Raw genomic sequence first — 57,671 nt, 5'->3', positions numbered from 1 at the left:
TTGGAGTTTGATGAGCAGGTCAATGATAGTCGTGATGGTGGCGATAATAATGGGTTTGATTACAACTATATCAATACCACGACCCAGCACATTGCATCTAATTACCCCGCGCAGGTGTCCAGTTACAGCAGAAATGGGACGGCGATGAGTGGCGCTAAATACTTTTATTTTCTGAATCATCAGGGCAAGCTTAATACGACTTTATCGGATGGCACGTGGCACCACTTAACGTTGGCTTGGACGGCGCCAACCGACAACAGCAATACGGGAAGTATGACGTATACCTTCAATGACAAGAATCCAACAACGGGAGCGAGTCAGTCCGGGCAGAGTGCCACGATTAGTTTAGACCTGAGTAAATTGGGCATTAATGTGACGGATGCTACTAAGACAGTTACTTGGGGCTTTACAGGGGTGTCCGGGACCTTTGGCACTAATAACGTGGTGGCCTTTGAACACATCCCAGGATTGGTCAATGCGCAGGCGAAAACCACGATCACAGATGAATCGCTGGCACGACCGGTCACTGCTGACGGATACGTTAACGGTGGGGACACAGTGAGTTATCGGCATCAGCTAACCTATGTCGGTGGGAGTCAGTCGTGGCAAAATATTGTGGCGCAGTTACCGACGATTCCCAATGTGACCTGGCAAAGCGGCACGGTGACCTATGCGGATGGCAGTCAAGAAACGCTACCAAGTACAGCGCTGAGTAGCAATCCTGTGACACATGTGTTAACCAAGAGTCTGTCGTCCACGAACACCACGGCCACGCTTCAGTTGACCGGACGGGTGGCCGCTGTGACTACTGAGACGCCGGTTGCTGATAGCCAAGCCACCTTTGCGGGCACCAATCAGGTGATGACCAGTACGGCACCTAACTATACGATTTATCCCGCTCGTCAATGGTCGGTGGACTGGACGGCAGGGGCTGGCGCTACCGTAGCACCGGGGAGTAACGCGACAATAACGGGGCTGGCGTCAGTGGCTGGCGAGCCAGCCGTGAATAATCATGAGGTGACCGTTCACGCCAGCTTGAATGGTCAACCCTTGCCGACCTTTACGTTAAATGGAACAACAGCGAGTCCAAATGAGGTGGGGGCTTTCACGCTTACCTTACCGGCTGATAAATTAATCAGTGGCACTAACTCCGTGACGGTCTACGTGACGGATTCGCGCGGCAATCGGTCTGCAACTATCGCGACAACCGTGATGGTGGCAGGGAAATTAGCATTTAGTCAATTGGCGAAGACCAGTTCGTTTGTGACTACGATCTTGTCGGGCCAACAGATGCTGATTAATCGGAATCCGGATTGGCAGGTTCAGGTACAGAATTCACTGGGAACGGGGACTACCTGGCAACTGACAGTTCAAGCGAGTGAGTTAACGGAAACGACCACGCAGCGTAGACTGGCAGGGGAAATGGTGTGGTGCCGCGCCGACGGGACGCAATTACCCTTGGCCACCGCCGTGCAGGTTGCCCAGAGCACCAATACGCAGCCCAGCCAAGTTACGGATATTACTGGGACCTGGCAGAACACCACTGGCATTCGATTACATGTGTCGAGTGCCGCCAGTCGCGGAAACTATCACGGTCAGTTGACGTGGACCTTAACCAATAGTCCGGGGTAAAGGATGGCGGAATTAATCATGGAGTGATTGACGCTAGCGCGGCTAGCGTCTTTTTAGTGTGGTTAAGGATGATTGTTAATGTTAATAGGATGGGTACTAAATAGATTGTTTTGAGAAATTGAAGAAGGGTGACAGATTGACGTAAAGCTATGAGACCAATCAATGGCATGAGAATAGGTAAAATTAATTCTTATCCATTTTATGTAAGCGGAAACATTTCAAGACTTGAATAGCGTTTGTTCACATAATAAAGGTTTATAATTAACATTGTTGTAACGCGTGTTATTAATCGTGCTGTAATACATGACAAATTACATATGAGGTGGGATAGTGATGAGAAAACAACGGATATTCAAATGGTTTTTGATGGTAGCCATGTTGATAACTGGCATGCTACTTGGGGGGCCAGCGATTCGTGCGGCGGCCGACGATACAACCGCCACCGATGAAGAGACACTAGATGTTTATACACCGGCATGGCACGGGAAGGTACCCGATACGCGACCGAGTATTAGTTCGCAGAGTCCTTTCTCCGCGCCGGAAGGTTGTATAGCATCTATTAATTTAGACAATAATATAACGGTCTCGGATTCGACGACTTTCGGGGATATACTCTCTGACTTAAATTCAGATTCTGCATTGGTAAAAAGGAGTATGATGGAATACTCATCAATAGCAAATGGCCTGTTTTTAATCTCTGACATTAATTCAGACGCTGCGGCGACTATCAGTAACGTGTTTGATCATACGTCAATGAATACAGCTGATCTCGAAAATATGCCAACAGAAAAGCCGGTAGAATACACTAAGAGTCCAGGACACTATTATATAGTCTTGCCTGGACAACCCAATAAATATACCGCTAAAATTATCATTAATCAGCTCAATGCTAGTGGTGAAACATCGGATATAGCAACGACGACTGCAACTTCGGCCTATACAACGGGACTATTTACGATATCGGCCAAGTATCTGGTTGACGATGCTTTCGTAATCAATGCAGGAACAGGCCAAGAGATGACACTCACAAGAATCATGGATATGGATGGCAGTGATTATGAAACATTCCCCGTTGACGTGAATCAAGGCCCACAGACATTCACCAGTGTGCCCCAAGACCAACTCTTACATGCCACCGTTAACTACAAGTTCGCAGATGGTACAGAAGCGGCGCCTTCAGCTAAACTCAGTGGTTATGCAGGGTTGACTACTGTATCGGCGAAATCACCAACAATTTCCGGTTACACCCCGGATCAAAAAGAAGTAGCGGTGGCCTTTGCGCCAACCGAAAAGACGTATACCGTGACCTACAAAGCTAACCCAACCACCCCGACGGCTACTGAGTCGTCAGCCAGTTCCAGCACCGCTGACGAGGCGACTACTTTTACGCCATTCAAGATTTATGGCAAGCGGGCGCTATACACTTACAAGAATGCCACATTTAAGAAGAATCAACGCGTGAGTCATTATGCTCAAAAATCTAAAGCCTATGCGCCAATCTTTGAAGTTGTCGGAACGGCCAAATCTACCAGTGGGCACTTACGATACAAGCTAGCAGATGGGACTTACGTGACCGCCAACGCTGATTATGTTGGTGCCCTTTATTGGCAAGGCATGTATCAAAAATTATACGTGACAAATCCTAAGGGAACGAATGCTTACGATGGGACGCGCTTTGCACAAGCAACCAAACAGAAGCATTACCGACAGGGAACAGCCTTAACAGTTGTTAAACAGACTCAGGTTGGTCAAACAACGCGTTATGAACTGACCAACGGAACATACGTGACTGGCAATAAGCAATGGGTTTCTCCAACCAAACCTCGGCTGGTTAAACAAGTTAAGGTTAAGCGGACGATCAGACTCTATCGAGATGTTAATGGGTCGACGTTCATTAAGCGAATTAAGCCGGGAAAGACACTGACCGTTACCGGTTGGGACTATTCGCATGGGCGTAACCCAAGGTTATCCGGGACTTTGCGTTACCGAGTAGCTGGCGGATATATTACAGCTAACCGACAGTTTGTTGTGGCCAATTAATTGGCATCGGTATTGGCATTAATTGGCCACAATCAACTTAAATCATACCGTAAAAAGCACGCAATTCAGTGAACTGCGTGCTTTTTACGGTATCTAAGGGTAACGATTAATCCACCTGCGTGACATTAGCAACTGCTGCTTCAATTGCTGGAATGAGGGGGCTGTCGGCGTCAATATGGGCTTCGTCAAAGCGCCGTTGCCACCAGTTCCGGCGGATGGTTTGAACCTGACTGACGATGGCGTCACCGGTGGATGTGAGCTGTAAGTTTAAGGATTTTCCAGTTCCGGCGGTCTTAACCAGATAGTCTAAAGCTTGTAATTTGTTGACCTCACGAGTGGTTAGCCCCTTATCAATCACGAGCGCCTTAGCCACTTGATTTTGATTGATGTGAGGATGCTCGTGAACGGTTAGCAACACACAAGCGGCAGTCGGATTTAGCCCAAGTTCCTGAAAGGCGGCTCGAGTATCCTTATAGTATTTACGGTGCAAAATAGAAATGTTTTGGGCGAGATAACCAAGATCTGTCATGCGTATTCTTCCTTTATGAGTGTCTGTGTTGACAAAACAACTTAAACTTATTATGATAGCCGTATGTTGATTTGTCAACACACATGAACGCAAACTAAAAAAGCGAGGTTGAATAGATGCCAACCACTAAAAACGGCGCGCAAGCGCTAATTCAAAGTATGATTAATCAGGGAATTAAGTATGTTTTTGGGATTCCCGGCGCGAAGGTCGACCAGTTATTTGAGAGCCTTCAATACAGTCAAGACCCGCGGACACCTAAGTTGGTTGTGACCCGCCACGAACAGAACGCGGCCTTGATTGCGGCCGGAATTGGCCGGTTAACCGGGAAACCGGGCGTCGTTGCCACAACGTCGGGTCCGGGTGTCTCCAATCTGGCAACCAGCTTAATCACGGCCACAGCAGAAGGCGACCCCGTAATTGCTTTGGGTGGGCAAGTGCCCCAAGATGATCTCGGGCGATTGACGCATCAGAGCATTCCCAGTCAAGAATTATTGGCAACCGCCACTAAGAGTAGCGTTGAAGTTCAACACGCGGATAACCTGTCAGAAGCATTTGCTAACGCCTATCGACTGGCGCAGGCCCCTAAGGCGGGAGCAACGTTTCTATCGCTCCCGCAAAATGTGTTAAGTGCACCCGTCGAACGGCCGGAAATTGGTACCGTCTCGCCCGTGCAACAGGGAGTGGCGGATGAAGCCACTTTAACGGCCATGGTGGACCAGATTAAAGCCGCTAAATTGCCGGTAATTTTGGCTGGCATGCGGGCTTCTGCCAGCGACGTGACAGCTGCTATTCGCCGGCTACTGGATCAAGTAGACCTGCCAGTGGTAGAGACATTTCAAGGTGCCGGTGTCGTCTCACATGCGGGTGAGGATAACTACTTTGGTCGGGTGGGACTATTCCGCAACCAAATTGGCGATAATCTGTTGAAACGCAGTGACTTGGTGATTGCGATTGGGTATGATCCTGTTGAATATGAAGCACGGTTGTGGAATGTTGATCGCCACGGGGCCGTCATCAATCTCGACAGTGTGGTGCCAGAGATTAGCACGGATTATCAGCCGGAAATGGTGATTCACGCGGATATTGCTAAAACCGTTGACGCCTTAACGGCTAAATTACCGACTGAGTGGGCCTTGCCAGCATCCGTACACGATGACTTAGCTGAGTTGCGCCACGCCTTTAGTCAACAGGCGGTTGCCCCAACTGCCGATGATTCCCACGGTATTCATCCTTTAGCTATTATTCAAGCGCTCCAAGCGCAAGTGACGGATGAGACGACGGTGGCAGTGGATGTTGGTAGTTTTTACATTTGGTTGGCCCGATACTTCCGGAGTTATCAACCTCGGCACCTGTTATTCAGTAATGGAATGCAGACATTGGGCGTGGCCTTACCTTGGGCGATGGCGGCGGCTTTAGAGCGACCAGGGCAACCCGTTGTATCCGTATCGGGCGATGGCGGCTTTCTCTTCTCCGGGCAAGAGTTAGAAACAGCTGTCCGGTTAAAGTTGCCGATCGTCCAATTAATCTGGGACGATGGCCATTATGATATGGTTCGCTTTCAAGAGATCGCTAAGTACGGACATGATGCGGGGGTTGACTTCGGTCCAGTGGATTACGTGAAGTACGCTGAAAGCTTTGGTGCCAAGGGGCTGCGGGTTACCCAAACGGATCAATTGGCGTCAACATTAGCGGAAGCCTTCCAAACAAACGGGCCTGTGATTGTCCAGATACCAGTTGATTATCGGGATAATCAGCAGTTAAAATCACAATTACTTACGGACGTGCTCAATTAAAAGGAAGTGATGACATGACAAACACAACAGTTTTATACCAACACGGAACGTTAGCCCTCTTAGTGCCGGGATTGTTAGCTGGTACCTTGACGATGGGCGAACTACTGCAGCATGGTGATACCGGTATTGGGACGGGTGAAGGTCTTGATGGTGAACTGATTATTCTGGACGGCACACCTTATCAGGTAGATAGTGCGGGACGGGTTAATGTGGTAGCGGATGCGTTTACGTTGCCTTTTGCGAACAGTCACTTTGCGGCTTACAAGCCTTTAATGACGGTGATAGCGGCAACCCGTTCGGCAGTTGAGAAACAGATCCTGGCGACGGCTGAACAGCCCAATATTTTCTTCTCTGTTAAACTGACGGGGACGTTTACGGATGTCACCACACGGGCTGTGGCTAAATCGCAACCGCCATATGACTCATTAGCCGAAACGGCTCGACATCAAAGTATTTTTAAGAGAAAACAGGTTGAGGGGACCTTGCTGAGCTACTACGCACCGCAGTTATTTGATGGAGTGGCCGTGGGTGGCTTTCATCACCACTTTCTGTCAGCCGATCATGACTTTGGTGGTCACTTGCTAGAATTCGGCCAAGCAAGTGGAACGGTGATGATCCAGACTTTTGCAACGCTAGAACAGCATTTCCCAGTGGCAGACGCCGCTTATCAGCACCATGATTTTTCACAAGATAATATTATGGCTGATCTGCACCAAGCAGAAGGTTAGCTGAATGCCAGCGAATAAGCCGACTGGTTGAAAATAGTTAGTTAGCAACAAGTAGAAACCGTCTTTGAATTGAAATTATTCAAAGACGGTTTTTTTGTGGTCTAATACCAGAATTGCTTGGCATGGACATGGTTTGTATGGATTAGAATTGAGTATTTGTTGTTGATGCTTAGGGTCGTTTATTTGTTGTGGAACCAAGTCAATTGGCTATTTAGGAAATGAAAGACTAGAAACTTCTGCAATATGGTGATAGTTCGGTGCACCTTTAACGGAAACTATAAGGAGAATAGCATGTTGAATGACATGTTAAAGTACAGTTAGAATGATATAATACCTATTGAATAGTTCAATAATTGATGAGTGTTTATAGAAAACATTTTTATGTAATGTTTGTTTTTTGGGGGAACAGGTAGATTAATTATATTTTTAACACGTTTGTTCTTAACTAGTTTTATCCATTTGAATAGGTACTAATAATTAAAGGATTTAATTAAGCGCCTGTCTTATGGGGGTAAATAACTGGTTTAACGTTAACTGTATGTATAAACTTTTTGGGCCTAATCTATCTAGCTTGTTGTTTACATAAACGTCTGGGTTTTGGAGGTAGAATCGTGCGGAATCGTTTAAATAAGATGGAACCAGAAGGGAAGACTCACTATAAGCTTTATAAGTCAGGGAGACGCTGGGTAACTGCTGGTATAACGGTCTTCTCAGTTGGAATCGGGTTGACCAGGCTAAGGCGGCAACGAACAGTGACACTGATGAGACTGAGAACAGTGCTACTGTCAGTTCCAGTTCACCAACAGAAACTAAAAATGCGGTGGTATTGAAATCCAGTAGTGCGGCCGCAACATCTACTGCGGCTGCTGCGGTATCCGCCTCAACTGCTAGTGATAGTCAATCGACAGCAACTCCGGCAGCTTCAACCAGTCGTGCAGTGTCAGGGGCTGCGACGGGGGCTGCTGCCTCTGACTCGGCGGCAACACAACCAACGGTCTCAAGTGCGGATAGTCAAAGTACAGAGAATACTCGTTGGTCGGCGGCAAGTGATACCACCAGTAATGCAGCTTCTGATCAAGAAAGTCAGCAAGCTGCTGGAACTACTGATAATGCCAACAGTGACGCTGCTTCTTCGGCTACCACAGCGACGAATACGAACGCTATGCCAATGACGAATCGTATCACTAGCCGGGCCATGAATGTCACAGCTGCGGTTAGTGAAGCTGAGGCCCAGCCCACCGTATCGTTAGTAACTACGGGGACCGTGGCGATGAGCTATGGCGATGCGTCGCTGGCGGATATCGGACTTCATATTAGTTCTCCAGATGAGACGCCAGCTAACAATGTTGCCTACTATATTCAAGATGCAGCGGGCAATTACTTAGAAGATGTAAACGGAAACAAGGTCAATTTACTATATGCATTTTTTCTGGACTCTGTTGATGTCAATGGTTACTTTGATGTTATGTATACTGATGTGCATGGTCACGTCACGAAATATTCCGAAGATACAGACCTTTCAACGCTTAATCAAATTGGTAGTTACGCAGTGACGATTAATGCGGCGGGGAAAGCCGCGATGAGCCAGGTTATGCAACGATATAATGCTTATGATACCACGACCAATGTTTTTGTTGACTTTGTCCCCACCTTTTCAACTGGGACGTCCGATTACACTTTTACAATTAACATTGTGCCCGCAAAAATCACAGCCACCACTGGTGTGAACGGGTTAACTATGCTTCGGCCATCACAAGCGTATGTGGGATCATTAACAATGATACCGTTAGTCACCGTTAAAGATTCAGAAAAGAAAAATGTCCTTCAAATTAGCAACGGCGAAATTGACTATGCCGCCGAAGACGTTGTTGGCAAGGCCGGTCAAAGTATTTTAACGCCGGCAGACTTTACTTATACGTATCAAGGTACCGAAACTAACTTGACCGGGGCGGACACTGGCAAATATACAATTACCCTTAATAACGCAGGTCGGGCAGCAGTTCAAGCTGCATTGGGGCCGAATTATATTCTGGATGATACAGCAATTTTCACCACGACTGGTGCCGTGAAGGCTGCTGATCTCGGGTTAACGATAGCCAGTGATACAGTGACCTATAATGGTCAGGCTCAGGGAACATCTGTGGCCGTAACGAACGGAACCGCGTATGATCACTTGGACTTTACCACGACGACCGGCAAAGACGTCGGTACCTATGACGACCTGACATACGCGTTAGCGGATCCCACGCAAGCAGCAATTTTAGCTAAGAACTACAATGTCACCACAACGGATGGGACGTTGGTGATCACGCCAGCAGATCTGACAGTCACGGTCAAGGATGATCATGCAGTTTATGACGGCCGAGCACATGGCGCGACTGCCACTGTTACTAGCGGGACCAATTATGATCAGTTAGCATTTACCACAGTTGCGGCAGATGGCAGTGGTGCGACGGCTTATACGAAGGTTGGTACGTATGCCATGACCGGGACCACGGTAGCCGATACCAGTAATTATCAAATCTCGTATGTCAATGGGACGTTGACAATTGATCCCGCCAAAGCGACGATTACGATTCCCAGCCAGGTCTATTGGGCTGACGGAACGCAAAAGAATTTGACGGCGGTGGTTACCGGGACCGTTGATGGCGAGACTTTGAAGTATCGTGTGACGGACGGCATGAGTGCGGTTGGGACTAAGACAATCACGGCCACTCCTGACGCTGATGATTTGGTGAATAAAAACTATACAATTTCAGTCATTCCTGGCACCTTGACCATTGGTGACATTGCGGTGAAGTACCTTTACGAACATGTGGATGCTAATGGTGAGACTCAGGTAGATGCTACGGAAACTGGTACGGCGACACATGCTACGGACGCAACGGCCGCGGACTATTTGACCTACACTACGGTTGACAAACCCAAGACGGGCTATGCGTTAGCGCCCAATACTGGACTAACCTATAATGGCACGTTAACTGATCAGGGTGGGACCGTGACGTATCTTTATTTAGCCAAGACTGAAACGGCGATCGTGACGTATTTTGACCAAACTGATAACAAGGTAATTAAGACGGAAACCTTACAAGGGGCGTACGGAACAACGGATGCGTATCGGACGGCTGATACGATTGCCGCATACGAGAATGCGGGCTACGACCTGGTCATTGATGACTATCCAACTGCTGGGGTGGTCTATGACCAGGACGGCAGTATTCAAAAGTACCAGGTTACGCTTGATCATAAATTTGTAACGCGCACGCCAGATAATCCGGGTACGCCAGGCGAGCCGATCGACCCCGATAATCCAAACGGACCCACATATCCAGTCGGAACTGACTTTGAGGATTTAACTGAGCAAGTCAGTCGAACGATTCAGTATTTATACAAGGATGGTCGCACGGCTAAGCCGGACAATGTGCAAGCGGTTAATTTTAGTCGTAACGTCACGGTGGATGAAGTTAATGGCGCAGTCGTCTACACAGATTGGTTGACTGATGATGGGGCCGTGACTGGTTGTTTTGAGGCTGTTGATTCGCCTGTGATTACTGGTTATACGGCTGATTCAACGAGTGTTGCGGGTCGTGATACGGTGAGTGGGACGGATCTCAGTCCAGACGTACAAGTTTATTATCAGGCTAATCCTGAAAAAGCCACGGTGACCTATGAAGATACGACAACGGGAGTGGTGCTGACGACAGACTGGTTAACTGGTGATTATCAGACCGTCTCGAATTATCGGACAGCGGAGCGGATCGCTCAGTACATTAAGGCGGGCTATGAACTGGACGTTGATGGCTATCCAGCAGCCGGGGTGGTCTATGATCAAGACGGAATTGTTCAAGCATATACGGTAACTTTGAAGCATAAATTCATCACGGTCACCCCGGACAATCCCGGAGTGGCGGGTGATCCAATCAACCCAGATAATCCGGATGGACCGAAGTACCCAAACGGAACGGCAGCAAAAGATTTATCCAAAAAAGTTAGTCGAACCATTAGGTATCAATTTGAGAATGGCGAGTTAGCTGGGATGGATAATGTTCAGGCAATCTCCTTTAGTCGTAATGTAACTATTGACGTCGTAGCCGGCACAAAAGTCTATACGGACTGGTTGAATGATAGTAGTTTAACCGGAAGCTATAAAGCAGTCGATTCACCGATGATTGCGGGCTATACGGCCGATATACTGAGGGTCGCTGGTAATACGTCAGTGTTGGGAACTGATCAAGATAACGATATTGTTGTGACGTACACGGCTAGCTCAAAAGAAGCCACGGTGACGTACGTTGATACCACCACGGGTGCCGTTCTTGCTACGGTGAGCCTGTCCGGTACCCCTGATACACCGTCCGATTATCGCACGGCTACGACGATTGCGGCTTACGTTAAACAAGGCTACGAATTAGTGAGTGATGACTACCCAACCTCAGGGGCACCGTTTAGTGAGGGTGGTGTTAACTACACCGTTCGTCTGGCCCACGCAACTGACACGACGCCAGAGACTAAGACAATTACCCAAACGGTTCATTATCAAGCTAGCAATGGCACACCACTGCATACGGATACGATAAGCACAATTACTTTTACCCGGACTAAAGTGGTTGATCACGTGACGGGGACCGTTGTTTATAGTGGTTGGGTAACGAGTAAAGATGACAACACCTTTGTCAGCGTCCCAGCGATAGCTATCTCTGGCTATCATCCGTCCGTCACTGGAACGCAGGCCGTAACAGTCACGCCAGATAGTGCTGATGACGTCCAAACGATTGATTATGTTGCCGACACGGTTACCATTAAGACGCCTGATCAGCCGTTAAAGGTTAAAAAGTCACAGAAGAAGCAAAAGAAAGTCGTTCAGGTAAAACAACTGAAGAAGATTAAGCAACCAGTTCAAATGGCCGGTGCGACTGCTGCGGCTCTTGAATTAGGAAAGACGATTAGGCCTATAAAGCAAGCTGCAAAAAACAAGCAAGCTGTAGAAAATAAGCAAGTGACAACGCGTGAGCAGGCTACAACACAGAAGCGAGCGACTTTGCCACAAACGAATGACAACCGGCAAGCGAGTGTTACAGCCGAAATCCTTGGGTTAATTGTAGCGGCTCTACTAGCGGGACTAAGTGCAATGCTTAAAAGACGTCATGAAGGCTGATAGGTGTCGATTTGTTACATGGATTATGGCGCAATTAGGGTACGGTGTTTTACATCAGAATCTAGCACAATGCTAGATTCTTTTTTTATCAGTTTAATTAGCTTTAAGCTCAAACTGGTAACGTTAGAGAATCGCTAAAAGAGTTTGGTTAATAACCTTTTTAACCGCCAATTGGTGGGCAAAAATTAAATTTTGCGATGATTTTCGCGCTTTTTTTGGATGTTTATATTACAATTTCGGCGAAATAGTGGGAAACGGTTGTCTTTTAGTGCGGGATTATTTATTATTGTATTTGACTGTATGGAATTATATGGAAGTAAATTTAAGTGAGGAACACATCACAATGAAGAAAATGATTATTCATGGCGGCCAACGGCTCACTGGTGAAGTGACGATTGGCGGCGCGAAAAACAGCACAGTAGCGTTAATTCCGGCAGCGATTTTGGCTGATACACCGGTGCGTTTTGATATGGTACCGGATATTCTTGATGTCCACAATTTGATGTTAATTTTGAAATCAATGAACGTACATTCTACGTTTGAAGACGGGGTCTTAACCATTGACCCCACTGAGATTGTTGAAGCGCCACTCCCAAGTAAAGCAATTAAGAGCTTGCGCGCGTCGTATTATTTTATGGGGTCCTTGTTGGGGCGGTTCCAACGGGCCACGCTGAGCTTTCCTGGTGGAGACAATATTGGGCCACGGCCGATTGATCAACACATCAAGGCGTTTAAGGCGCTGGGAGCAAGTGTTACTGAACATGATGGCACAGTGAAGATTACCACGGGTCCGGAAGGCTTACATGGCACGCGGATCTTCTTAGATATGGTGTCCGTGGGGGCTACGATTAATGCCATTTTGGCTGCCGTTAAAGCGGTGGGCACTACGGTGATTGAAAATGCGGCCAAGGAACCAGAAATCATTGATATTGCCACGTTCCTCAATAACATGGGCGCGCACGTCCGTGGGGCTGGTACCGATGTTATTCGAATTGAGGGTGTGCCAACGTTACGGGCGATGAACACCCACACGATCATTCCTGACCGCATTGAAGCGGGAACCTATTTGTCGATGGCAGCAGCCGTGGGTGATGGGATTGTTGTGAAGAATGTGATTCCGGAACATTTGGAATCCTTCACGGCTAAGCTCATTGAGATGGGTGTGCCACTAGAGATTAGTGAAGATAGCATCTATGTTCCCCGGGTGACAGAACTCACGCCAATTCAAGTGAAGACAATGCCATTTCCTGGTTTTGCGACCGACTTACAACAACCCTTGACGCCACTCTTGTTCCGGGCGGCTGGTAGCAGTGTCATCATTGATACGATCTACCCCAAGCGCATTAAGCACATTGCCGAATTGCGAAAGATGGGGGCTAACATCCGATCAGAAGACGGGATGATTGTGGTTGACCCGAGTGATGACTTAATTGGCGGCCATGTGCAGGCGGGCGAGATTCGAGCCGGGGCCTCCTTAGTGATTGCTGGACTGATGGCAACGGGCGATACGGAGATTGATCAAGCCGATAATATCTTACGGGGGTATGACCGGATCGTGGCTAAATTAACAGCTTTGAATGCGAACGTTGAGATCGTGGAAGATAGTTTAGTTGAAAATGGTCGCGATTAGCCATTGATGGCTGGCGTAATCCATGGTATAATTCAACGGTTGACGATTAATCAATCTCTGGTTCAGTCAATGAATCAGGGCAAAGGAGCGTAATACATTATGAAGCAAGGAATTCATCCAGATTACCGCGAAGTTGTGTTCCAAGACTCAAGTACTGGTTTCCAGTTCTTGTCTGGTTCAACGGCAACTTCTGACGAAACGGTTGAATGGGAAGATGGCAACACTTACCCATTGATCCGTGTCGAAATTACTTCTGATTCCCACCCATTCTACACAGGTAAGCAAAAGTTTACCCAAGCCGATGGTGCTGTGGACCGTTTCAACAAGAAGTACGGTTTATCCAACGACTAATTATAAAGTTTATGATTTGTCTGGCCGGTGGGCAGCTTAGCTGTCACCGGTTTTTTGTTTGGCTTGGTTTGGCTGTTGGATAGTCTATCTGGTGGATTGAAGCGCCGGGCTTTGTTTTTAATCGTAAATGGCGTAAAATTCAGAACCGAAGAGATTATGAAATTGGGGATTGGAGTAAAGTAAAATGGCAGAGAAAAAACAAACACCCAAGAAGCACCGCTGGCGGTGGCTATGGACCGTTTTGTTTATCTTCTTATTAGCAATCTCGTTGGCCTTAATCTTCAACGAGCAGATTAAAAACTGGTTGATCTCTTCCTATCAACCACGGATTTCACGTAAATCGGTTCAAAGTAATCAAAAGAAGAAAGCGTCATATGACTTTAGTAAGGTAAAATCGTTGGATTTCTCAACGGTGGCCAATGCCCGCTGGAATACAGCGGATATTCATGTCGTTGGTGAGATTTTGATGCCCCAGTCCAAGGTTCATTTGCCAATCGCTAAGGGGATTAGCAATGAGGTCTTGGCTCTGACCGCGGGAACCATGCGACCGGACCAGAAGATGGGAGAAGGTAATTATCCGTTAGCTGGGCACCATATGACCTCACAGACGATTTTATTCAGTCCCCTGTACTGGAAGACGCGGGTTGGACAAAAGATTTATCTGACGGATGCTAAGCGCGTCTATGAGTATCAGGTGAGCGTGCGGAAGTTCATTCCGGCAACGGATGTGCAGGTTATCGCACAAACCAAGCAAAAACTGGTCACCTTAATTACGTGTGATGCTACCGGTGCGAACCGCTTGATGATTCGGGGAAAATATGTGAAGCAGATGGCCTATAAGGACGCACCAACGTCTGTTCAAAAAGGGTTCCATGGTAGCTTTAACAACCGAAGTTAAAACTGATAAGTATGAGGCAATTACCGCGATGACGGCGATTGTCTCCTTTTTTATGCTGTAAATAAGGATATAGGACGATTGAAAGCGCATACTGTGTTGTTTTTTTTAATCAATTTTGGTGTAAGGTATAAACGACATGACACATCTTTAACTTGTGGCCACATTTTGATGGATGGCTAAAAGTAAGGTCGGCTAGTAATCAAACGATAATCTTTAAAATGCTTATACGTAGGCGTTTTACGAAAATAAGCAAGATAATTGTTTATGGTCCAATCATTTTTCGAAAAAATCTCTACCACAGAAGAATAATTGTGGACAAAAAATTAATACCATGATATTATAAATATGGATATTGAGAGGGCCATGATAAGCTTCTGATGACTAGCAGGAGCGGCCGACGGTGAAAGTAATAGAGTGTGTTTCTGGAAAAGGGGGAGCAACGATGACCCACAAAATTTTAAAAATGTTGATGTTAACAGCTTTGCTGGCGGGCATTGGGACCAGCTCTCTGACTAATGCGCAGGCTGACTCAACCCAAAAGACCACGGCTTCAGCAACATTGGTTTCGGGGGTTAATGGTGGGATCAAGTTAGACTCCGCCCCAGATGTTAGTTTTTCCGCGCAGTTAACCGGGAATGAGATCAAAGATTTAGCTGGCACCCAAACGGATGATTTACAAGTAACCAATGCCGGCTCAGCAACTGGTTGGAACGTGAAAGTTGCTGCTTCGGCCATGACGGACGCTGATGGTCAGCCGTTAGCTGGTGCAACGTATGGATTCACAACTACGGCGGCTAAACCTTTGGATGAAAACAATAACTCTACAGCGACTGCCAACAACCTCAGCTTTGACGGTGCTGGTAGTGGCGAACAAATTGCCATGCAGGCTGCCCCAAAAGAGGGCTTGGGAATTTGGCAAGGTAACTATGCCAAATCACAAATGACGGTGCCAGCTAACGCCATGGGTGGCGTGTACACGGCAACATTGACGTGGACGTTAGGTAACACGCCAGAATAGACTGGTTGACTGTATGCGGTAGTTGACGAGAGATTCTGCAATAACTAAGGTGAACTGTGAGATGACGCTTTTATCAGCGCTACTATCGATTTTTGCCTTAGCTACTACTGAATTTAACTTAAGCTAAATAAAGATTGATACCACAATTAATAAATAGTGGACAAATAGCACAAAGCGTGCTAGTATATAAATGAATCGTTGATAGGCACGAAAGATGAGCGGCTAACAGATACGCTTTAGCCATCTATAATTACGTTCATTGAGGTGCTCGTAAGTTACTAGGGGATTACAAGCAAGGATATAAAGGAGATAATGATAATGACTAAGACGACTGTGAAATTTGCTGCGATTGCTGCTTTGGTTGCTGGATTAGGATTGGTTTCTGCTACTACCGCGAGTGCGGCGACGTTTGGCACAACTGCTAACAGTGGGAGCACGACAGCTAAGACTACTTTGAAAGCCAGTGATACAGGAACAGGCGATAACGGGGTTGTATTGAAGTCGGCCCCAGACATCGACTTTGGAACGATTCAATTGAATGGTGATGCGGTTACTAGCACTGCGGATAACACAAACGTAACTGATACGTTAACGGTGGTTAACGCCGGGCACAAAGATGGTTGGAGTGTTCAAGTGCAAAACGATGCCATGGTTAGTGGTTCAGATACCTTGACTGGTGCAACGATCACGTTGCCAACGGTTACACCAAGTAATGGTGTTGCTGGTGATGCCAGTGTTGGTGCTACCACGAAGGTTGAACTGCCTGGTGCCGGCTCTCAAGGTGCTACTAACGTGATGACTGCGCCAGCTAAAGGCGGGGTCGGGACTTGGAATGCTGATTACTCATCAACCAAGCCAACGTTATCTGTACCAGCTAACTCAGTTGAGGGTGCTTACACCTCTAACTTAACTTGGAGCTTGGTTGATTCCGTAAAGGCATAAGCGATATTAATTGAAATCTGTTAAAGCTTGGACGATTGTTCAGGCTTTTTTTATTTTTAGTAAATACTGAAAACCAAAACTAAATTGCGGTAATAAAGTTTGCTATTTAGCGAGTAGTTTAACGTGTCGTTTATAGTGTAGTTACATTATGCAATGATACATCGAGCCTGGCAATTAGCCATATTACGGAGATGATTCCGCTACCAAAATCTATAGACAAGACCCATCCTATGGGGAATTGCTTGGCAGATTAGATACGGTGTGAAACGTATGAATGGGATTCCTGATTAATCGCAAATAATGTTGTTACCACATAAGATTAATAGTGGACAAAAATATGGTTATGCGTTATACTGAATTCGAAGGTTAGGAATGAGTTAAGTAGCTCGATGAAGATAGCGAGAACAACTAGGGTATTCTCGAGCCAAGCATCTGAACTAGCCATAGTAGATAATTTAAAGCCACTGAGGATATATTAAAGGGGATAATGATAATGAAAAAGACTTTAAGCATTATTGCAACGGTTGCTGCTTTTGCTGGTTTAGGTTTGGCTTCGGGGACGGTTGCTCACGCGGCTGTTAATGAAAAAGGTACAGGGGCGACAACTGATGCTAACATTACATTGAAATCTGGAGATCCAAATGAAGGCGCCGGTGGAATTACGTTAACGGATGCACCAAGTTATACGTTTAGCGCGGCTACCTTGGATGGTACGGCACAAAGTGTTGATACGACGGCTACGGGTAACTTAACGGTTAAAAACCCCGGGGTTGCCTCTGGTTGGAACGTTACAGTGAAAAATGATAAGATGACCGATGGGACACATACTTTGGATGGTGGGAGCTTGGTATTGACGTCTACTGGTGCTTCATCGACCGATACAACGAACACAACCAAACCAGCCACGCCAACCGCATCACAAACGGTGACAATGGGAACTGGTACTGACGGTACAACTGCTCAACCTGTAATGACTGCTGCGGCAGAAAAAGGCTTAGGTATCTGGGACGCCAATTATACGAAAGCAACTTTGAACATTCCCGCTTCTGCGGTTGCTGCAGATTCAACGAATGGTTCAGCTTACAAGACGAATTTGACTTGGACACTATCTAACGCACCTGCATAGTCGGTTATTTTAAAATATTGAATTCAAAGGCATAGGCATTCGTAGTGAATGATTCCTATGCTTTTTTACATACAAATTTGTTGATTGGCAATACGGTGATAACAAGGTCAGTCCGGTGCTAGAAAGAACTTTAAATAATTATTTAGGCACATTAGATGAATCATTTTCACTAATGTCTAACTACTTGTGTTGTTATATCAGAAGACGCTCCAACAGATTAATCATACAAGGGGACGTAAATCGTGGCTTGAATCGCCAATGGTGTAGATGGAAACAAGTGAATTGAATAATTAGAAAAAGGGGGGTTACTTTTAATATTCTATAAATGTTTCTTGCACATATGATTAATGATGGACAAGAATTGGCGCCGGTTGTATACTGAACTTAGAAGTTTGAACGGTATTATGTAATTGGTTAGGTAAGACGACTAGGGTTTGCTTAATCGGATGGGCAATATGCTAACGATTAAATGATATTCAGAATGCTGGAAAGTTTGTGGTTTTCTGGCACCAAAGAAAACGATTGCATAATAATGAAGATTTGCGGTTTTTGGTAGTTGAGGAGGAATCACTCATGAGGAGTAAATTACTAGGGCTAAGTGTTGTGATGATAACAGTTTTATTCGGTAGCTTGGCAGGGGTGAAAACAGCACAGGCGGCGTATGTAGACGATAAGGATGCGAAGAATGCTTTGGCAACTATGCCCAAGGGATTGCCGTTGTCCAATTACTTTGCTCCTGGACAAAATTACGATTCGACTGGATTGACAGGTGGTTTTACGCCTGAAGTCCGTGATTCAACTAATAGCAGCAGTAGTGGTACTCAGGCCATGCAGTTGACGGCCGATAGTTATAATGGTGGGGCCACAGTATGGTCCAAAGATGGCTTTAAGTTTAACTTGTATAAAAATCAAAAAGCCAGCATGTGGCTGTATTTTGGCAATGGTAATACTAGGACTGTCGGTGATGGAATGGCATTTGTTCTTCAAAATAATAGTTCTGGTGGTACAGGGACTTATAGTGATAAAGGGCAAAGCATAGGTGTTTGGGGGAAAGATGTATCAACTGATGCCAATGGAACTAAGACGCAAAGAACGATAGCAGATTCAGCGATTCCCAAGAGTTGGGCGTTGGAGTTTGATACATTTCCTAACGCGGCGATCCCAAATGGCACAGACTATGTACTTCCAAGTCCTAATCCAGACGGAATTAAAAAAATTTCTGGGAATATAGGGTCTGTTTTTAACAAGCCAACAACAGCTGATAATAATACTTTAAAAGCCGATAATAATGATATTGCGGATGCAGCTAATGGATTTGATGCCAACGCAGGCAATGTTAGTTCCTATCCACACATTGCTTCTAACTATCCCGGAGAACCAAGTACGTATACTCTTCATTCGTTAGGTTCAGTGTCTATTGGTGGGTATAAAGATATTTTTGGGGAACATGATACACAGCATTTAACCTATAACTGGGCTACTTTAAATCACGAAGGTGTATTATCATATCCAAACACTGGACGTGGGGGGAAACTATCAAATGGTAAATGGCATCATTTATCGATCGATTACAAGGCAGCAACATCGACTAGCGATGGCGTTATGACTTATACCTATGATGATAAAAATCCAGATACAGGTGCTAAGCAAAGCAACGGGACCGATTATGGTTCGTTTGAAGATAATCATATGTCACGACAGGTTAACATCACGCCCTCAAAGCTAGGTGCATCGGAAGCTAATCCAACTGTTTGGTGGGGGTTTACTGGTTCAACTGGACAGGCAAGTGAAAACAATTTAGTCGCGTTTGAACAGATCCCTAACTTGGCTAACATTAACTCCAGTGGGACTATGACCGACACGACCACCAATAAAGATGTTACGGACAACGCTACTATTCAAGGCAATGACCATGTCAAAGTCAATTATAATGTTTCCTATGACAGTGGGACGTCTGCTTGGGAGAATGTTCAGGCTAAAATTGATGTACCAAAAAGTATTACGTACAAGTCATCTAAGTTGACCTATACGCAGAAGTCGGGCGCTACCACAACAACAACGTTAGATGTAGCGGGATTGTCGAGTACGGGTATTAAATTAGCTTTGGCCCATGCGCTCAACAATGCGAGCGATAGCGACTATGTTTCAGCTGATATTACCTTGACCGGTGTCGCGGATAATCCAACCGCTAAAACAACTGTTGCCGCGACGACTGGGAGCTTTACGGGGACACAAGCAATTGCTTCAGTTGATATTCCGTCATTCATAATTGCGCCATCGACGTTGAATCTGCAGTTGGATCAGTCAGCAGTGACGGCTTCCGGTGATAGTGATGTGAAGTTGACTGGAAAGATCACCTCAACAGCTACTTTGGACAGTAATGATAAGCTAACCTTGCACCCGTCTATTAACGGGAATGATTTGGCTACCAGCAAGCTGAGCGCGACTGATAAACCGGGTGTCTTCACCGTGACGGTTCCAATTAGTCAGTTAAGCAGTGGTGAAAATGCGTTTGAAGTGTATGCGACCGATAGTACGGGGAACTCGTCTAACACGGGGGCCGCGACGATTACGCTGGGGTCGCTGTCCTTTGGTACCGTCTCTGATAGTGCGGCTTTCAAAGATACAACGTTAGATGGCAGTCAGCAGACTGCTGGTACGAATGGCGATTGGAACCTTAATGTCCAAGATACTCGGGCTGTTGGCAGTCAGTGGACGTTATCTGCCAAGATTTCACAGCCGTTTAAGGTCAACGATCAAGCTTTAAAAGGCAGCTTAATGTACAAGACGGCCAGTGGAACGGAAGCCATCACAGCGGACAACACATCAATCGTGACGCACACCAAAACGGCTAGTGACAGTTCAACGACGAATGTCGCTGGTAGTTGGAACACGGATTCTGGTTTGCTATTAGATGTTGGTAGTAGCAATACGGCCGGCACTTACAGCGGGCAATTGACCTGGACCTTACAGGACGCACCACAATAGGTTATTAATTTAGAAGCAGTTTTAGCAATCAGCTAGAGCTGCTTTTTTTGCTGCGTTCTATGAGAATCAACCGCCTGTGATCACTGAAGGTTGCGTGGATTAGCTACGGGTATGGACCATGTTTCATAGAATTAATGCTTAAAAAGGCGTGATCAGGCGATCTGTTAGACAATATCTGGTAAGAATTGGGTGAGGATAAGAGAAAAGGATAGTTATGACAGGTAACTATCCGCCTTTGATGATCCGCGGTGTGACTGAACACAACTGAGAACCGTATGAACGACTATAAAAAGAGCTGATTTTACATAATTCTGATAAAAAAATATTAGTGAAATCGAATTCAATTGATAATTCAAACGATGAACAAATACTGATATGACAACAAGCAAAGCTAATGGTTAGTATCGGCGAAAAAAAAGAAATGCTGAATTATCAAAAAAATCAAGCTATCCATTTCGATAACTATGGACAAAGTAAAAAAGACGTGCTATTCTATACATGAATCATCGATGAGTTCAACGAAGAAAGTTGTAGATAATGTTGGTCTGTAAGTTAGTTAATCACAAGTTGAGAATTTGGTTTGCCATTTTCTCACCTAACGTGAGGATGGGGACAGTGATGAGATTTAAAAAAATCTGGTTGTTGCTGTTAGGCCTCCTAATCGTTGCTGGTGGGGGACAATCCGTAGTGGCTTTAGCGGATGTTCAGCAATCTACTTACCAAGTGGAGCTGACACCGAGTAAAGATACGTCCGGCGCACTTGCCGGAGGGGATGGTGACTTTGCAGTGGGTGATAGCGGGAATCATAGCGGTAGCTCAATAGCTAAGTCACCGAGTGGCAGTCGGGTTTCACCGACCGCAGCTCAGGGTCAAGACGGTGATCAGGTATCTGGGACACCGTCGCGGTCCGGTTTGAGTGGACGTTTGCCACAATTGTCAGAAGGCCAGTGGTACGGTTTTGGGTCAATGGCAGGTATCATCATATTATTGCTGATTTGGATCGGCATGTTGTTAAAACGTAGGAAGCAAGAAATTAAAACTTTAAGTTGAGGGGATAATATTATGACTAAGAAAACTTTACAATTTGTAGCAGCTGCAGCTATGGTAGCAGGTTTGGGCTTCGGTTCAGTTTCCACCGCCTTTGCGGCTACTAGTGACAGTGCCAGTGGTTCTAACACGGGGGATTTGCACACGACGGCTAAGGTTGCATTGACCGCTGGGTCCACTTCTGGTGGGGACAACGGTGACGGCGGTAACGCTGGTGATGGGGCATTGGCCTTGGTTACTGCACCAAGTTACACGATTGATGGTGGTGAACTTGGTGGGTCAAAGGCACTGAAATTAGCCGGTACTGCTGACGGTAATACACCAGTTCAGACGGTTAACCCTGGTCTTAAGACCAACTGGGGTGTTACTGTGAAGAGTAGCCAATTCGCGACAACTACTGGAACAGAATTGCAAGGTGCTGTGTTGACTTTAACTGATGGTGCGGTTACTTCACCGACTGGGTCAACGTCTTCAACTGCGCCTACTGGTGAGGGTTCCATTGAATTAAATGGTGATGGGACTTCCGAAAAACCAGTTGTGACGGCTGCCGGCAATGAAAATATTACTGGTGACGCTAAGGCAGTTGGTGTTGGTACGTGGAACACGAGCTTCAATACCGCTAGCTTGGCTGTTCCAGATGGGAACACGGCCGGTACTTACACTTCTAACTTAACTTGGACTCTAAAGAACGCCCCATTCTAAGACGTTTAGGCATCGATAGTGAGGAGGCGTCGTCGTGAAACGTGTATTATGGTTTATGGCCTCGCTAACTCTAGGGATCATGTTTACGGCGCAGTCGACTGCTCTGGCCAATTCAGGGTCATTGTCGACCACTGCTAAAGTAACCTTAAGTGGAGATGGAAGTACTAAGCCGGTTAATCCGGGCGAGCCAACCGATCCAGATGATTCTGGAAATGACGGAACTGGTTCTAAGGGTAAATTAACTTTGGATTATGTGCCGAACCTCACGTTCAAGCAACAGCAGGTTACCAAAGGGCAAATTGTAACGACGGCCACCAATCAGGGTGCTTACGTACAAATTAGCGACCGCCGTTTCACGGGTGCGGGTTGGCAATTACAAGTCAAACCCAGTCCCTTAGTTGGCGAAAAAGATTTTTCTAAGATTTCAGCGGCGGCCTTACAGTTGGGTTCAGCTTCCTTTGCTAAGGCAAGCACAACCAATGTGAGTGCCAGTCCGACGGTTACCGACTCGGCGACTAGTTTGATTCCGATTGGCAGCTATTCACTAGTTGCTTCGGCGAACAAAGGAACTGGTCTGGGCACGTGGTTGTTACAGGTAAACCGTAGTGCGACTGCACCAACCAAGCTATTGGTAGATAATGCTGTTGTTAAGCAACAGCAGACTTATCAGGGTGCATTAACTTGGCTATTGACTGATACGCCGCAATAAGTAGAAAAGTTAGTAGCGGTGGCTGTCGCCACCGCTACTTTTGGTATAATATAGGTAAATAGTGGGAATTGGAGGCTACATCATGAAGCGTTATTGGCAATGGATTTTGGCATTGGGGGCACTGCTGACTTTTGCGGGCTGGCACACCACAACAGCTCACGCTGAAGGGGTTGGCTATACGGTATCGGCAAAGCTGCCAAAGAATCAGGATGATAAGAATGTCACCTATTTTGCGCTGCGGGTTAAACCTAATCAGCAAGAGAAATTAGGAGTGGTCATTTCTAATCAAAGTAAGAAGTCGGCGACTTTCCAATATGGCGTCAACCAAGCAATTACGAACAACAACGGGGTTATTGACTACAGTAATAGTAATCCGAAGCTTGATAGCTCATTAAAAGTGGGCATTAAGGACGTTTTTAACGAACAGAAGCTACAGAAGGTAACAGTGCCGGCGAAGACGTCTAAGACCGTTTACGTCACCTATAAGATGCCTAGCAAGAAGATTGATGGGATGATCTTAGGTGGTGTTTACGTCAAGAAGATGGCCGGTAAGGAAGCTAAGGCGAAAAAAGGAGTTACGATTACCAATCAATTCGCCTATGTAATTGGTGTTCGCCTGCGTGAAAGTAGTGTTGATGTCGCACCTGACATGAAGTTAAATGAAGTTCGGGCTGGTCAAATCAACGCCTATAACCAAGTGGAAGCAAACCTCCAAAACCCACGTCCCGGTCTGATGTCTCAATTGAAAGTTAAGACCAAGGTCACTGAGGTTGGCAAGACTAAGGTTGTCTTACAAAACGAAAAGTCGAATATGGCGATGGCACCTAACAGTAACTTTAATTATGCCATTCCATGGGGCGATACCCAATTGAAGGCGGGGACGTACACATTAACGCTGGACTCAACAGCTAAGGGTGGCTATCATTGGCATTTTGTTAAGAACTTTACGGTAACCCAAAAGCAAATCAACAGTTTGAAGAATAAGATTAATACGCCACAACAACATAATTACCTCTGGTGGTTTGTTGCCGGCGGGATTCTGATTATCTTATTGTTAGCGATTATCATTTACTTGTTACTCAAGCGTAAGCGTAATGACGATGATGATAAGCAAGAGTCGAAATAACTGAGTAAGTTACAACACGGTTTTACTGACAGAGTAGAGCCGTGTTTTTTTGTGGGAATTATGAATTGGACACTTTTGCCAATCCGCTGAGATTTTTGAAGCCTTTGATTACTGCAGCTTTAGCATAACTTGGGCCTGATTGTGGAATAACTAATCAACGATAAATAACGAATAGACTGGTTTGACAGCGTTTATGGGGAGACTGATGTTGGGGAGTGAACCTTTTAACTGTTATTGTTAAACGGTGTTCATAAATGTGGCCTTTTACGAATTAATTTGTTACAATGTATGCATATTATATGGCCGATATGAATTTAGCTGACCGATTAAATTGAAATTGGGGATTGGGAGATGGACGATGAAGCTTAAAAGGTTGTTGATCGGGGGTTTTAGTCTGCTGTTAGCCATCGGCCTAGTTAGCCAGATGTCAGTGGCCCATGCAGATGCCGATTATGATAAAGCCAAGGCTAATGCGCCGCAGGGTCTACCGCTGAGCAACTATTTTAAATTTGGCGATTTTGCGGGTAACTCGGCTAAGGTTGTGGATACGGGACGAAGTGATGGGACGCAGATGGTTCAATTGACGGATGCGAAAGCGGAAGTTGGAACGATCTGGACCGGGGATGACTATGCCCTCGACCTCAATAAGAATGCCACGGCATCGATGTGGATGTACTTTGGAAACTATCCGGTGGATGCGGGTGATGGGATGGCCTTTGTGATCCAAAATGATACGCGCGGTGTTAATGCCGTGTCGCGGGCTTCTGATGGGACCGTCGGTAATGGGCAAACTTTAGGTGTCTGGGGAGTTGACGATGATCCGAAGGGGACAGTAGCACAGATTGCCAGTCGAGGTATTCAAAATAGCTGGGCCCTGGAATTCGATACGTATTTGAACAGTAATAATTTTGACTTACGAACCGGTGTAGCCAAGCAACACATCGCTTCTAATTATCCAGGATATGCGGGGAGCTATGGTTCCGGTGGCGACTTCTTTTATTTGAATCACAATGGGTTGATGAAAAATAGTAGTGATCCGAATTACCTGCTTTCATCGCGGGACAACACTTGGAAACACTTAACGCTTAAATGGGACGCGGCTGCGTCAACGATTACGTATGCCTTTAATGATAAGAATCCGGCTACCGGTGACGCAAAGACGGCGACGGGGACCCAGACCGTTACGATTGACCGGAGTAAGATCGATCCCAACGGTACGGGTAAGGCACGCTGGGGCTTCACAGGTTCAACCGGAGAACTTTGGGAAAATAATTTAGTGATTTTTGAACAGTTACCCGGGATTGTTAACAGTTCGGCGACAGCAACCATTACCAATACGCGGACTGACAAACAGATTGCCACAGGAGATACCATTGATGCGGGAACACCGCTCCGGGCGGATTATCGTTTAGATTATACGAGTGGTTCTAAAAGTTGGACCGGGATTAACGCTAAGATCAATCTACCAAATAGTTTCGCTACCAACTACGCAAAGGTCACCTATGCTAATGGAAAAACAGCCTTGCTTGATACGTCCCAACTGTCGGACCAAGCATTGACGGCAGCTATTGATGACCTGAATACGACTAACAATGTGGCGACGGTTTCGGTATATGGTTCGGCAACGAATTCAAGTACGTCGTCAGCCGTGAGTGTGCCGGCCGCAACCAGTCACTTTAACGGCTCGAATGCGTTGACGATGGCGAGTACGCCGGCCTACACGATTAACCCTCGTAACAGCTGGCAACTAGGCTTGTACTTCGGCGTGGTTGGTACTGGGACGACCACAACGTCGATGACTACGACAGCGGATGGGGTCGACTTGACTGGGTACTTTACGTTTGCACAAGACAATACGCCCAGTTCAGAGGCCTTAATTAATGGTTCTGCAGTTGATTTGTATCCTAGCGTTAATGGGAAAGCCTTGAGCTCAGTTAAAGTGTCTTCTGGAACATCGCGAGAATTTAGTTACCATATTGCCACTGCTGACTTGACTAGCGGTGAAAATTATGTGACCCTGACGGCGGGATATGCGGCTTCTACCGGGACCGTTTATTCAACCCCAGTTACTGCAACGGTGACGGCCGGAGCGCTAGGGTTTCAATCAGTCAGCGACACGATTAACTTTAACGAAACGTTAACTGGAAACACTGAGACGATTGCACCAGTTAGCCAGCCAGATGTGTTGGTCAGTGATACACGTGGGGGTAAGAACAGTTGGACTGTCAAGGCGGCGTTAACAGCGATGAGCACTAGTTTCCCTGGGACCCTGATCTACCAGCCGGGTGATGGCTCGTCACTGTCGTTAAATAATCAAGCGGCAACAATTGATACAGGGAAAGCCGCTAGTTCAGCAACCGATGTCAGTGATGACTGGAGTCAGACTTGGACGGGGGCCGCTTCTAAGGGCCTATTCTTGAAGGTGCCAGGGTCGTCGACTTCTGGTAATTATAACGGTCAGATTAATTGGGAACTAGACGATACGCCTAGCTAGAAAACACCTAAGAAGGCTTATCAGAAATCTTGAATGATTTTTGACGGCCTTTTTTTATTAATATTTGTCGTTATAGGTAAGGGTTACAAATGCCCCGAATTGCCCTAAAACAAGATAAATGGTGATGGCCAATAAGTGCTGTCAATCAACATCTTTTCTATGACTAATGAAAGTGAAATTTGATTAATTAACCGGTAAATAAAGGTATCTTTTTTTAGTTTAACTTGGTAAAATGAAAGCGGTTAAACGTCTATTGGATTAGGAAAATTCAAATGATGCTTTGTGAATGGTTTATATTGTACACGCTGGAAGGTGAAGTTACGTAGGGAGACGATACAATGGGGATCAAACGTTGGTTCTTAGGTGGCTTGGCACTTGTTGTGGCTGGATTACTGGGCGGTCCGATTGCTCAGGCTGATAATAATGATTTGAGTAATGCGATTAGTTCCGCGCCACAGGGGCTGCCTTTGAATGATTATTTTAAGCTGGGGACCCTTAATACTAGCACTGGTGGCGGTAATTCAGCTAAAGTGATTGACAGTAATCGCGGTGATGGGACACAATTGGTTCAGCTGACAGATACCACCAACGAAGTGGGGACTATTTGGACGGCGGATAACTATCGGCTCAACTTGAATAAGAACGCAACAGCCTCTATGTGGCTGTACTTTGGCTATCGAACGTCTAGTGCGGGCGACGGGATGGCGTTCGTGTTACAAAATGATGCCCGGGGGGTGGACGCCATTGCTAAGACGACCAGTGGTACGGTTGGTGATGGTGAAACGCTGGGGGTTTGGGGTGTTGACGATGGTATCACTAATCCGCAAATTCAATCACGAGCGATTCAGAATAGCTGGGCGTTAGAGTTTGATAGTTTCAGTAATACGCAGAGTCGCAAGGGATCGGCCTTTGATACATCGGTTGGATCCTATCCCCATATTGCGTCTAACTATCCGGGAGCTGGTCTGACGTATGTTACGAATAATTTAAATCCTGATAATCCCTATGTGCTTATGCAACATCAAGGCGTTATTCAAAATAACAGTTATAGTCTCTTATCTAATGGTGCTTGGCATCATGTGACAATGAGGTGGGATGCGACTGCTAAGACGATGACGTATAGTTATAATGATAAGGACCCGAGCACCGGCAATGCCCAGACGCCCGTGGGTACGAAGACAGTTTCTATTGATACGACGAAGATTGATCCGAATAATACTGGCTACGCACGCTGGGGATTTACAGGCTCAACCGGTACGAACTGGGAGAATAATCTGGTGATTTTCGAGCAGGTTCCGGGCGTCGTGAATAGTAGTGCATCTGTAACGGCAACAGATTTGACGACGGATAAGGTGATTGCGGCAGGGGACACCGTTACGTCAGGCGATCAGCTACAATTAGCGTACAAGTTGAACTACGACAGTGGCTCACAGGATTGGAAGGATATTGTGGCTAAAATTGCGGTTCCCAATAATATGACGGTGAGCTATGCGAGGGTGACTTATGCGGATGGTAAGAGTGAACTGATTGATCCAGGTACTATCAGTGCGCAGACGTTGAAATACCAGCTAACGCATGACTTGAATGGCACTAATGCACCAGCCACCATCACTATCATTGGCAACGTTATGGGGGTTAAAAATGCCACAACAGCGGTTGCAGCGGCGAAGAGCACATTTAATGGGAGTAATGCTCTAACGAACGCGACTACGCCAAACTTTACAATTAGTGCTGCGTCTAACTGGTATTTGCGGTTATTCTTTGGGACTGCCGCTAACGGGACTAAGACGAGTCAGATGGATTTGGATGCCGTTAAAGATACCACGTTGACCGGGCATTTTACCTATTCGTTGACGAGTACGGCTAGTGATGCTGGCTACGGGGGAACAGCGGGTAAGGCGGTGACCTTGCGACCAACGGTAAATGGACAGACGCAGACGTCCACGACTGCCGGAGATGGCGGCACCTTTTCGTATACGGTGCCGGCTAGTTTGCTATTGCCGGGGGCCAATACCGTGACGCTTTACGCAATTTACAACGGCGGTACCAACGTGTCGGATGTGATTAAGGCCACCATCAACGTTGGATCATTAACATTTTCGAATGTGACCAGCAACATTGCTTTTAATGCGGAATTAACCGGAACAGCGGCCACGATTGCACCAAGTAGCCAACCCAATATTTCTGTTGCGGATACGCGAGTAACAGGCAAACACTGGGCCTTGAGTGCTAGTCTAACGGGACTGGCGGCAAGCTTCCCGGGGGAAGTTGTGTACCAACCAGGAAATGGGAACGTGACAACTTTGAGTAATCAAGATGCTGCCATTGATACGGGAGATTCGGCCGCTACTACAACTGTTAGCAAGCAGTGGTCCAGTACGTGGACTGATTCGTCATCGAAGGGACTATTTTTAAAGATTCCCAGTGCAACGACGGCTGGAAATTATGACGGTACAATTACGTGGAGTTTAAAGGATGCACCGAGTTAAGCGGAACGCTAAAGGTAAAATCTAAAGAATCGGACTCTTCAACACACTTGAAAGGTCCGATTCTTTAGTTGTTTTTGGGTGTTAGGCTGGCGTTTGTGATAATTTATCCAGCCAAGCCGGCAGTGATTTAGCCAATTCCTGATAGGTCAATTCGAACTTATGTGTGTACCACGGATCGTCAATCGCTTCATGTTGATGATCGGGTAAGATGTCTAGACACAAGTGGACCTTAGCGGCGTCCGCCGGGGTAGGCGCCAAGCGTTTAAGGTTAGCGACGTTGCTGTGATCCATCGTAATAATGGTATCGGCCCACGCAAAATCGGCAGCCGTGATTGGTCGTGAACGATGGGCACTGGCATCCAATCCGTGGGCACGTAACGTTTCTAATGCACCGGGATGGGGATGATTCCCCTCCTCTTCAGGACTGGTCGCTACCGATGCTACCGCAAATTGATCGGTTAATTGCCGGTCAGCGACTAATTGTTGGAAAATGGCTTCGGCCATGGGGGAACGACAAATGTTACCTAAGCAGACAAATAAAATGTGTTGCATACAGAAATCCTCCTAACAAATGGTAAAATAAAGCCAAGTTGCTGGTCTCGGGTGGAGCCTTTTGCTATGATTAGTTTAGCAGAAAATTCGGTCAGTTCCTAGACCAAGCCAGTAGCCCGATATGTGAGTTCTGTAGGGGACAAAATAATTTTATGGAGGCGTGATTTTATGGTTGCGATTATTGCGATTATCATCATTGTTTTACTTGTTATCTGGTATGTTGCCAGTTATAACGGTTTGATTCGTAGTCGGACAAATGTCCAAGAATCCTGGAGTCAAATTGACGTTCAGTTGAAACGGCGGAATGACTTAATTCCCAACTTGGTATCCACAACCAAGGGATATGCTAATTTTGAACAGTCGACGTTAAAGAAAGTGGTTGCCTTGCGCAACCAATTGACGGCAGTGCCGGCGGATGACCATCAACAGACGATGGAAGTCTCTAATCAGTTATCGACGACGTTACGGTCGTTATTCGCTCTGTCTGAAAATTATCCAGATTTAAAGGCCAATGCGCAATTTAGCCAGTTAATGGAAGAACTGACGAATACGGAAAATAAAATTGCTTATTCGCGGCAATTGTACAACAGTTCAGTGGCGAGCCTAACCGTGAAGATTCAATCCTTCCCAAGTAACATCGTGGCTAAAGTACACCATTTCCAAGCTGGCGAATACTTGCAAGTGCCAGAAGAAGAAAAAACCACGCCCAAGGTTAACTTTGATGACTTTGGGTCAGATAAGTAGGCGATCATATGTTATATGACCAAATTGCTACGAACAAACGGCGCACGGGTTACGTCATGTTTGGCTTCGGCGTCTTAACTTTAGCGATTGGTGCAGCATTGGGTTACCTCTTTTGGAACAGTTGGGTGTCAGGAACCGTGATTGCTGCAGTGGTGGCGGTCGTCTATATGTTGATTATGATTAGCCAGTCAACCAATGTGGTGATGAGCATGAATCATGCCCGTGAGATTAAAGACGTTAGTCAAGCGCCACAGCTTTGGCACTTGATTGAGGATATGGCGTTAGTGGCACAAGTACCGATGCCGCGGGTCTTCATTATCGATGATCCCAGTCCTAATGCCTTTGCAACGGGAAATGATCCCAAGCATGCTGCGGTGGCAGTGACAACGGGTATCATGGAACGCTTGAATCGTGAAGAATTGGAAGGCGTTATTGGGCATGAGATGTCCCATGTTCGTAACTATGATATTCGCTTGCAGACCATTGCGTTAGCTCTTTCCGCGGCCATTGGTTTATTGGTTAACTTTGCCAGCAATTGGTTCTGGTGGGGTGGGGCAACGCGGCGGCGAGATGATCGTGATGACTCGGCCGGTAATATCATTGGTTTAGTCATTTCCATTTTCCTGATTATCTTGGCGCCGTTAGCAGCTAGTATTGCGCAGATGGCCTTATCCCGCAATCGAGAGTATTTGGCAGATGCCTCTAGTGTCGAGCTGACGCGTAATCCACAAGGCCTGATTAATGCGTTACGAAAGATTGATGACAGTCAGCCCATGAAAGCTGCTGATCCTAACAGTGCCGCACTTTATATTAGTGATCCATTCAAGCACAAACAAAAATTTGCCGACCTCTTTGCAACCCATCCGCCGATTGCCGATCGAATTGCCCGGCTGGAAAAAATGTAAAATAAGTGGGCACCGGTAGTCGGTTTCGTAGTACAATTAGGTGTGATTGAAACTAGGGGAAAGAGTGTGCAACCATGCGCGGAAATTTTATCTATATTAGTTTAGAGCCGGTGACGAATATGATCTATTCGCTGGGAATTTTACCCGCTGATTTTTTGAACGGAATCCCAGCTATTCCGAACCAATTATTATTGCTGAACGAAGAGTCTGGCAACGATGTGGAAATCAATCCGCATACTCGGTTGCAGACCATAACCGGGCAAGCGCAGATTCGCCGGTATTTGTTAGGTAAACACGACCACGCGGTTAAGTGGTTAGATTATGCACACAGTGATGACTTGGACTTTTTGTTACCTACGGAGATTGCGGAGCTATTATATTTAGCTCATATGGATACCCATATTCGCACACCCTTTTATGCCAAACTACAGAACAATTATGTTTCTTTAAGTTTGCGAGACGGATTTTATAAGACGTATTATCGGCACCTAGGTGATGTCGATCACGTGTTAGAAGTTAGCATCAAGCGGCATTTGCGCGCCATGCACAATAACCGTTGGGTCTTTGCCCGTCCGTTGGCAATTAGCGATGTACCGCATGAAATTCTGTTGCAGCTGACACAAGGGCTAATGGATGGCATGATTGTGGCGTTCGATCAGCTAGTTGAACGACGGCGAGTTTATGTGATTCCTGTGCGCGCGATTACCCATCCGGAGCACCAAAATGCGTGGTACACACAAGAGGACGTTTACGCCGACTCTCGTGAGGTCGCTAGTTTGCGTTATGATTTGACCACGCGTGAGTGGGCGCTGAGCATTCATGATAATCAGGTATTTAATGATGTGAGTGAATTAATTTAGAAGTTGTCAACCACCGGTGACGAGTTGTCATCGGTGGTTTTTGCGTTAGTTTTAAGATTGTCTGGCGTAATCCATGGTATAATGAAATTCAGAATTTATATCAGAGATAGCGAATACCTCTGGTCAGAATTATTTCGAGAACGTGGCGACCTTAGGCGGCCGTTTCACTAATTAGGAGTAGAAAACATGAAGATGCAGCTTGCTGAAATTGCTCACGCAGTGGGAGCAATCAATGATTTCGAACAATGGGGTAGTGTCAGTGTGACTAGTGTGGCATTTGATAGCCGACACCTCCAACCGGGAGGACTCTTTATTCCCCTGACTGGTGAACACGATGGTCATCAATTTATTCAGTCTGCCATCGACCATGGAGCTGTGGCAACGCTTTGGGCCCGTGACCTAGCGTCCGCCCCCGCTGACTTCCCAGTTATCCAAGTCGATGATTCGCTGAAAGCCTTACAAACCCTCGCCCAATACTATCTGTCTAAGATTAATCCACGGGTGGTGGCGGTCACTGGGAGCAATGGTAAGACCACAACTAAGGATATGATTGCGGCGGTTTTGAGCACGCAATTTAATGTCACCAAGACACATGCGAACTTTAATAATGAGATTGGGGTACCCATGACGGTGTTATCCATGGAGCCCAATACCGAAATGCTGGTTGTTGAGATGGGAATGGATCGTCCCGGACAATTAGATTTCTTGAGCCAATTGGTCTCACCAGATTTGGCGCTGATTACCATGATTGGGGAAGCCCATATTGAATTCTTTGGTACCCGCGATAAGATTGCGGATGCGAAGATGGAAATTACACACGGGTTGAGTGATGATGGCGTGTTTGTCTTTAATGGTGATGAACCCTTACTACGCGAGCGTGCCACTGAATTGATCCAGCGACAGGTTACTTTTGGCCAGCAGGGCACCGATGATCTGTTCGCGACTGACGTTACGGGAACCCCGACAACGACCAGTTTTACCACGAATCAGTGGCCGGAAGTGACATTTACTATTCCAATGATTGGGACGTATAATGTCAATAACGCCTTGGCGGCCTTGTCCGTAGCAATGCTATATCGGATTCGACCAGAGAGTGCCAAGCAAGCGCTCGCGACCGTTAGCTTGACGGAAAACCGGGCGGAATGGGTGACAAGCGCCTCTGGTGCGGCCATTCTCAGTGATGTGTACAATTCAAACCCAACGGCGGCTAAGGAAGTCTTAACGGCCTTCTCGCAAACGCCAGTAACTGGTCAGCGCTATGTGGTCCTAGGGGACATGCTGGAGTTAGGCGACCAGGCTGATGCGATGCACGCTAGCTTGGCAAGCGCTATTGATGCAACGAAGATCGACCACGTTTATCTGGTCGGTCCACACATGTTGGCACTACAGGCTGCCTTGGCACAGCAACAGCCACAGTTAGCTGTTTCTCATTATGAGACGACTGACTTGGCGACGTTAACGGTTGATCTACAAAACCAGCTGACGGCGGATGATCAGATTTTATTGAAAGGGTCCCACGGGATTCATTTAGAACAAGTATTGGCGTCCTTGCAGGATTCTTCTGAAAATTAGTGTGAAAGCAAAGCAACTTCTGCGAGAGCTGGGAGTTGCTTATTTTCTTTCAGCGTTGTATGATGGTTTAGTTGTATTTTTTGAAACGAACCCCGTTTTAGCCAATCATCGTTCGCGTCATGGAAAACGGATTTTTTCCAAGAGCCCTGAGGCACTAAAACGACGAACTCATTTAGGAGGAAATTATTTTTGAAGTTTAAAGAACTGGGTCTCTCTGAAGACCTACTTAAAGCAATTACGTCAGTAGGTTACGAGGAAGCGACCCCAATTCAAGCCGAGACAATTCCGATGGTTTTAGCCGGCCAAGATGTGATTGGTCAGGCACAAACCGGTACCGGGAAGACTGCGGCCTTCGCCTTACCAATTTTGGAAAAAATTGATAAGAGTAACGAAAATGTTCAAGCGCTGGTTGTCTCACCAACACGGGAATTGGCTATCCAAACCCAAGAAGAAATTTACAAGTTAGGCCGGACTGAACGGGCTAACGTGCAAGTTGTCTATGGTGGCGCTGATATTCGTCGTCAGATTAAATCCTTAAAGAATCACCCGCAAGTGGTTGTTGGGACCCCGGGTCGGTTATTGGATCATATTCGGCGGCACACGTTGAAGTTAGACCACGTACAAATGTTGGTCTTGGACGAAGCCGATGAAATGTTAAACATGGGTTTCTTAGACGATATTGAAGATATTATCAAACAATTGCCAGAAGAACGTCAAACGATGCTGTTCTCTGCAACGATGCCGCCTGAAATCAAACGGGTTGGTGTCCAATTCATGAAGGACCCTAAGCATGTGAAGATCAAGGCTAAGGAATTAACCACGGACTTGATTGACCAATTCTACGTGCGTTCTCGTGATTTCGAAAAATTTGATGTCATGACGCGGTTCTTTGACGTTCAATCACCAGATTTGACGATCGTCTTTACCCGGACAAAACGGCGGGTAGATGAAATTGCCAGTGGTTTGGAAGCCCGCGGCTATAACGCTGCTGGGATTCATGGGGATTTGACGCAGAAGCGCCGGACCCAAATCATGAACGACTTCCGTCACGGTAAGTTGGATATCTTAGTGGCAACCGATGTTGCTGCGCGGGGGATTGATATTAACGATGTCACCCACGTTTATAACTACGATATTCCACAAGATCCCGATAGTTATGTTCACCGGGTTGGCCGGACTGGCCGTGCCGGGAAGCATGGGGTTTCCATGACGTTTGTGACACCAAACGAAATGGACTACTTGCGTGAAATCGAAAAGCTGACAAAGGTGCGGATGTTACCTTTGAAGCCACCTTCGGATGAAGAAGCGTTCGTCAGCCAATTGGGTGCTGCGAAGGAAACCATTGCTGACCTGGTCAACAAGGCGGATAAGGAAAAGTATGCTAAGGCAGCTGAAAGCTTGCTAAACGAATACGATGCCGAAGACTTAGTTGCGGCGCTCTTGAGTGATGTCACGAAAGATGACAATAACCAAGTACCCGTTAAGATCACGCCAGAACGACCATTGCCTAAGCGCGGTGGCAAACGTCACGGCGGTGGCGGCTACCATCATGGCGGTGGCAATCGTCGCGGCGGTAATGGCGGTGGCGGTTACCGTGGTGGACACCGTTCTTCAGATCGTCATGGTAATGATCGTGGCCATGGTTCACGCAACCATGACTCACGTAACCATAGTGATAACCGGAGTCACCGAAGCAACAATGGCGGTGGTCGGCGTAACGAAGGTGGTAGCCGCGGCTTCACCATTCGAAAGAAAGACTAGTTTTACATGAGAATTGATTGGAGAGCGCTCATCCTAGTGATGAGTGCTTTTTTATTAAAAAATTTTGTGGCATAAAAGGTTGATTTAGCAGGCTTAAATAGCTATGTTCACACTATAAATGGATTCTGGATAGAAAAGTTGGCTTGCGTTCAATACGGGTGCATGCTATTATGTACTTATAGATTTGATACGAATAAGCTTATAGCAAACCGCTACGGAGGTATTATCATGGCCAATAATTTTGACTTACATGCTGCATTGACGCTTGCCACTAAGCCAGGTCCATTCGTTACCATGACTCTGCCAGTCACGGGAATCCCCGCGACTGACCGCACCCAATTTAACAGTTTGCTAAAACAGGGAAAAGAACAACTTGAGAAGGTTGCACCTGACAGAACGTGGTCTGCTTATGCTGAATCGTTCACGCCGTTTGAACACGGCCCATTGACTAATGGGAGTGCCACAGGTCTGCTGATTATGGCGGGCGCCAGTGATAGTTATCATTATTGGCTACACACACCGGTGGCGGCCACAGTGACGGTTACGTATCAACCGAATGTATTACCTATTTTACAGGCCCAAGATAAGACCAGTGATTACGACATCTTGCTTTTAGGTCGTGATGCGTTTGATCTGGCACAGGTGCGCAATGGGCGGCCAGAAATGGTGAACTTACCAGTCGATGCTCCCGTAACGTTGGAAAAGGCCCTGGGAAGTGAACTGCGGGACCGTGGGCGTTGGCAGCGATCTGCCGGAGAACATACCCAGTACAGTGGAACCGGGTCTTTAGATACAGCCCGGGAAGCGGATCAACGAAATTATTTCATGATGGTTGACGCGTATGTTTCCCAGCACTATTCGAATGTTGATCAAGTTCCATTGATTCTGGTAGCCAATGCAAGTGATCAAGGGAACTTCCGTAAATTTGCTCAGAATGCTTATTTAGACCATGTCGTGCGCGTTGTTCAGGGACCGAACCTGGCGGCAGCCAATCAAACATTAGCGGCGTTGGCCTTGTCAATTACGGAACAGCGACACCAGCAGGCAACACAGATTCGGCGGGATGCTTACGCTAAAGTTCGGCAGAATCAACAGGTTGTCCAAGACTTGGGTCCATTAGCGACGGCGGCCGTACAAGGGCAAGTGGCGAAGCTGTGGTTACGCGATGATGCCAGTCAACCAGGCCATTTAACTGAAAAGGGAACGGTGATGACAGCCACAGCGTTAAGTCGGCAGAATAATCTATACAATGATCTGGCCCTGCAGGTCAGCCGCTTAGGTGGACAGGTCGAGGTCTTACCAGCAGATGCCATGCCAACCAGTAATCCTGTAGCTGCGCAATTACGGCTCCGTGAAACCGTTGCGCATTAATCAATAAGTATTTACTAGGTAGTCGAACTGCGAGTCGGCTACCTTTTTTGTGCGAATGGCCAAATCTTTTAGGGGTTTATCTGTGAAATGGTCTGATAATAAGTTAAAATTCGACTTAACTCAGTAACTTGTAACCCTAATTAGGGGTGGCTGTGCTAAAATAATAGCTAGACTTTAAGCGAGGTGAACACCATGATTTACGGAACCGGTATTGATATCACTGATTTAAAACGGGTACAGCGGGTTGTTGAACGCCAACCACGTTTTTTAACTAAAGTCTTGACACCGAATGAACGCGTTGATTACCAGAAATTGAGTGGGCAACGCGCATTGGAATTCATTGCGGGACGATGGTCAGCCAAAGAATCCTACAGTAAAGCAATGGGGACGGGGATTGGGGCGACTGTGACCTTTCAAGACATTGAGATTCGGGATAATGATGCTGGGCGGCCAGTGGTGCGTCGCCAACCATTTGGGGGAATTGCGCACGTTTCGATTTCACACACGGAGACGGTCGTGATGACACAGGTTATTCTAGAAAGAGGGAACGAATCATGGTAGTTGGGGTCCATCGGCCAACACAATTAGTGATTGACCGCCAAGCGTTACACGATAATATTCAGGCTGAAGTGACACGGTTAGCGAGTGGCTGTGAGTTATTTATGGTGGTTAAAGCTAACGGGTATGGGCATGGTGCTGTTCAGGTGGCTCAGGTGGCTAAAGAGGCCGGTGCCACTGGTTTTTGTGTGGCCATTTTGGATGAAGCCCTGGAATTACGGGCAGCCGGTTTTAATGAACCGATCCTCGTATTAGGGGTGACGGAGCCAGAAGATGCGCCGTTGATGGCGCAACAGCACATCTCAGCAACCGTTGCGGCGACTGACTGGTTAGTTGCTGCGGACGCCTACTTGGCACTGGCACAACCAACAGCACCGTTACAGGTTCATTTAGGATTGGATACAGGAATGGGCCGAATTGGGTTTAAAACAACGACTGAGCTGACGACAGCGGTTAGTTATTTGGCAACCCACGCAACGTTGAACTTTGAAGGTATTTTCACGCATTTTGCCACGGCTGATAGTCCAGATGAGACGTACTTTAAGCAACAAGTTGCCAAGTGGCAAACGTTGACAGCTGCTTTGAAAGAACGACCACGGTACGTCCACGTGTCAAATTCCGCTACGAGTCTCTGGCATGCAGCCTGCAATGACAACATGGTTCGTTTCGGTGTTGCAGGATATGGTTTAAATCCTTCCGGAACTGCTATTCCAGCGCCGTATGCATTAAAGCCAGCGCTGAGTCTAACCAGCCAGTTGGTTCATAGTAAACAAGTCGTTGCCGGTGAATCAGTCGGCTATGGGGCCACGTACACCGCTCAACAGACGGAATGGGTGGGGACTGTGCCGATTGGTTATGCAGACGGTTACGAACGACGACTGCAAGGTTTTCATGTACTAGTTGATGGTCAGGCCTGTGAAATTATTGGGCGTGTGTGCATGGATCAACTGATGATTCGTTTGCCTCACGACTACGCCCGAGGAACGCGGGTGACTTTGATTGGTCGTGATGGTGATCACGTCATTACGCTTCAAGAAATGGCCGATTATTGTCAAACAATTCATTATGAGCTTGCCTGTGGCTTCACAAGTCGCTTACCACGAGTTTATCGTCACTAATTTATGACGTTTTTGTGTCCAGAAATGATGTTTCGTGGTAAACTAAGTGAGACGAAGTGATTAACAACTTGAGGAGGGGCAAAATTCCATGGCTCAATCACGACAATTGAAACCAGTAACGTTGCGGCTTCACATGACTCGTACCAAGCAGCGCCAGGCATTAGTGCCATTACGAGCGGCTGCCTCACGGGAGTTAGCTTTAATTGTTGGGTATCAGGCGATGGCGCTCATCAACCGGGACCTCGCACAGGCGTTCACGCCTTGTGAAGAGGAAGCGGAACGGCGGTTAACCCAGTTTCGTAGAGCAGAGAGTTAGTATAAAAAATTTAAATAGTGAGGGGATGGCGGCCTATGGCCCGTGTTGAAATCAAACGCGGTGACGTCTTTTTTGCCGACCTTTCACCAGTTGTTGGTTCGGAGCAAGGTGGCATGCGCCCCGTGTTGATTATTCAAAACAACGTGGGGAACCACTACAGTCCGACCGTGATTGTCGCAGCGATTACCGCCCGAATCGAGAAGCCAAAAATGCCGACGCATGTCGGCATTTCTGCCGCTCGTACTGGGATTGAACGGGATTCGGTTATTTTGTTAGAACAAATTCGGACAATTGATAAGCAACGGTTGAAAGACCAAGTGACTCATTTGGATGTAAAAACAATGGCAGCGGTGGACACGGCACTTGCAACCAGCATTGGCTTGGTGGACAAGGCACGTAAGAAAAAAGTTAAGTAGCAATTGTACATAGTGAATGACATAACCCGTTAGCAGGTGGAACACGTTGCTAACGGGTATTTATGTTCACTAATAATTGTGCCCAGGTAATGATCACTGGATATAAAAAATCGACAAAGCCAGCATGCTTTGCCGATTTCTTCATATACTAATTTTCGTGACGTAAGTCTTCAATTTCTGGCACGTGGAATTCTTTGCGTTCCAGAGCCTTAACGATGCGGTCGAGCTTTTCTTCGTCGACTTCCGCGGGTAGGGTAAACATGGTCCGGTGAACCAATTCACCTTCCTGGGCGTCAAGGCTGATGACACTCGCAATGGACGTGTACTTCGTAATGACCTTAGCCATACCGGCTAAATCACCCCGTTCACCAGCAGAAACGACGGTTAACACGTAGCTACCGATGTTGACGTTCCAAGATTGGGATAGCATATCCATCAGACGGGTATGGGTTAAAATCCCATAAAAAGCGTTCTTATCATCGAGAACAGCGATGTAAGGCAAATCCTTGATGGAGAAGAAGACGTTGAAGAAGGCAGCATTCACGGAAATGAACTTCGTCGCGTTCTTTAATAAAGATGTCACGGGGAGCTGCATATCACCGCCCCGAGATTTGTGACGATAGATGTGCATTTTGTAAATGTTGCCCCGGAAAATCTGACCCGTTTCGTCAAGGATTGGAACACACCGGTAACCGGAATCTTCCAGAACCTTTAGTGCCTGTTCCAAGGTGACATCCTCGCGAACCGTCACTAACCGTTCTTTCGGTTTCACTAGGGACTTTAACAGCATAGCTGATGACCTCCTAAAATTAGAAACTTCTAATAATCTCTTTTAATAATACCATATTTCTAAGTGAAACGGGGAGAAAATTTCGATGAAATTCGTGGTAAAATAAAAGAAAGTTTGGCTAAGGGAGGGTCAACGGATGAAACAACCAGAAGATCCTGATAATCAACGGATTATCACTAAAAAATGGCTCTATTGGACACTGGCGGCAGTCATTGCGATTATCGTTTTAGGTGCTATCGGCTTGGCATTAAATTAGGTCGAAAAAAAGGATCTCGCAAGGCGAGACCCTTTTTTAAATTTTCATTAGAAGATAATGACGGGAGTACCGACACTCACATTCTCGTAAACTGCCTTGATCTTAGACGGTGGGGTGTTAACACAGCCATGGGAGCCGTGTTTCTTATACCACGTGCCACCGTAAGTGGGTTGCCACGGCGAATCATGAATCCCAACGCCAGTGTCATCGACTGGCATCCAGTACTTCACTTTAGAAGCATAACTAGAGCCATTATCATTCTTACCACGAAGGGTGGTGTTACGTTGTTTACTCCAGATGACCCAGACACCAACTGGCGTATGATGGGCCGTAGTTGGTAAACCAGTCACAATGTCGGTTGAAACGACGACTTTTCCGTTTTTATAAACCCACATGTGCTGATTTTGTTTATCAACTTCAACGTATGACTTGCCGATGTCGGTACCGTTACTGTGATAGCCGCTACCTTGGATAGCCGGTGTTCGAGACATCCCTTTGCCAGCGAGAACCAGCTTACTCAAGGCTGGCGTTTCACGCTTGACCTTGATACTCCAGCCATATAATCCAGCCTTGACTTTAACCGTACCACGTTTAGTGGACTTAAATGTCCGTGTCTTATTGATGGTGCCGTATTTACTGCTGAGCTTAGTCAGGTAGGCCTTAACGGCTGTGGTCTTAGTAGTCAATTTACCATCTTTTAAGGTCAGCCAACTCGCTAAAGTTGCCGCCGGAATGGTTACTTTATGACCACTTAACTTGTAGAGATAAGTTTGCTTGGTAATAGCCTCAGCTTTAGTCTTAGCTGCTTTGAAGCTAGCAGACGTTGTAGTAACTTTGGGCTGCAAGTAATCTTTCGAAACGTCTACGGTATTACTACCTTGTTCAATAGCCGCTGTAATTGACTTAGCTAACTTGGCAGTGCTGAGTTGGTTACCGGCCTTTTCCTTAGTCACCACCCATTGTCCATTTTGGTAGCTAAATGAGGCACTTTTGGCCGCTGTCCGCGTCTTGTTGGTTTTGGTAGCAATTGATTTAGCCAGAGCCTGCACACTTTGTTGGTTAGCGCTGCTAGCATTGAGCTTGATGCTGTCTGCCGTGGCGGTGGTGACATGTGCTGGCCAGCTCCAAACGTTTTGTTTGGCAATCAGCTGGCTTAATGCCTGCTTGGAGGTGACTTTCAGGTTAACCTGATTAGTCTTAAAACTGGCAACGGTTTTGCTGCCATCCTTTAAGGTGTATTGCTGATCTTGCATGGCGGTCTTTAGCTTAGTAGCCGCTTGATTAGCGGTACTGCCACCCACGTTGACCCCTGCAATTGTCGTATCTTTGAAGAAAACTTTACTAGAAGAATAATGCATTGCTTGTCCAACGTAAATGGCACCAACTGCGACAACCGCAGTGACAATCCCAATCACGAAGGCTTTCCGTTTTTTCATAGGTGTGACCTCCTAAAATAGCCAGTGGAGGAAAAGTCGTCATTTCAACTATCACCAATAGCATACTCCCAGCTTACTTCAAACTACCTTAAATGGCAACGCGACTGCTTTTATGCTATCGCTTTCATCATGATGATGTCAGTTTTCGAAGAATTTAATTAATTTGATAATTAAAACGGATAACTATGTCATGTTCATTCAGAAAATACTGTGCCAGATTAGCGGGTGATTTAGAGATAGGGCGCGGTAAACAAGTCTTGTCAGTTCTGGGTTCTTCGTGGAATTTAAGTAATCAGGCAAAATAAAAAAGCCGTTCCCGTAAGGAACGACCCCTTTAATCGTTAAATTAGTTTTCCAAAGCGGCTAAACCGTCTTGGGTAACCTTCTTCAAGGTTTCAGCTGACTTAGCCATCAAGTCCTTTTCCTTGTCAGAAAGAGGAACTTCGATGACGCCACCTAAACCGTTAGCGTTAACGATGGCTGGTGTACCGATGAAGATGTCATCCAAACCATATTCGCCGTTCAACGCAGCGCCGATAGGCAAGATAGCATTTTCGTCACGCAAGATAGCCTTCGTGATCCGCATCAAGCAGGTTGCAACACCGTAGTAAGTTGCGCCCTTACGGTTGATGATTTCGTAAGCTTTGTTCCGCGTGTCGTCTTCGATCTTAGCTAAGTCATCATCGGTTAAACCGTGTTCCTTAGCAACAACCTTCAATGGCTTTGAGCCAACAGTTGCTTCGTCGTAGGCAGCGAATTCGGAGTCACCATGTTCACCCATGATGTAAGCTTCAACGTTCCGTGGGTCAACGTTGAACTTCTTAGCCAACGCAACGCGTAGACGAGAAGTATCCAAAGAAGTCCCAGAACCGATAACCTTTTCCTTAGGGAAGCCAGAGAACTTCCAAGTTGCGTAAGTTAAGATGTCAACTGGGTTAGCAGCAACAACGAAGATGCCATCGAAACCAGATTCAACAACTGGCTTAACGATTGAGGACAAAATCTTCAAGTTTTTGTTAACTAAGTCCAAACGAGTTTCGCCGGGCTTTTGTGGGGCGCCAGCAGTGATAACAACCACGTCAGCATCCTTGCAGTCAGAGTAATCACCTGAGTAAACGTTCTTTGGTGACGTGAAGACTTGGGCATCTTCAAGGTCCAAAGCGTCCCCTTCAGTGCGTTCCTTAACAACGTCCACAATTACGAATTCTTCGGCAATACCTTGGTTCATCATTGAGTAAGCGTAGGCGGAACCAACGGCACCGTCACCGACTAAAACAACTTTTTGATGATTCTTAGTAGTCAAATTCTTCATCTCCTATAAAATTTTGACATCCAGGTACGCAATTCTCATCGATAATCCAGTGATTATCGCTCGTATTAAATACCCACCGCTTAGTATACCATGTAAAAAGGTGTTCGACCATGCTCCCAGTGAAAATTTGTGAAAACAATCATTTATTTAACTAAACAATTGTTTCGCGGACGGGAGTCGTGAAGTTGTGAGGGGATTATGCTATACTATAGGGCATTGAATGAACTAAAAGAATAAACTGAGTCAGCTGAACGGGCCATTAGTGTCTCGTCCAGCTATTTTGCTTCTAGCGCTCAGTCACAATTTGCGTTAAGGGAGAACATGAAACGATGAAAATGATTGTTGGTTTAGGAAATATTGGGCCCCAATATGACAATACGCGGCATAATACCGGCTTCATGGTGGTTGACGCGTTTGCTCAGCAACATGGTATTGCGTTGACTACGCGTAAAATGGACGCGCGGTTTGGTAGCGGCCTTGTGAATGGTGAAAAGGTCTTGGTCGTGAAGCCTACGACATTCATGAACGAATCCGGGCGGGCCGTTCACCCGATTATGGATTACTTTAAAATTGATGTTGCCGACGTTATGGTCGTTCAAGATGATATGGATTTACCTTTAGGTCGGATTCGCTTGCGGGATCATGGTTCTGCGGGTGGGCACAATGGCATTAAGAGTATTATTGCCCACGTTGGGACGCAGAACTTTGGTCGTTTAAAAGTCGGAATTGCCCACCCACAGCAACACACGGTCGTGGACTACGTATTAGGTAAGTTTACAACTGATCAACGTCCAGTCTTTAATCAGGCGGCCGATCGAGCGGTAGCGGCCCTCGATGATTGGGTAGCCGGCAGTGACTTTATGCAATTGATGAACCAGTACAACTAAGAATAGGAAGTTATCGTGTGAATTTAGAAGCATTTATGACCCAGACGGCGCAATACGCGACCATCCGTCAAACGCTTGGGGTTGGTCAGCGTCAATTAGTGACGGGACTTAATGGCTCGGCGGAGACGCTATTTATTGCCAGTCTGCTCCATGAGCAACAGCGATCCCTAGTTTATGTGACGGATACCCTCTATCACGCTAGCCAGCTCGTCGACGATCTAGCCAATTTGCTAGATGATGACGAGCTCTTTGACTTTCCCGTGGAGGAGTTATTGGCGGCTGAGGTAGCGACCAGTTCGCCAGAGTACCGCTCAGCACGAATTGATGCCTTGCGGGCTTTACAGAGTGACCGGCCGGTGGTTGTCGTAACCTCGTTATCGGGATTACGGCGGTTCTTACCCACACCGGCAAATTTTGCGGCCGCCCGATTTACAGTTAGTGTTGGCGATGAATTTGATTTGGAAGCCCTCCAGCAAAAGTTGTTTGCGATGGGGTATGCGCATCAGAAATTAGTAGCGGCACCTGGTGATTTCGCTGTCCGGGGGTCTATTATTGACATCTATCCACTAGCGGCGGACTATCCGATCCGAATTGACTTTTTCGATACCGAAGTGGATTCATTACGCTACTTTGATCCCGCCACCCAGCGAAGTATTGATAATGGACAAACGGTCGAGGTTTTACCAGCCACGGACTTTATTTTGACCGCTGATGAACGGGCCACTGGAGCGACGGCACTCCGGACAACCTTACAAGCCCAAGCGGCTGACTTAGCGGCAGAAGATGCGACCACACTGACCAATCAGGTTCAACCATTGATTGATGGGTTGCAGAAGGGCTCAGTTGATCCACAGTTATTAGAATTTGCGGACTACTTATTCCCCGAACACCACCAAGTGTTGGATTATTTACCAGATGACGGTGTGGTTTTATTCGGCGACTACGTGCGGCTGCAAGATGCTGAACGACAATTATTGGAGGATGAAGCGAACTGGGCGACGGATAAATTAGCCCATCATCAAATCTTTACCCAGCAGACCTTTGGCGGTGAATTGCGGCCAATTGTCCGGGCCGATAAGCATGCCCAGATTATGTTGGCATTGTTCCAAAAGGGCATGGGGAGTTTACGGTTCCAAGCGATGACCAATATGACGACGCGAGCGATGCAACAGTTCTTTGGTCAGTTACCAGTGATGAAAACTGAAATTGACCGGTGGCACAAACAACAGCAGACGGTCGTATTATTGGTTCAAGACGAGGAACGGCTTGCTAAGATTGAACAAACCCTTGATGACTTTGAAATTCAAGCGGTTTTAACCAAATCGGCAAACCTCCAACCAGCACTAACCCAGTTAGTACCAGAGCGACTGCAAACGGGATTTGAGTTGCCCGAAGCCTCATTAGTTGTGATTACGGAAGCCGAAATGTTCCAAAAGGTGACCAAAAAACGCCCCCGACGGCAAACGATGGCCAACGCTGAACGGTTAAAGAGTTATACGGACCTAAAGCCCGGTGACTACGTTGTTCACGTTAACCATGGGATTGGGAAGTTTATTGGGATGCAGACGCTGACGGTTGACGGCGTTCATCAGGATTACATGACCATTGATTACCAGGATAACGCGCAACTATTCATTCCCGTTACCCAACTAAATCTCATTCAGAAGTATGTCTCATCCGAGGATAAAAAGCCCAAGATTAACAAGTTGGGCGGTTCTGAGTGGGCGAAGACCAAGAGTAAAGTGGCCGCTAAAATTGAAGACATTGCTGATGAGTTGGTGGACCTGTATGCCAAACGTTCGGCTGAGAAGGGCTACGCGTTCCCAGTGGATGATAGCTTACAACATGACTTTGAAAATGATTTTCCATACGCAGAGACGCCTGACCAGTTACGAACGATTGAAGAGGTCAAGCATGATATGGAGAAGCCGCGGCCAATGGATCGCTTGTTGGTTGGGGATGTGGGCTACGGCAAGACGGAAGTTGCGTTACGGGCAGCATTTAAAGCCGTTGAAGCCGGTAAACAAGTGGCCTTTTTAGTTCCAACAACCATCTTAGCGCAACAACATTATGATACGATGGTCAGCCGATTTGAAGGCTATCCAATCAATGTCGAAATGTTTTCCCGTTTCCGAACGACTAAGCAGATTCACCAGGCGATTAAAGACTTGGAAACCGGGCAATTGGACATTGTTGTGGGCACTCACCGGCTCTTATCACAAGATGTTAAATTCAAAAATTTGGGATTGGTGCTGGTTGATGAGGAGCAGCGGTTCGGTGTTAAACATAAGGAACGGTTGAAACAACTTAAGGCCAACGTCGATGTGCTGACCTTAACGGCAACGCCGATTCCCCGGACGCTGCACATGTCGATGCTGGGGGTTCGTGACTTATCTGTGATTGAGACACCCCCGGCTAACCGGTTCCCGATTCAAACCTACGTGATGGAACAAAATGCGGGGGCGATTCAGGATGGAATCCGCCGGGAAATGCAGCGTGGTGGTCAAGTGTTTTACCTGCATAATCGGGTGGATGACATCGAAAAGACAGTGGGACAAATTCAGGTGTTGGTGCCAGAAGCGCGAGTCGGCTACATTCATGGTAAGATGACGGAAGCGCAATTAGAGGGTGTGTTGTTCGACTTTCTACGGGGGGACTATGATGTCTTGGTAACCACCACCATCATTGAAACTGGGATCGACATCCCCAATGCCAACACACTCTTTGTTGAAAATGCTGACCGCATGGGCTTGTCGCAGTTATATCAACTGCGTGGGCGGATCGGTCGAAGTAACCGCGTGGCCTATGCCTACTTTACTTACCAGCCCAATAAGGTGCTGACCGAAGTCAGTGAAAAGCGGCTAGAGGCCATTAAAGACTTTACCGAATTAGGGTCGGGTTTCAAGATTGCGATGCGAGACCTATCCATTCGTGGCGCGGGTAACTTGTTGGGTAAGCAACAGCATGGATTTATTAACTCCGTGGGTTATGATTTGTACACGCAGATGCTCAGTGATGCCGTTGCCAAGAAGCGAGGACAAAAGACACAACCGAAGACGGATACGACCATTGAGTTGGGGGTTGAAGCCTATCTTCCGAGTGATTACATTGAGGATGAACAACAGAAGATTGAGATGTACAAACGGATTCGTCAATTGGAAGATGACGATGAGGTGAGCGAGATTCAAGCGGACCTGATTGACCGGTTTGGGGAATACCCACCAGCAGTGGATCAGCTCTTGACAATTGGCCAATTGAAGTTAGCCGCGGATTTGGCTTTAGTCGATAAAATTCGGCGGGTCAATGGCGATGTATTCGTGACAGTGTCGAAACAAGGAACGGAAATCTTAGGCGGTGAAGACGTCTTTAAGGCTTTGGCGGTTACGCAACTGAAAGCTACTGTTGGCATTAATGATGATCGGTTGCACATTAAGTTGGTCTTACAGCCCAATATGACGACAACTGATTGGTTACCGCAAGTGCAAGCCTTCATGGTTACGTTACGTGAGATTGTGGAGCAAACGACTAAACCTAAGGCTGCTAAGGCAACCGATAAGTAAGGAGGCCGCTGATGGGCAACCACAATGTTAATACCACCTTACAGGGGGCCCTGATTCTCTCAGTTGCGGCATTTGTTGCCAAATTACTGAGCGCTGTTTATCGGGTACCCTTTCAGAATATGGTGGGGAATACTGGATTTTATGTGTATCAGCAAGTGTATCCACTCTATGGCATTGGCATGACGTTTGCATTGAGTGGCCTACCCGTCTTTATTTCTAAGTTGATTGCGGAAGCCCCCGATTTAGCAACCCAACAGACCGTTGCTCGGCAAGTTTACCGGTGGACTGGGGGATTAGCCGTGGTGATTTTTGGCGGGTTGATGGTGGGCGCCCCTTGGTTAGCACGAGGAATGGGCGATCACCAGCTGACGCCCTTGATTCAAATGGTGGCGTGGATGTTCTTATTCATGCCAGCACTTTCCGTTGGACGGGGCTATCATCAGGGCCGATTTAATATGTTACCAACTGCCCGCTCCCAAGTCGTCGAGCAATTAGTCCGGGTGATCGTTATTCTCGCAGCGGCTGGCTGGGCGACGCATCATGGGTGGTCAGTGTATCGAATGGGTACGTGGGCACTCAGCGGTGGTACCATCGCGGCTGTAGCCGCATTATTGACGCTACCGCGGTGGCGCACTGCACAGTCATCAGCAGGTCGTCGCTTGCCCCATTTAGGCCGTCGCTTGCTGATCGAGGGTGGCACACTCTGCTTGCTAACAGCGATGATGGTGTTATTACAGCTGGTCGATTCGTTTACGGTTAAGAATGGACTGGTTGCGGGCGGCATGAGTGATCTAGCCGCCAAGAGTCTGAAAGGGGTTTATGATCGGGCTCAGCCACTAGTCCAATTAGGATTGGTGGTTGCGGTGGCCTTTGCCACCTCACTACTTCCTGCTTTGACCGAAGCCCAGCGACAGCGTCATCCTCAAGCGTTTAAACGCTTGACGACAACAATGATGCGGATTGCTTTGGTTATAGCGGCAGCAGCAACTGCGGGTCTAATCAGTCTGATGCCATGGATTGATCGGTTGCTATTTGGCAATACGCAAGGAGTGGGCATGTTAGACATCTACATGCTTAGTATCATCTTAGCGACGTTGATTCAGACTTATAATAGTGTCTTACAAAGTCAGGATACCTATCGGTTAACGGTGGTGGCTTTAATGACGGGCTTTATTGTTAAATGTCTCTTCAATCGGTGGTCAGTCATACATTTCGGCGGAGTCGGAGCGAGTTGGCTAACGGTTATGAGCTTAGGAGTCACGTTTGCTATCATTTGGTATGGCTCAGCGCGTGACTTACGGATAGGTATCTGGCAGCGGTCATTCATTCGAAAACTGCTAGGGTGTACCATCCTCATGGTTGCTGGTGTTCAATTAACTGGCGACCTACTAGAACACTGGTGGCCCGCTTTAGCAACTGGACGACTCGCTGCTGGTGGTGCGCTGTTGATTACGATTCCGGTGGGTGTGATCATCTTCTTTAGTTTGGCACTTAGCTGGCAGTTACTCACCGTGCGGGAATGGCTGGCGATTCCCCACGCGAGAACATTATTAAAATTGTGGCAAAAATTGCGTCATTTTGGAGGAAAATAATATGCGATTAGATAAATATTTGAAAGTATCTCGGATTATCAAGCGGCGTTCAGTTGCCAAGGAAATTGCGGACAAGGGCCGAATTGAGATTAACGGTAAGGTAGCCAAGTCTTCAACGGAAGTGGCACCACGAGATGAACTGGTGATCAAGTTTGGTAATAAAACGTTAACCATTACTGTGGATGAATTATTGGAGACGACTAAGAAAGACGATGCTGAACGGATGTACACCATCGTCAAGGAAGAATACGCCCAAGATTTCCGCCAAGAATAACCGCATAATGTGACGAGTATTTTACAATCTGCTTAACTAGCTAGACGGGGAAATTGAAACTTGCTATACTCAAGTTAAACTATCTGGTTAAATTTGAGGAGTGAGTGGGATGGCTGATGAAAAAGTACAACTGGCTAAAGTAAAACGGCTTGAAAATGACTATACCCGACAACTGGATCATCAGCAGGCAGTCCAGCACCACACGCGATGGTTGGGTCGTCGACGGATGCGTCGGGCTTTGCGTATCGGGTTGGTATTTGCTGTGTTTGCTTTAATTCTAGGCATCCAACTCATTCGGACCAATGCCAGCTTGCACAAGGTCAATCAGCAAGTGGCCACGAGTGAACGTCAATTGACGAAGACCAAGGCAGAAAATACCCAGCTGGATCTTAAAGTTAAACAATTGAATAATCAGGATTACGTCGCTCAGCTAATCCGCTCGAAGTATTATTACTCGAAGTCGGGGGAGACTATCTATAGTTTACCTGGGGACCATGCGAGTGATGTCACTGCAAAATAGTGATTGGAAAATCGAAACGTTAGGTTTCGATTTTTTTTATTTGTCTAAATAGGCGAGACTTTTCTGAAAGCGCTGTGGATTCTTAATAGACTTAATGAAAAGCCGTAACATTAGGGGAGTTGGCTAGAAAGTTAATTTAACGGGCTTTACTAGGGGTGTGAAAACCAGAATTTATGAGAGGCTTTTTGTGTTTTGGCGTTTGGGATTGGTTAAAATTGTGTTATACTAAAACCACTTATTTTAAGGAGGAACTTCTTGTTTATGGCAATTGAGGTTGGAGCTAAAGTTACCGGAAAGGTCTCCGGAATTACGAACTTTGGTGCATTTGTTGATTTAGGTGACCACAAGACCGGGCTGGTGCACATTAGTGAAATTTCTGACGGGTATGTAAAGGATATTCATGACGTCTTATCTGTTGGTGATGAGGTGACAGTCAAAGTCTTGACTGTTGGCGATGATGGTAAGATTGGGTTATCGATTCGTAAAGCTACGGATCATCCGGCATCAGAACGGCCGCACCATGCGCATAATGATCATCATGAGGGCGCCCGCGGTGGCGATCATGACCATCATAGCAATGGGGGAAATCGCGGCGGTGACCATGGCGGTCGGCGTTTCGAGAATAATGGACCGCGGCCACATCATAGCTCAGCCAATGGTCGGTTTTCCGGTCATCATGCGGTTAAACATGAAGAAAATTTTGACGATATGATGTCAGGGTTCTTGAAACAAAGTGAGGATCGACTGGCAACAATTAAACGTAACACTGAGGGCAAACGTGGCGGCCGTGGCGGTCGGCGTAGCTAATTGTCTTTGATAGGGACCGCATTCGTGCGGCCCTTTTTCTTAATGGTTGAATTGTTGGGGGCAGGAACAAGTGACGCTAAAAAGTGATTTTCAACGAAATTGGCAGGCACAGGGATGGGCCGATCCACAACAACACGGGCTAGTGGCGGTGTCTACTGGGGTTGATTCGATGGTGCTGCTGCAGTTGCTCATGACATTACCGGTGACCATGCGGCCGAAGCTGACAGTCGTGCATGTGAATCATCAATTGCGACAGCAGAGCCAAACGGAAGCCGCCTTTTTAAAAAAATGGTGTGCCGCCCATCAGATATCTCTGGTGACAACCAAATGGCCGATTGACCAACATCCAAGCCATGGTGTGGAAGCTGCTGCGCGGGCATTTCGCTATGACTTTTTCGCCCAGCAGTTACACCAACAAAAGGCGGATTGGGTGGCAACGGCTCATCAGGCCGATGAGCAGGTTGAAACAATCCTATTAAAGCTCATTCGGGGTGGTCAGCTGGCACAATTAACCGGTATGGCGGCCAGCCGGCCTTTAGCTGGTGGCCGAGTTATTCGGCCCTTGCTCCCCTTCACTAAAGAACGACTCAAAGCCTACGCTCGTGAGCAACAAGTGCCGTGGTACGAGGATGCCACTAATCAAGAGTTGATAGCGAGTCGTAATCGAGTTCGGCATCAGCTCATTCCGTTGTTGAAACAAGAGAATCCTCAGGTGGTTGAACATGTGATGACGTATGCCCAGCAACTGCAAGCAACGTTAATGATCAGTGATCAAGCTTTAGATCAACAGTTACAAACAATCATGACAAGGTCTGATAATGTGGCGGGATTGTTACGTCACTCGATTGCTGAACAACGGTTACTGCTAACCCGATTGATCAAACAGCAGGCGCCAACTATTTCGGCGGGATACCCGCAGATTGATCAGTGTTTGCAATTACTGGCAAACGGGCAACATCCCACTGGTAGCGTCGTTTTTAGTGAGGGGTGGCAACTGACCAAAAGCTATACGCACTTTCGCTTCTGGCAACCGAAAAAAAACGATGAAAAATCCGTGGAACATTTTAGATTTATGGTAGACTTAGACCAATGGCAATCAATTGGACACGGTCGCCAACTTGGCTGCTTTACAACAGATACAGCGAAAATGATAACGCATGAAACAATTGCTTTGACGACAGCAGACTTTCCGTTAATGGTTCGCGAGTGGCAGGCGGGTGATCGCTTGCGGCTGCGAACTGGTCACCATCAACCAGTTCGTCGGGCACTAATTAATGCGAAGATTCCGCGTGAACAGCGGGCCCAACAACAAGTGTTGGTAACGGCCCAGGGAACTGTTTTGGCTGTATTGGGTGTAAAGTGGGCGGTACGGCCACCGCGCTCACATACCAAAAACTATCATATTGGGTTGAAAGCTGAATAGACGAAAGGGGAACAGTATGAATAACGATATTGAAAAGGTCCTATATAGTGAAGAAGATATTGCTGCCGCGTGCAAACGGTTAGGTCAACAATTGGCCGAGGATTACCGGGATAAGACCCCACTGATGGTTTGTGTTTTAAAGGGGGCTATCCTATTCATGACCGATGTGATTCGTGACATGGATATCTACGCCACCATCGATTTTATTGATGTATCTAGTTATAATGGTGGGACCGAATCATCTGGGACGATTCGTCTACTGAAGGATTTAGATACGGATGTTGCTGGCCGCGACGTTGTCTTGGTGGAAGATATCATCGATACTGGTCGGACACTGAAATACTTGGAAGACTTGTTGAAGGATCGTCAAGCGAAGTCGATTAAGGTCTGCACGTTAATGGACAAGCCAAGTGGTCGGGTCGTGGAAGCCAAAGCGGATTACGTTGGGTTTAATGTTCCTAGCGAATTTGTGGTTGGTTATGGTTTGGACTACGAGGAAAAGTATCGAAATCTTCCTTACGTCGGTGTCTTGAAGCCGTCAGTTTATTCAGATAAATAATTAGTCAATGATAGTCAATTGTGATAACATCTTATTTAGTAAAAGAGCACAAGCTCTTAATTTCGTTCCTAGACTTAAGGCTGGGAACTGTGGGTAAGGAGGCACGACATGAATAATCGACGAAACGGTCTGTTTCGTAACAGCCTGTTTTATATTGTGATCTTCTTATTGGTCATTGGTGTGGTATACCTATTCAATGGTAATAACACAAGCTCACAATCCCAAGAAATCCAATCGAGTCAGTTCGTGAAAGACTTGAATGCGAATAAGATCAAGAACTTCTCCATTCAACCATCCGGAGGCGTTTACAAAATTACCGGTGAGTACCGCAATGCACAAAAGCGGGCAACCAATACCGGTTTTAGTCTTGGCGGTTCGCAAAGTACGGCGGTAACAAGCTTTAGTACGCAAGTCTTGACGAATAACTCGACGGTTTCAGCGATTGATAAGGCCGCTAAGAATCATAATGTAAAGGTCAATACCAAGGCGGAAGAATCTAGTGGCTTCTGGATTAATCTGTTAGTCTATGTAGCACCACTACTCATCTTTTTCTTCTTCTTCTACATGATGATGGGCCAAGCCGGCCAAGGTGGCGGCAATGGGCGCGTTATGAACTTTGGGAAGAGCAAAGCTAAGCCAGCTGATAGTAAGGAGAATAAGGTTCGCTTCTCTGATGTTGCTGGTGAGGAAGAGGAAAAACAAGAACTGGTCGAAGTGGTCGAGTTCTTGAAGAATCCACGTAAGTTTGTCTCTTTGGGTGCCCGGATTCCATCTGGGGTGCTTCTGGAGGGCCCGCCAGGAACTGGTAAAACATTACTGGCTAAGGCCGTTGCTGGTGAAGCAGCTGTGCCATTCTTCTCAATTTCTGGTTCAGACTTCGTAGAAATGTTTGTCGGTGTCGGGGCTAGCCGTGTACGGGATCTCTTTGAACAGGCCAAAAAAGCTGCACCATCAATCATCTTTATTGATGAAATTGATGCAGTTGGTCGTCAACGGGGCGCCGGCATGGGCGGTGGCCACGATGAACGTGAACAGACTTTGAACCAGTTATTGGTTGAAATGGATGGTTTCACTGGTAGTGAAGGTGTCATCGTAATGGCGGCAACTAACCGTTCAGATGTTTTGGACCCAGCTTTGTTGCGGCCAGGTCGGTTTGACCGGAAGATTCTGGTTGGCCGTCCGGACGTTAAGGGTCGTGAAGCGATCTTGAAGGTCCACGCTAAGAATAAGCCATTAGCTAATGATGTTGACTTGAAAGAAATTTCTAAGCAAACGCCTGGTTTTGTTGGGGCTGACTTGGAAAACTTATTGAACGAAGCAGCTCTATTGGCGGCTCGCCGGAACAAGACCCAAATTGATGCTTCTGATTTAGATGAAGCAGAAGATCGGGTGATTGCCGGACCAGCCAAAAAGGATCGGGTAGTCAGTCCGCAAGAACGCAAGACGGTGGCTTACCACGAAGCCGGGCATACAATTGTCGGCTTAGTCTTGAACGACGCCCGGGTTGTCCACAAGGTAACCATTGTTCCACGGGGCCGCGCTGGCGGCTACGCGATCATGTTACCGCGTGAAGACCAAATGCTGATGTCCAAGAAGGATGCTATGGAACAAATTGCTGGGTTAATGGGTGGACGAACGGCTGAAGAGTTGATCTTCAATTCGGAATCGTCTGGTGCCTCAAATGACTTTGAGCAAGCAACGCAAATTGCACGTTCCATGGTTACGCAGTATGGGATGAGTAAAGCAGTGGGAACGGTGGCACTGGAAAGTGGCAGCGGTCAACCATTTGTTGGTGCGGGCTATACCAACCAACCAGCTTACTCGGAACAAACAGCTAACTTAATTGATAGCGAAGTTCGCCGAATCATCGAAGAAGCCCATGCGACTGCTCGGAAGATTTTGGAAGAACACAAGGAAGAACACAAGATTATTGCAGAAGCCTTGCTGAAATACGAAACGTTGGATGAAAAGCAAATTCTCAGCTTGTTTAATACTGGGAAGATGCCTGAAAAGTCTGGCGACAGCGAATTTCCAAGTGAAAAGGCAGCAACTTTTGAAGAATCCAAGCGTGAATTAGAACGTCGGGAAGCAGAACGTCAGGCGTCTACGGAAGCTAAATTAGCTTCTTCTGCGGCCAATGAATCCAGCTCAGCTGATTCAGCCGTTAGTTCAGCAGCGGATGATCATGAGTCTGACCATTCTGAATAGTTGATTGCGTTGAAGGGGACCGGAATATTTCCGGTCCCTTTTGTGTTTGCAAATGGTGTGGATTCTGGTAAGGTAAGGCATGATGAAAAGAAACGAAAGGACGTTTACAGGAATGGCAGATTATTTAGTAAAAAGTTTAATTGACGGTGGTATGTTTCGCGCATACGTGGTTGACGCCACGGAAACAGTCGCTGAAGCGCAACAGCGGCATGATACTTGGAGTGCCGCCACGGCGGCCCTGGGTCGAACTCTGATTGGAACGATGTTACTTTCAACTTCCTTGCTAAAGGGGGATGAAAAGCTAACTGTTAAAGTGAATGGACATGGACCAGTGGGGGCCATTGTTGTCGATGGCAATGCTAACGGGACGGTTAAGGGATATTTACAGTATCCACATACTAGCCTGCCGCTTAATGAAAAGCACAAGATTGATGTTAAAAAGGCGGTTGGGGTTAACGGTATGCTGACAGTTACCAAGGATCAAGGCCTGGGCCAGCCATATACTGGGCAAGTGCCATTGGTGTCCGGTGAATTAGGTGAAGACTTTACTTACTATTTGGCTAAGTCGGAACAAATTCCCAGTGCAGTGGGAGTATCCGTGTTCGTACAGCCTAATAATACAGTTAAGGTTGCTGGTGGATTCTTGATACAGGTAATGCCTGGTGCTTCCGATGAAGCAATTGCGCGGTTAGAACAGCGGATTAAAGAGATGCCAATGGTCTCAGAACTATTACTGGCTGGACAGACACCGGAAGAAATTTTGGCACTTCTATTTAAAGAAGAAAAGATCAAGATTGTCCAAAAAATGCCTGTGGGCTTTAAGTGTGATTGTTCTAAGGACCGGTTTGCCCAGTCGTTGGCTTCCATTCAACCAGCAGCGTTACAGGAAATGATTGATGAAGATCACGGTGCCGAAGCAGTTTGTCATTTTTGTGGGACAAAGTATCAATTTTCGGAAGATGACTTACGGGCCATTTTAACGGAAGCGCAGGCTAAGTAGTATGGAAGGCACAAGTTGGCAGATTGGCGATGTTACGATTCCCAATCGAGTGGTGGTTGCCCCCATGGCGGGGGTAACGAACGTGGCCTTTCGGATGATCTGTAAAGCGTTCGGTGCCGGGTTAGTTGAATGTGAAATGATTTCTGGGCAAGGAATTCATTATCATAATCAACGAACGTTACGAATGATGGCTGTGAATGCGCAAGAACATCCGATGAGTATTCAGATCTTTGGTGGCACCCAGGAAACTTTGGTACAGGCTGCTCAATTTGTTGATCAACAGACGGCAGCGGATATTATTGACATCAATATGGGATGTCCGGTGAACAAAGTAATTAATACGGATGCGGGTGCCAAATGGCTACTGGATTCACAAAAGGTTCACGATATGGTGGCAGCGGTTGTTGCGGCAGTAAAAAAGCCGGTGACAGTTAAGATGCGAACCGGTTGGGACGACCATCATATTTTTGCGGTTGATAATGCTTTGGCGGCGCAGCGGGCTGGGGCTGCTGCGGTGGCTATGCATGGTCGAACGCGGAAGCAAATGTATCAAGGACAAGCAGATTGGCAGATTTTAGCGGAGGTTGCCCAGCATCTCACCATTCCTTTCATGGGGAATGGTGATGTGCGGACGCCACAAGATGCGCAACGGATGTTGAATGAGGTTGGCGCAGATGCGGTTATGATTGGACGAGCGGTTATGGGGAACCCATGGCTGTTGCAACGGATCAATCATTACCTGGCAACTGATGAATTGCTGGCAGAACCAACACCACAAGAAAAAATCACGATTGCATTGGAACACTTGCACAAGTTGTGTGTTGCCAAGGGACCAGTAGAAGGACCATGGGATTTTCGCAATCAGGTTGCTTATTACTTGAAGGGAATTCCGCATACGGCTCGAACTAAGGTCGCTATTACGGATGCAACTGAAGAAGCTGTGATGCATGATCTGTTGGTCAAATTTTTGGAGCGGATGACGGCGACGATACAACATCAGCCGGTTCGACGATATCGAAATTAAGGGTAGGACAGTTATGTCCTATTTTTTTTGATTTATTTTGTAAATATCCTTGACCTAAGACGGGATGCTTGGTAAGATATTATCTGTTGCTGTGAACGACAGAAATGCATAAAAAACAGATTGCTGAATAGTCATACAATTTGAAAATAATGCTTGACGCGTCAAATAGCAACTGATACAATGATTTATGTTGTCGAAAGGCATCAAGCATCTGAATATCTCAGCCAACCGGTTGGATATATATTCAAAAGCTTTAAAAAGATGTTGACATGATTTAGACGACATGATATACTTTAAAAGTTGTCACGGAGCGCTTGCTTCTGATAACTTGGTAGACCTTTGAAAACTGAACATTGTTTCGACAAACCAAATATGTGTAGGGCGGTTTGATTTTAGAATCAAACCCAAACAATATTTGCGAAGTCAATTCGCTTTTAAAAATGTAACAACAAT

Annotated in this window: 43 protein-coding genes and 1 pseudogene (1 of these 44 running past the window's edge); 39 read left to right on the top strand and 5 right to left on the bottom strand. The window is 46.7% G+C overall.

The genetic code is table 11. The annotated features are described in order from the left end of the window. On the top strand, positions 1-1,632 hold the 3' portion of the coding sequence (locus ACP4IT_RS05250; RefSeq protein ID WP_015473324.1) for a hypothetical protein. Its footprint begins 492 nt before the window's first position; the window shows 1,632 of its 2,124 coding nt (coding positions 493-2,124); its start codon lies beyond the left edge, outside the window; it ends in the stop codon at positions 1,630-1,632. 333 nt (positions 1,633-1,965) lie between these two features. Beyond that, complete coding sequence (locus tag ACP4IT_RS05245) at positions 1,966-3,672, top strand: DUF5776 domain-containing protein (protein WP_225439539.1); 1,707 nt, start codon at positions 1,966-1,968, stop codon at positions 3,670-3,672. Between the two features lie 106 nt (positions 3,673-3,778). Here ACP4IT_RS05245 and ACP4IT_RS05240 read toward each other — a convergent pair whose 3' ends face one another. Next, positions 3,779-4,201: a MarR family winged helix-turn-helix transcriptional regulator gene (locus ACP4IT_RS05240; RefSeq protein WP_011667274.1), complete on the bottom strand. Its 423-nt coding sequence runs from the start codon at positions 4,199-4,201 to the stop codon at positions 3,779-3,781. Between the two features lie 116 nt (positions 4,202-4,317). On the opposite strand from ACP4IT_RS05240, the gene alsS reads away from it, so the two are divergent. The 16 genes and pseudogenes from alsS to ACP4IT_RS05160 all read left to right on the top strand — a co-directional run bounded on the left by alsS (position 4,318) and on the right by ACP4IT_RS05160 (position 29,397). After that, positions 4,318-5,994 carry an acetolactate synthase AlsS gene (gene alsS / locus ACP4IT_RS05235; protein WP_156646732.1) on the top strand — a complete coding sequence of 559 codons (1,677 nt, stop codon included), beginning with the start codon at positions 4,318-4,320 and terminating at the stop codon, positions 5,992-5,994. Between the two features lie 14 nt (positions 5,995-6,008). After that, the gene (gene budA, locus ACP4IT_RS05230) at positions 6,009-6,722 is read left to right on the top strand and encodes an acetolactate decarboxylase (RefSeq protein WP_011667276.1); all 714 of its coding nucleotides are present in this window, start codon (positions 6,009-6,011) and stop codon (positions 6,720-6,722) included. Positions 6,723-7,333: 611 nt separating this feature from the next. Further along, positions 7,334-11,877, top strand: a pseudogene (locus ACP4IT_RS05225) (mucin-binding protein). A gap of 343 nt (positions 11,878-12,220) precedes the next feature. Beyond that, positions 12,221-13,507 carry a UDP-N-acetylglucosamine 1-carboxyvinyltransferase gene (locus tag ACP4IT_RS05220; RefSeq protein WP_426855238.1) on the top strand — a complete coding sequence of 429 codons (1,287 nt, stop codon included), beginning with the start codon at positions 12,221-12,223 and terminating at the stop codon, positions 13,505-13,507. 99 nt (positions 13,508-13,606) lie between these two features. Next, positions 13,607-13,858, top strand: a complete 252-nt coding sequence (locus tag ACP4IT_RS05215; protein ID WP_011667279.1) for a type B 50S ribosomal protein L31 — start codon at positions 13,607-13,609, stop codon at positions 13,856-13,858. 184 nt (positions 13,859-14,042) lie between these two features. After that, positions 14,043-14,756, top strand: a complete 714-nt coding sequence (locus ACP4IT_RS05210; RefSeq protein ID WP_011667280.1) for a class A sortase — start codon at positions 14,043-14,045, stop codon at positions 14,754-14,756. A gap of 442 nt (positions 14,757-15,198) precedes the next feature. Then, entirely contained in the window at positions 15,199-15,774 is a 576-nt protein-coding gene (locus ACP4IT_RS05205) for a WxL domain-containing protein (protein ID WP_024855169.1), read from the top strand. A gap of 318 nt (positions 15,775-16,092) precedes the next feature. Next, complete coding sequence (locus ACP4IT_RS05200; RefSeq protein ID WP_172757579.1) at positions 16,093-16,716, top strand: WxL domain-containing protein; 624 nt, start codon at positions 16,093-16,095, stop codon at positions 16,714-16,716. Between the two features lie 493 nt (positions 16,717-17,209). Continuing rightward, positions 17,210-17,842 carry a WxL domain-containing protein gene (locus tag ACP4IT_RS05195; protein ID WP_024855167.1) on the top strand — a complete coding sequence of 211 codons (633 nt, stop codon included), beginning with the start codon at positions 17,210-17,212 and terminating at the stop codon, positions 17,840-17,842. A gap of 573 nt (positions 17,843-18,415) precedes the next feature. Next, the gene (locus tag ACP4IT_RS05190) at positions 18,416-20,830 is read left to right on the top strand and encodes a lectin-like domain-containing protein (protein ID WP_426855234.1); all 2,415 of its coding nucleotides are present in this window, start codon (positions 18,416-18,418) and stop codon (positions 20,828-20,830) included. A 618-nt stretch (positions 20,831-21,448) separates the two neighbouring features. Continuing rightward, a complete protein-coding gene (locus ACP4IT_RS05185; RefSeq protein WP_086231813.1) occupies positions 21,449-21,880 on the top strand; it encodes a hypothetical protein in 432 nt (143 codons plus the stop codon). 12 nt (positions 21,881-21,892) lie between these two features. After that, positions 21,893-22,579 carry a WxL domain-containing protein gene (locus ACP4IT_RS05180; RefSeq protein ID WP_015473339.1) on the top strand — a complete coding sequence of 229 codons (687 nt, stop codon included), beginning with the start codon at positions 21,893-21,895 and terminating at the stop codon, positions 22,577-22,579. A 34-nt stretch (positions 22,580-22,613) separates the two neighbouring features. Beyond that, complete coding sequence (locus ACP4IT_RS05175) at positions 22,614-23,288, top strand: WxL domain-containing protein (RefSeq protein WP_015473340.1); 675 nt, start codon at positions 22,614-22,616, stop codon at positions 23,286-23,288. Between the two features lie 82 nt (positions 23,289-23,370). Next, positions 23,371-24,414 carry a DUF916 and DUF3324 domain-containing protein gene (locus ACP4IT_RS05170; protein ID WP_107696615.1) on the top strand — a complete coding sequence of 348 codons (1,044 nt, stop codon included), beginning with the start codon at positions 23,371-23,373 and terminating at the stop codon, positions 24,412-24,414. Positions 24,415-24,772: 358 nt separating this feature from the next. Then, a complete protein-coding gene (locus ACP4IT_RS05165) occupies positions 24,773-26,908 on the top strand; it encodes a lectin-like domain-containing protein (RefSeq protein WP_082265168.1) in 2,136 nt (711 codons plus the stop codon). A gap of 338 nt (positions 26,909-27,246) precedes the next feature. Beyond that, complete coding sequence (locus tag ACP4IT_RS05160; protein WP_156646738.1) at positions 27,247-29,397, top strand: lectin-like domain-containing protein; 2,151 nt, start codon at positions 27,247-27,249, stop codon at positions 29,395-29,397. An 81-nt stretch (positions 29,398-29,478) separates the two neighbouring features. On the opposite strand, the gene ACP4IT_RS05155 is transcribed toward ACP4IT_RS05160, so the two are convergent. Continuing rightward, entirely contained in the window at positions 29,479-29,949 is a 471-nt protein-coding gene (locus tag ACP4IT_RS05155) for a low molecular weight protein-tyrosine-phosphatase (RefSeq protein WP_011667283.1), read from the bottom strand. Positions 29,950-30,117: 168 nt separating this feature from the next. Between ACP4IT_RS05155 and ACP4IT_RS05150 the strand changes: the two genes are divergently transcribed. From ACP4IT_RS05150 to ACP4IT_RS05105, 10 genes are all read left to right on the top strand, one after another. Next, positions 30,118-30,693: a LemA family protein gene (locus ACP4IT_RS05150; protein WP_011667284.1), complete on the top strand. Its 576-nt coding sequence runs from the start codon at positions 30,118-30,120 to the stop codon at positions 30,691-30,693. A gap of 8 nt (positions 30,694-30,701) precedes the next feature. Beyond that, complete coding sequence (htpX, locus tag ACP4IT_RS05145) at positions 30,702-31,598, top strand: zinc metalloprotease HtpX (protein ID WP_011667285.1); 897 nt, start codon at positions 30,702-30,704, stop codon at positions 31,596-31,598. Positions 31,599-31,672: 74 nt separating this feature from the next. After that, complete coding sequence (locus ACP4IT_RS05140; RefSeq protein ID WP_011667286.1) at positions 31,673-32,458, top strand: hypothetical protein; 786 nt, start codon at positions 31,673-31,675, stop codon at positions 32,456-32,458. Positions 32,459-32,644: 186 nt separating this feature from the next. Further along, positions 32,645-34,030 carry a UDP-N-acetylmuramoyl-tripeptide--D-alanyl-D-alanine ligase gene (locus ACP4IT_RS05135; RefSeq protein WP_156646739.1) on the top strand — a complete coding sequence of 462 codons (1,386 nt, stop codon included), beginning with the start codon at positions 32,645-32,647 and terminating at the stop codon, positions 34,028-34,030. Positions 34,031-34,219: 189 nt separating this feature from the next. Beyond that, positions 34,220-35,791, top strand: coding sequence for a DEAD/DEAH box helicase (locus ACP4IT_RS05130; protein WP_011667289.1), 1,572 nt, complete (start codon positions 34,220-34,222; stop codon positions 35,789-35,791). Positions 35,792-36,019: 228 nt separating this feature from the next. Further along, positions 36,020-37,162, top strand: coding sequence for a hypothetical protein (locus ACP4IT_RS05125; RefSeq protein WP_024525681.1), 1,143 nt, complete (start codon positions 36,020-36,022; stop codon positions 37,160-37,162). 192 nt (positions 37,163-37,354) lie between these two features. Further along, positions 37,355-37,723, top strand: coding sequence for a holo-ACP synthase (gene acpS, locus ACP4IT_RS05120; protein ID WP_011667291.1), 369 nt, complete (start codon positions 37,355-37,357; stop codon positions 37,721-37,723). Further along, the gene (gene alr, locus ACP4IT_RS05115) at positions 37,717-38,838 is read left to right on the top strand and encodes an alanine racemase (protein WP_011667292.1); all 1,122 of its coding nucleotides are present in this window, start codon (positions 37,717-37,719) and stop codon (positions 38,836-38,838) included. Before acpS ends, alr begins: the two co-directional genes overlap by 7 nt. An 88-nt stretch (positions 38,839-38,926) precedes the next feature. Then, positions 38,927-39,154 carry a hypothetical protein gene (locus ACP4IT_RS05110; protein WP_011667293.1) on the top strand — a complete coding sequence of 76 codons (228 nt, stop codon included), beginning with the start codon at positions 38,927-38,929 and terminating at the stop codon, positions 39,152-39,154. Positions 39,155-39,189: 35 nt separating this feature from the next. Continuing rightward, positions 39,190-39,570 (top strand): type II toxin-antitoxin system PemK/MazF family toxin, encoded by a 381-nt coding sequence (locus tag ACP4IT_RS05105; RefSeq protein ID WP_011667294.1) that lies wholly within the window; start codon positions 39,190-39,192, stop codon positions 39,568-39,570. Positions 39,571-39,718: 148 nt separating this feature from the next. On the opposite strand, the gene cbpA is transcribed toward ACP4IT_RS05105, so the two are convergent. From cbpA to ACP4IT_RS05090, 3 genes are all read right to left on the bottom strand, one after another. Further along, positions 39,719-40,360, bottom strand: a complete 642-nt coding sequence (gene cbpA / locus ACP4IT_RS05100) for a cyclic di-AMP binding protein CbpA (protein ID WP_011667295.1) — start codon at positions 40,358-40,360, stop codon at positions 39,719-39,721. A 303-nt stretch (positions 40,361-40,663) separates the two neighbouring features. After that, positions 40,664-42,052, bottom strand: coding sequence for a L,D-transpeptidase family protein (locus ACP4IT_RS05095; RefSeq protein ID WP_011667297.1), 1,389 nt, complete (start codon positions 42,050-42,052; stop codon positions 40,664-40,666). Between the two features lie 346 nt (positions 42,053-42,398). Further along, on the bottom strand, positions 42,399-43,364 hold the full coding sequence (locus tag ACP4IT_RS05090; protein WP_015473349.1) for an L-lactate dehydrogenase: 966 nt from the start codon (positions 43,362-43,364) through the stop codon (positions 42,399-42,401). A gap of 329 nt (positions 43,365-43,693) precedes the next feature. Here ACP4IT_RS05090 and pth point away from each other — a divergent pair, with 329 nt between their 5' ends. From pth to dusB, 11 genes are all read left to right on the top strand, one after another. Next, complete coding sequence (gene pth, locus ACP4IT_RS05085; protein ID WP_011667299.1) at positions 43,694-44,251, top strand: aminoacyl-tRNA hydrolase; 558 nt, start codon at positions 43,694-43,696, stop codon at positions 44,249-44,251. A gap of 17 nt (positions 44,252-44,268) precedes the next feature. Then, positions 44,269-47,811, top strand: coding sequence for a transcription-repair coupling factor (mfd, locus tag ACP4IT_RS05080; protein WP_011667300.1), 3,543 nt, complete (start codon positions 44,269-44,271; stop codon positions 47,809-47,811). Between the two features lie 11 nt (positions 47,812-47,822). Continuing rightward, on the top strand, positions 47,823-49,403 hold the full coding sequence (locus ACP4IT_RS05075; protein ID WP_011667301.1) for a putative polysaccharide biosynthesis protein: 1,581 nt from the start codon (positions 47,823-47,825) through the stop codon (positions 49,401-49,403). A gap of 1 nt (position 49,404) precedes the next feature. Next, entirely contained in the window at positions 49,405-49,677 is a 273-nt protein-coding gene (locus ACP4IT_RS05070; RefSeq protein ID WP_011667302.1) for an RNA-binding S4 domain-containing protein, read from the top strand. A gap of 109 nt (positions 49,678-49,786) precedes the next feature. Further along, positions 49,787-50,197: an FtsB family cell division protein gene (locus ACP4IT_RS05065; protein ID WP_024855159.1), complete on the top strand. Its 411-nt coding sequence runs from the start codon at positions 49,787-49,789 to the stop codon at positions 50,195-50,197. A gap of 261 nt (positions 50,198-50,458) precedes the next feature. Beyond that, positions 50,459-51,004 carry a S1 domain-containing RNA-binding protein gene (locus ACP4IT_RS05060; protein ID WP_011667304.1) on the top strand — a complete coding sequence of 182 codons (546 nt, stop codon included), beginning with the start codon at positions 50,459-50,461 and terminating at the stop codon, positions 51,002-51,004. 70 nt (positions 51,005-51,074) lie between these two features. Next, positions 51,075-52,427 carry a tRNA lysidine(34) synthetase TilS gene (gene tilS / locus ACP4IT_RS05055; RefSeq protein WP_024855158.1) on the top strand — a complete coding sequence of 451 codons (1,353 nt, stop codon included), beginning with the start codon at positions 51,075-51,077 and terminating at the stop codon, positions 52,425-52,427. 16 nt (positions 52,428-52,443) lie between these two features. Next, positions 52,444-52,986 (top strand): hypoxanthine phosphoribosyltransferase, encoded by a 543-nt coding sequence (gene hpt / locus ACP4IT_RS05050; protein WP_011667306.1) that lies wholly within the window; start codon positions 52,444-52,446, stop codon positions 52,984-52,986. Between the two features lie 108 nt (positions 52,987-53,094). Further along, the gene (gene ftsH / locus ACP4IT_RS05045; RefSeq protein WP_011667307.1) at positions 53,095-55,194 is read left to right on the top strand and encodes an ATP-dependent zinc metalloprotease FtsH; all 2,100 of its coding nucleotides are present in this window, start codon (positions 53,095-53,097) and stop codon (positions 55,192-55,194) included. Between the two features lie 112 nt (positions 55,195-55,306). Continuing rightward, positions 55,307-56,194, top strand: coding sequence for an Hsp33 family molecular chaperone HslO (gene hslO / locus ACP4IT_RS05040; RefSeq protein ID WP_011667308.1), 888 nt, complete (start codon positions 55,307-55,309; stop codon positions 56,192-56,194). 1 nt (position 56,195) lies between these two features. Further along, complete coding sequence (dusB, locus tag ACP4IT_RS05035) at positions 56,196-57,218, top strand: tRNA dihydrouridine synthase DusB (protein WP_087612692.1); 1,023 nt, start codon at positions 56,196-56,198, stop codon at positions 57,216-57,218. The last annotated feature ends 453 nt before the right edge of the window (positions 57,219-57,671 follow it).

The sequence above is a fragment of the Levilactobacillus sp. LN180102 genome, from assembly GCF_050106635.1.
GTDB classification, from domain to species: domain Bacteria; phylum Bacillota; class Bacilli; order Lactobacillales; family Lactobacillaceae; genus Levilactobacillus; species Levilactobacillus brevis.
The sequence above is the reverse complement of the archived record's forward strand: the minus strand, read 5'-3'. Positions and strand labels throughout refer to the sequence as shown.

Coding starts and splice junctions, on each gene's coding strand:
- ACP4IT_RS05245 (WP_225439539.1), top strand. CDS start 1,966: ATGAGAAAACAACGGATATTCAAATGGTTTTTGATGGTAGCCATGTTG.
- ACP4IT_RS05240 (WP_011667274.1), bottom strand. CDS start 4,201: ATGACAGATCTTGGTTATCTCGCCCAAAACATTTCTATTTTGCACCGT.
- alsS (WP_156646732.1), top strand. CDS start 4,318: ATGCCAACCACTAAAAACGGCGCGCAAGCGCTAATTCAAAGTATGATT.
- budA (WP_011667276.1), top strand. CDS start 6,009: ATGACAAACACAACAGTTTTATACCAACACGGAACGTTAGCCCTCTTA.
- ACP4IT_RS05220 (WP_426855238.1), top strand. CDS start 12,221: ATGAAGAAAATGATTATTCATGGCGGCCAACGGCTCACTGGTGAAGTG.
- ACP4IT_RS05215 (WP_011667279.1), top strand. CDS start 13,607: ATGAAGCAAGGAATTCATCCAGATTACCGCGAAGTTGTGTTCCAAGAC.
- ACP4IT_RS05210 (WP_011667280.1), top strand. CDS start 14,043: ATGGCAGAGAAAAAACAAACACCCAAGAAGCACCGCTGGCGGTGGCTA.
- ACP4IT_RS05205 (WP_024855169.1), top strand. CDS start 15,199: ATGACCCACAAAATTTTAAAAATGTTGATGTTAACAGCTTTGCTGGCG.
- ACP4IT_RS05200 (WP_172757579.1), top strand. CDS start 16,093: ATGACTAAGACGACTGTGAAATTTGCTGCGATTGCTGCTTTGGTTGCT.
- ACP4IT_RS05195 (WP_024855167.1), top strand. CDS start 17,210: ATGAAAAAGACTTTAAGCATTATTGCAACGGTTGCTGCTTTTGCTGGT.
- ACP4IT_RS05190 (WP_426855234.1), top strand. CDS start 18,416: ATGAGGAGTAAATTACTAGGGCTAAGTGTTGTGATGATAACAGTTTTA.
- ACP4IT_RS05185 (WP_086231813.1), top strand. CDS start 21,449: ATGAGATTTAAAAAAATCTGGTTGTTGCTGTTAGGCCTCCTAATCGTT.
- ACP4IT_RS05180 (WP_015473339.1), top strand. CDS start 21,893: ATGACTAAGAAAACTTTACAATTTGTAGCAGCTGCAGCTATGGTAGCA.
- ACP4IT_RS05170 (WP_107696615.1), top strand. CDS start 23,371: ATGAAGCGTTATTGGCAATGGATTTTGGCATTGGGGGCACTGCTGACT.
- ACP4IT_RS05165 (WP_082265168.1), top strand. CDS start 24,773: ATGAAGCTTAAAAGGTTGTTGATCGGGGGTTTTAGTCTGCTGTTAGCC.
- ACP4IT_RS05160 (WP_156646738.1), top strand. CDS start 27,247: ATGGGGATCAAACGTTGGTTCTTAGGTGGCTTGGCACTTGTTGTGGCT.
- ACP4IT_RS05155 (WP_011667283.1), bottom strand. CDS start 29,949: ATGCAACACATTTTATTTGTCTGCTTAGGTAACATTTGTCGTTCCCCC.
- ACP4IT_RS05150 (WP_011667284.1), top strand. CDS start 30,118: ATGGTTGCGATTATTGCGATTATCATCATTGTTTTACTTGTTATCTGG.
- htpX (WP_011667285.1), top strand. CDS start 30,702: ATGTTATATGACCAAATTGCTACGAACAAACGGCGCACGGGTTACGTC.
- ACP4IT_RS05140 (WP_011667286.1), top strand. CDS start 31,673: ATGCGCGGAAATTTTATCTATATTAGTTTAGAGCCGGTGACGAATATG.
- ACP4IT_RS05135 (WP_156646739.1), top strand. CDS start 32,645: ATGAAGATGCAGCTTGCTGAAATTGCTCACGCAGTGGGAGCAATCAAT.
- ACP4IT_RS05125 (WP_024525681.1), top strand. CDS start 36,020: ATGGCCAATAATTTTGACTTACATGCTGCATTGACGCTTGCCACTAAG.
- acpS (WP_011667291.1), top strand. CDS start 37,355: ATGATTTACGGAACCGGTATTGATATCACTGATTTAAAACGGGTACAG.
- alr (WP_011667292.1), top strand. CDS start 37,717: ATGGTAGTTGGGGTCCATCGGCCAACACAATTAGTGATTGACCGCCAA.
- ACP4IT_RS05110 (WP_011667293.1), top strand. CDS start 38,927: ATGGCTCAATCACGACAATTGAAACCAGTAACGTTGCGGCTTCACATG.
- ACP4IT_RS05105 (WP_011667294.1), top strand. CDS start 39,190: ATGGCCCGTGTTGAAATCAAACGCGGTGACGTCTTTTTTGCCGACCTT.
- cbpA (WP_011667295.1), bottom strand. CDS start 40,360: ATGCTGTTAAAGTCCCTAGTGAAACCGAAAGAACGGTTAGTGACGGTT.
- ACP4IT_RS05095 (WP_011667297.1), bottom strand. CDS start 42,052: ATGAAAAAACGGAAAGCCTTCGTGATTGGGATTGTCACTGCGGTTGTC.
- ACP4IT_RS05090 (WP_015473349.1), bottom strand. CDS start 43,364: ATGAAGAATTTGACTACTAAGAATCATCAAAAAGTTGTTTTAGTCGGT.
- pth (WP_011667299.1), top strand. CDS start 43,694: ATGAAAATGATTGTTGGTTTAGGAAATATTGGGCCCCAATATGACAAT.
- ACP4IT_RS05075 (WP_011667301.1), top strand. CDS start 47,823: ATGGGCAACCACAATGTTAATACCACCTTACAGGGGGCCCTGATTCTC.
- ACP4IT_RS05070 (WP_011667302.1), top strand. CDS start 49,405: ATGCGATTAGATAAATATTTGAAAGTATCTCGGATTATCAAGCGGCGT.
- ACP4IT_RS05065 (WP_024855159.1), top strand. CDS start 49,787: ATGGCTGATGAAAAAGTACAACTGGCTAAAGTAAAACGGCTTGAAAAT.
- ACP4IT_RS05060 (WP_011667304.1), top strand. CDS start 50,459: ATGGCAATTGAGGTTGGAGCTAAAGTTACCGGAAAGGTCTCCGGAATT.
- hpt (WP_011667306.1), top strand. CDS start 52,444: ATGAATAACGATATTGAAAAGGTCCTATATAGTGAAGAAGATATTGCT.
- ftsH (WP_011667307.1), top strand. CDS start 53,095: ATGAATAATCGACGAAACGGTCTGTTTCGTAACAGCCTGTTTTATATT.
- hslO (WP_011667308.1), top strand. CDS start 55,307: ATGGCAGATTATTTAGTAAAAAGTTTAATTGACGGTGGTATGTTTCGC.
- dusB (WP_087612692.1), top strand. CDS start 56,196: ATGGAAGGCACAAGTTGGCAGATTGGCGATGTTACGATTCCCAATCGA.